The sequence below is a fragment of the Faecalibacterium sp. OF04-11AC genome (genome assembly GCF_003460645.1).
GTDB lineage: Bacteria > Bacillota > Clostridia > Oscillospirales > Ruminococcaceae > Faecalibacterium > Faecalibacterium prausnitzii_I.
On record NZ_QTVP01000017.1, the window covers coordinates 1 to 55000 of the forward strand.

Annotated in this window: 48 protein-coding genes, 1 tRNA gene and 6 pseudogenes; 33 read left to right on the top strand and 22 right to left on the bottom strand. The window is 59.6% G+C overall.

The genetic code is table 11. The features are described from left to right. The first annotated feature begins 171 nt into the window (after positions 1 to 171). Positions 172 to 1506 (top strand): aspartate--tRNA(Asn) ligase, encoded by a 1335-nt coding sequence (aspS, locus tag DXA70_RS09040; RefSeq protein WP_128118268.1) that lies wholly within the window; start codon positions 172 to 174, stop codon positions 1504 to 1506. Positions 1507 to 1602: 96 nt separating this feature from the next. On the opposite strand, the gene DXA70_RS09045 is transcribed toward aspS, so the two are convergent. Continuing rightward, positions 1603 to 2829 (bottom strand): 6-phosphofructokinase, encoded by a 1227-nt coding sequence (locus DXA70_RS09045; protein ID WP_128118269.1) that lies wholly within the window; start codon positions 2827 to 2829, stop codon positions 1603 to 1605. Between the two features lie 120 nt (positions 2830 to 2949). Next, positions 2950 to 4173: a 6-phosphofructokinase gene (locus DXA70_RS09050; protein ID WP_128118270.1), complete on the bottom strand. Its 1224-nt coding sequence runs from the start codon at positions 4171 to 4173 to the stop codon at positions 2950 to 2952. Positions 4174 to 4550: 377 nt separating this feature from the next. Here DXA70_RS09050 and DXA70_RS09055 point away from each other — a divergent pair, with 377 nt between their 5' ends. Beyond that, positions 4551 to 5579, top strand: a complete 1029-nt coding sequence (locus tag DXA70_RS09055) for a GDSL-type esterase/lipase family protein (RefSeq protein WP_128118271.1) — start codon at positions 4551 to 4553, stop codon at positions 5577 to 5579. A gap of 90 nt (positions 5580 to 5669) precedes the next feature. Here DXA70_RS09055 and typA read toward each other — a convergent pair whose 3' ends face one another. Continuing rightward, positions 5670 to 7493, bottom strand: a complete 1824-nt coding sequence (typA, locus tag DXA70_RS09060) for a translational GTPase TypA (protein WP_128118272.1) — start codon at positions 7491 to 7493, stop codon at positions 5670 to 5672. Between the two features lie 211 nt (positions 7494 to 7704). On the opposite strand from typA, the gene DXA70_RS09065 reads away from it, so the two are divergent. Beyond that, positions 7705 to 9312, top strand: a complete 1608-nt coding sequence (locus tag DXA70_RS09065) for an MBL fold metallo-hydrolase (protein ID WP_128118273.1) — start codon at positions 7705 to 7707, stop codon at positions 9310 to 9312. Between the two features lie 82 nt (positions 9313 to 9394). On the opposite strand, the gene DXA70_RS09070 is transcribed toward DXA70_RS09065, so the two are convergent. Further along, positions 9395 to 9469 (bottom strand) — tRNA-Gly (locus DXA70_RS09070). A gap of 341 nt (positions 9470 to 9810) precedes the next feature. Here DXA70_RS09070 and DXA70_RS09075 point away from each other — a divergent pair. The 10 genes and pseudogenes from DXA70_RS09075 to DXA70_RS14490 all read left to right on the top strand — a co-directional run bounded on the left by DXA70_RS09075 (position 9811) and on the right by DXA70_RS14490 (position 21431). Beyond that, complete coding sequence (locus tag DXA70_RS09075; RefSeq protein ID WP_128118274.1) at positions 9811 to 10506, top strand: DNA alkylation repair protein; 696 nt, start codon at positions 9811 to 9813, stop codon at positions 10504 to 10506. Between the two features lie 121 nt (positions 10507 to 10627). Next, on the top strand, positions 10628 to 11338 hold the full coding sequence (pyrH, locus tag DXA70_RS09080) for a UMP kinase (protein WP_022256806.1): 711 nt from the start codon (positions 10628 to 10630) through the stop codon (positions 11336 to 11338). Positions 11339 to 11417: 79 nt separating this feature from the next. After that, entirely contained in the window at positions 11418 to 11972 is a 555-nt protein-coding gene (gene frr / locus DXA70_RS09085) for a ribosome recycling factor (RefSeq protein WP_022256805.1), read from the top strand. 112 nt (positions 11973 to 12084) lie between these two features. Next, entirely contained in the window at positions 12085 to 12798 is a 714-nt protein-coding gene (gene uppS / locus DXA70_RS09090; protein WP_128118275.1) for a polyprenyl diphosphate synthase, read from the top strand. Between the two features lie 44 nt (positions 12799 to 12842). Continuing rightward, positions 12843 to 13703 carry a phosphatidate cytidylyltransferase gene (locus DXA70_RS09095; protein ID WP_128118276.1) on the top strand — a complete coding sequence of 287 codons (861 nt, stop codon included), beginning with the start codon at positions 12843 to 12845 and terminating at the stop codon, positions 13701 to 13703. Positions 13704 to 13722: 19 nt separating this feature from the next. Then, positions 13723 to 14873 (top strand): annotated as a pseudogene (gene dxr / locus DXA70_RS09100) (1-deoxy-D-xylulose-5-phosphate reductoisomerase). A gap of 12 nt (positions 14874 to 14885) precedes the next feature. After that, the gene (locus DXA70_RS09105; RefSeq protein WP_128118277.1) at positions 14886 to 16004 is read left to right on the top strand and encodes a site-2 protease family protein; all 1119 of its coding nucleotides are present in this window, start codon (positions 14886 to 14888) and stop codon (positions 16002 to 16004) included. 16 nt (positions 16005 to 16020) lie between these two features. Beyond that, positions 16021 to 17067: a flavodoxin-dependent (E)-4-hydroxy-3-methylbut-2-enyl-diphosphate synthase gene (ispG, locus tag DXA70_RS09110; protein WP_022256801.1), complete on the top strand. Its 1047-nt coding sequence runs from the start codon at positions 16021 to 16023 to the stop codon at positions 17065 to 17067. Positions 17068 to 17154: 87 nt separating this feature from the next. Next, positions 17155 to 18855, top strand: coding sequence for an exonuclease domain-containing protein (locus DXA70_RS14485; RefSeq protein WP_243001268.1), 1701 nt, complete (start codon positions 17155 to 17157; stop codon positions 18853 to 18855). Continuing rightward, positions 18747 to 21431 (top strand): PolC-type DNA polymerase III, encoded by a 2685-nt coding sequence (locus DXA70_RS14490; RefSeq protein ID WP_243001269.1) that lies wholly within the window; start codon positions 18747 to 18749, stop codon positions 21429 to 21431. The genes DXA70_RS14485 and DXA70_RS14490 overlap by 109 nt, the downstream gene beginning before the upstream one ends. Before the next feature lie 73 nt (positions 21432 to 21504). Here DXA70_RS14490 and DXA70_RS09120 read toward each other — a convergent pair. Further along, positions 21505 to 23197, bottom strand: a pseudogene (locus tag DXA70_RS09120) (DAK2 domain-containing protein). 54 nt (positions 23198 to 23251) lie between these two features. Then, positions 23252 to 23602 (bottom strand): Asp23/Gls24 family envelope stress response protein, encoded by a 351-nt coding sequence (locus tag DXA70_RS09125; protein ID WP_022256798.1) that lies wholly within the window; start codon positions 23600 to 23602, stop codon positions 23252 to 23254. Positions 23603 to 23997: 395 nt separating this feature from the next. Here DXA70_RS09125 and DXA70_RS09130 point away from each other — a divergent pair, with 395 nt between their 5' ends. From DXA70_RS09130 to DXA70_RS09135, 3 genes are all read left to right on the top strand, one after another. After that, positions 23998 to 24468 (top strand): CBS domain-containing protein, encoded by a 471-nt coding sequence (locus DXA70_RS09130; RefSeq protein WP_022256797.1) that lies wholly within the window; start codon positions 23998 to 24000, stop codon positions 24466 to 24468. A gap of 136 nt (positions 24469 to 24604) precedes the next feature. Continuing rightward, positions 24605 to 24736 carry a hypothetical protein gene (locus DXA70_RS15095; RefSeq protein ID WP_022256796.1) on the top strand — a complete coding sequence of 44 codons (132 nt, stop codon included), beginning with the start codon at positions 24605 to 24607 and terminating at the stop codon, positions 24734 to 24736. 272 nt (positions 24737 to 25008) lie between these two features. Then, the gene (locus DXA70_RS09135) at positions 25009 to 26787 is read left to right on the top strand and encodes a Na/Pi cotransporter family protein (RefSeq protein ID WP_128118278.1); all 1779 of its coding nucleotides are present in this window, start codon (positions 25009 to 25011) and stop codon (positions 26785 to 26787) included. Positions 26788 to 26835: 48 nt separating this feature from the next. Here DXA70_RS09135 and DXA70_RS09140 read toward each other — a convergent pair whose 3' ends face one another. After that, positions 26836 to 27210, bottom strand: a complete 375-nt coding sequence (locus tag DXA70_RS09140; protein WP_022256794.1) for a hypothetical protein — start codon at positions 27208 to 27210, stop codon at positions 26836 to 26838. 380 nt (positions 27211 to 27590) lie between these two features. On the opposite strand from DXA70_RS09140, the gene DXA70_RS09145 reads away from it, so the two are divergent. The 13 genes and pseudogenes from DXA70_RS09145 (at position 27591) to DXA70_RS09205 (ending at position 41368) form a co-directional block, all read left to right on the top strand. Continuing rightward, positions 27591 to 30038 carry a transglycosylase domain-containing protein gene (locus DXA70_RS09145; RefSeq protein WP_243001270.1) on the top strand — a complete coding sequence of 816 codons (2448 nt, stop codon included), beginning with the start codon at positions 27591 to 27593 and terminating at the stop codon, positions 30036 to 30038. A 158-nt stretch (positions 30039 to 30196) separates the two neighbouring features. Then, positions 30197 to 30637 (top strand): ACT domain-containing protein, encoded by a 441-nt coding sequence (locus tag DXA70_RS09150; protein ID WP_112114976.1) that lies wholly within the window; start codon positions 30197 to 30199, stop codon positions 30635 to 30637. A gap of 45 nt (positions 30638 to 30682) precedes the next feature. Further along, a complete protein-coding gene (locus DXA70_RS09155; RefSeq protein ID WP_128118280.1) occupies positions 30683 to 31918 on the top strand; it encodes a homoserine dehydrogenase in 1236 nt (411 codons plus the stop codon). A 29-nt stretch (positions 31919 to 31947) separates the two neighbouring features. After that, a complete protein-coding gene (gene thrB, locus DXA70_RS09160; RefSeq protein WP_022256790.1) occupies positions 31948 to 32853 on the top strand; it encodes a homoserine kinase in 906 nt (301 codons plus the stop codon). 21 nt (positions 32854 to 32874) lie between these two features. Beyond that, positions 32875 to 34073, top strand: a pseudogene (locus tag DXA70_RS09165) (aspartate kinase). Between the two features lie 170 nt (positions 34074 to 34243). Beyond that, positions 34244 to 35077, top strand: a complete 834-nt coding sequence (locus DXA70_RS09170; protein WP_128118281.1) for a M15 family metallopeptidase — start codon at positions 34244 to 34246, stop codon at positions 35075 to 35077. 273 nt (positions 35078 to 35350) lie between these two features. Next, positions 35351 to 36397 carry an insulinase family protein gene (locus tag DXA70_RS09175; RefSeq protein ID WP_243001271.1) on the top strand — a complete coding sequence of 349 codons (1047 nt, stop codon included), beginning with the start codon at positions 35351 to 35353 and terminating at the stop codon, positions 36395 to 36397. Beyond that, positions 36390 to 37703, top strand: a complete 1314-nt coding sequence (locus DXA70_RS09180) for a pitrilysin family protein (RefSeq protein WP_128118282.1) — start codon at positions 36390 to 36392, stop codon at positions 37701 to 37703. Before DXA70_RS09175 ends, DXA70_RS09180 begins: the two co-directional genes overlap by 8 nt. After that, the gene (gene lgt, locus DXA70_RS09185) at positions 37700 to 38758 is read left to right on the top strand and encodes a prolipoprotein diacylglyceryl transferase (RefSeq protein ID WP_128118283.1); all 1059 of its coding nucleotides are present in this window, start codon (positions 37700 to 37702) and stop codon (positions 38756 to 38758) included. The genes DXA70_RS09180 and lgt overlap by 4 nt, the downstream gene beginning before the upstream one ends. Before the next feature lie 153 nt (positions 38759 to 38911). Next, positions 38912 to 39223, top strand: coding sequence for a 50S ribosomal protein L21 (gene rplU, locus DXA70_RS09190; protein ID WP_015563947.1), 312 nt, complete (start codon positions 38912 to 38914; stop codon positions 39221 to 39223). 14 nt (positions 39224 to 39237) lie between these two features. Continuing rightward, a complete protein-coding gene (gene rpmA, locus DXA70_RS09195; protein WP_112114710.1) occupies positions 39238 to 39489 on the top strand; it encodes a 50S ribosomal protein L27 in 252 nt (83 codons plus the stop codon). 181 nt (positions 39490 to 39670) lie between these two features. After that, on the top strand, positions 39671 to 40954 hold the full coding sequence (gene obgE, locus DXA70_RS09200) for a GTPase ObgE (protein ID WP_022256462.1): 1284 nt from the start codon (positions 39671 to 39673) through the stop codon (positions 40952 to 40954). Positions 40955 to 40963: 9 nt separating this feature from the next. Next, positions 40964 to 41368: a ribonuclease III domain-containing protein gene (locus DXA70_RS09205; RefSeq protein ID WP_022256463.1), complete on the top strand. Its 405-nt coding sequence runs from the start codon at positions 40964 to 40966 to the stop codon at positions 41366 to 41368. Positions 41369 to 41454: 86 nt separating this feature from the next. Here DXA70_RS09205 and DXA70_RS09210 read toward each other — a convergent pair whose 3' ends face one another. Continuing rightward, positions 41455 to 41658: a hypothetical protein gene (locus tag DXA70_RS09210; RefSeq protein WP_128118284.1), complete on the bottom strand. Its 204-nt coding sequence runs from the start codon at positions 41656 to 41658 to the stop codon at positions 41455 to 41457. Positions 41659 to 41791: 133 nt separating this feature from the next. On the opposite strand from DXA70_RS09210, the gene DXA70_RS15460 reads away from it, so the two are divergent. The 4 genes from DXA70_RS15460 (at position 41792) to DXA70_RS09220 (ending at position 44238) form a co-directional block, all read left to right on the top strand. Next, positions 41792 to 42190, top strand: coding sequence for a hypothetical protein (locus DXA70_RS15460; protein ID WP_347553535.1), 399 nt, complete (start codon positions 41792 to 41794; stop codon positions 42188 to 42190). Then, entirely contained in the window at positions 42099 to 42635 is a 537-nt protein-coding gene (locus DXA70_RS15465; protein ID WP_347553536.1) for an RsmB/NOP family class I SAM-dependent RNA methyltransferase, read from the top strand. The genes DXA70_RS15460 and DXA70_RS15465 overlap by 92 nt, the downstream gene beginning before the upstream one ends. Continuing rightward, complete coding sequence (locus tag DXA70_RS15470) at positions 42572 to 43354, top strand: RsmF rRNA methyltransferase first C-terminal domain-containing protein (protein ID WP_347553537.1); 783 nt, start codon at positions 42572 to 42574, stop codon at positions 43352 to 43354. Before DXA70_RS15465 ends, DXA70_RS15470 begins: the two co-directional genes overlap by 64 nt. Before the next feature lie 146 nt (positions 43355 to 43500). Then, positions 43501 to 44238, top strand: coding sequence for a YebC/PmpR family DNA-binding transcriptional regulator (locus DXA70_RS09220; RefSeq protein WP_128118285.1), 738 nt, complete (start codon positions 43501 to 43503; stop codon positions 44236 to 44238). A gap of 70 nt (positions 44239 to 44308) precedes the next feature. Here DXA70_RS09220 and DXA70_RS09225 read toward each other — a convergent pair whose 3' ends face one another. The 14 genes and pseudogenes from DXA70_RS09225 to DXA70_RS13840 form a co-directional block, all read right to left on the bottom strand. Beyond that, positions 44309 to 44842, bottom strand: a complete 534-nt coding sequence (locus DXA70_RS09225) for a phosphatase PAP2 family protein (protein WP_128118286.1) — start codon at positions 44840 to 44842, stop codon at positions 44309 to 44311. Positions 44843 to 44970: 128 nt separating this feature from the next. After that, complete coding sequence (locus tag DXA70_RS09230) at positions 44971 to 45300, bottom strand: hypothetical protein (RefSeq protein WP_022256468.1); 330 nt, start codon at positions 45298 to 45300, stop codon at positions 44971 to 44973. 40 nt (positions 45301 to 45340) lie between these two features. Then, positions 45341 to 45808, bottom strand: a complete 468-nt coding sequence (locus DXA70_RS09235) for a hypothetical protein (protein WP_128118287.1) — start codon at positions 45806 to 45808, stop codon at positions 45341 to 45343. Between the two features lie 427 nt (positions 45809 to 46235). Further along, on the bottom strand, positions 46236 to 47702 hold the full coding sequence (gene malQ / locus DXA70_RS09240; protein WP_128118288.1) for a 4-alpha-glucanotransferase: 1467 nt from the start codon (positions 47700 to 47702) through the stop codon (positions 46236 to 46238). Positions 47703 to 47729: 27 nt separating this feature from the next. Next, a pseudogene (locus DXA70_RS09245) lies at positions 47730 to 48571 on the bottom strand (carbohydrate ABC transporter permease). Then, positions 48571 to 49422: a sugar ABC transporter permease gene (locus tag DXA70_RS09250; protein ID WP_128118289.1), complete on the bottom strand. Its 852-nt coding sequence runs from the start codon at positions 49420 to 49422 to the stop codon at positions 48571 to 48573. Before DXA70_RS09250 ends, DXA70_RS09245 begins: the two are co-directional and overlap by 1 nt. A gap of 84 nt (positions 49423 to 49506) precedes the next feature. Beyond that, a pseudogene (locus DXA70_RS09255) lies at positions 49507 to 50855 on the bottom strand (ABC transporter substrate-binding protein). A gap of 44 nt (positions 50856 to 50899) precedes the next feature. Beyond that, a complete protein-coding gene (locus DXA70_RS09260) occupies positions 50900 to 51724 on the bottom strand; it encodes a substrate-binding domain-containing protein (RefSeq protein WP_347553538.1) in 825 nt (274 codons plus the stop codon). A 146-nt stretch (positions 51725 to 51870) separates the two neighbouring features. Next, positions 51871 to 51960: pseudogene (locus DXA70_RS14495) on the bottom strand (LacI family DNA-binding transcriptional regulator); the annotation flags it as partial. Between the two features lie 327 nt (positions 51961 to 52287). Then, positions 52288 to 53079: an ATP-dependent DNA helicase gene (locus DXA70_RS14500; protein WP_243001272.1), complete on the bottom strand. Its 792-nt coding sequence runs from the start codon at positions 53077 to 53079 to the stop codon at positions 52288 to 52290. Then, a complete protein-coding gene (locus DXA70_RS14505) occupies positions 53025 to 53213 on the bottom strand; it encodes a hypothetical protein (RefSeq protein WP_243001273.1) in 189 nt (62 codons plus the stop codon). The genes DXA70_RS14500 and DXA70_RS14505 overlap by 55 nt, the downstream gene beginning before the upstream one ends. Positions 53214 to 53287: 74 nt before the next feature. Then, positions 53288 to 53788: a hypothetical protein gene (locus DXA70_RS14510; RefSeq protein ID WP_243001274.1), complete on the bottom strand. Its 501-nt coding sequence runs from the start codon at positions 53786 to 53788 to the stop codon at positions 53288 to 53290. Next, positions 53728 to 54780, bottom strand: a complete 1053-nt coding sequence (locus DXA70_RS14515; protein ID WP_243001275.1) for a PD-(D/E)XK nuclease family protein — start codon at positions 54778 to 54780, stop codon at positions 53728 to 53730. Before DXA70_RS14515 ends, DXA70_RS14510 begins: the two co-directional genes overlap by 61 nt. A 12-nt stretch (positions 54781 to 54792) precedes the next feature. Further along, positions 54793 to 55000 (bottom strand): hypothetical protein (locus tag DXA70_RS13840; RefSeq protein WP_207660163.1); only part of this gene is annotated, 208 nt, incomplete at its 5' end.

Here is a 55000-nt window from a genome sequence, read left to right on the forward strand (position 1 = left end):
CTCTCACCGCTCCATCCCGCTTTTCACCGCTCCATCCCGCTTTGCGCGGGCGTGTCGCGGAGCTCTCCTACTAAGGAGAGCCGGAGATAGGAATGATGAGGTGCTGCTTGATTTATGCCGAAAATGTTATATAATAGGATAGATAACGGAACACCAAAAAGGAGGATTTCCATGAATCGCACCTACATCCAAGAGGTACCCAAGGAAATTGGAAACACGATCAAGGTGCAGGGTTTCATTGAGAACCTGCGCAACAGCAAGGCCATGGCCTTTATCGTGCTCAAAGATATTACCGGCAAGCTCCAGATCACCGTCGAGAAAGCCGACCACCCCGAGCTGGTGGACACCATCGACAAGCTGACCCCGGATTCGGTCATCACCGTCACCGGCAAGGTGGTGGAGAACGATTACGTCAAGATGGGCGGCATCGAGATGATCCCCTCGGAGATCGAGATTGAGAGCATTGCGGATTCACTGCCCATCGTCCGCAAGGAGATCGCGGCCACCAAGAAGAAAAAGGCCGTCGAGCGCTCCAGCATCGACCAGCGCATTGATTATCGCTGGATCGACCTGCGCACCGATGAGAACCAGCTGATGTTCAAGGCACAGAGCTGCTTCGTCAACGCGATGCGCAAGTTCCTGCTGGATCGCAGCTTCATTGAGATCCACACCCCCAAGCTGATCGCCGCGGCCAGCGAGAGTGGCTCTGAGGTATTCAAGGTCGATTACTTTGACCGCAACGCCTATCTGGCACAGAGCCCCCAGTTCTATAAGCAGATGGCCATGGCGGCTGGTTTCGAGCGCATTTTTGAGACGGGCCCTGTCTTCCGCGCCGAGAAGAGCTACACCAACAAACACTCCACTGAGTTCTCCGGCTTTGACCTCGAGTTCAGCTACATCACCTCTTACCGTGATGTCATGAAGATGGAGGAGGAGCTGCTGACGGCCGGCCTGAAAGCCGTCAAGGAGGCCTACGGCGACCAGATCAAGGAGCTGTTCGGCCAGGAAGTCATCGTGCCGGAGACTCCGTTCCCCGTGGTCAAGCTGGCCGACCTGTACAAGGGCCTGGAAGAAGAGTTCGGCTACACCGTCGATGAGTCCGAAAAAGGCGATCTGACCACCGAGGCCGAGCGCCTGAGCTACGAGTGGGTCAAGAAGCACTACAACCACGAGTTCCTCTTCATCACCGATTATTCCGCGGAGAAGCGCGCGTTCTACCACATGCGCGACGAGAACGGCGTGCCCCAGGGTTACGACCTGATCTGGCGCGGCGTGGAGATCACCACCGGTGCCCAGCGTGAGCACCGCTACGAGGTGCTGAAGAAGCAGGCAGAGGAAAAGGGCCTGGCCGAGGACGTCAAGTTCTATCTGGAGTTCTTCCAGTATGGCTGCCCCCCGCACGGCGGCTTTGGCCTGGGCATCGACCGCCTGACCATGCTGCTCTGCGGCTTGTCCATCAAGGATGCGGAGTTCCTGTTCCGCGGCCCCAACCGTCTGACTCCGTGATGCGGCACAGTTCATAGAATAAATAACAAAAGGAGCGCTGTTTCGTTGGAAACAGCGCTCCTTTTTATCTGCGTATCTGAAACGGGAAAGGAGAAATTACTTCTTCATGTAGATGTGGTGGGGCAGGCCTGCGATGTACAGCGGGGTCAGTTCCGCCTGAATGAGCGGACGCGCGTAATCGAGGAAGTCCTCCGTCATCTGGGTATGGTTCTCGTTCATCCAGCTCAGCGGCACTTTCTTCTCCAGGTTTGCCACCTCGCTGATGGGGTGGAGCTCGGTGGCGCACTGGTACGGGCTGTTGGAGATGCGCTTCAGGGCGACCATCTGGCCGGTGACACCCTCAAAAGCGGCCTTGGCGGCAGCACCGCCGACCTGATAAGCCTCGGTGATGTCGGTGCGGCTGGTCAGGTGGCCAGCGCAGCGCTGCAGGGTAGAAAGCTCGATGCAGCGGGTCTTGGTGTCCAGGTTGCGGGCCACGGTGTTGGCCAGGAAGCGGGCGGTACCGGTCAGGGCTTTGTGGCCGAATGCGTCCACCGCGTGCACATCGTCAGCCAGCTCGCAGACATAACGGCCATCCTCCAGCTTGACGCCCTCGGAGACGGCGATCACGATGCTGGGCTTCTTCTCCTGCATGACGCGGACCTTTTCAATAAAGTGCTCCACGTTGAACGGGACCTCGGGCAGGCAGATCATATCCACGCCCTCGCAGTCATCGCCCTTGGCCAGAGCGGCGGCAGCGGTCAGCCAGCCGGCGTTGCGGCCCATGATCTCCACCACGGTGACATACTTGGTGCCGTAAACGGTGGCGTCACGGATGATCTCTTTCATCACCACGCCGATGTACTTGGCAGCAGAGCCGTAGCCGGGGGTGTGGTCAGTGACCATCAGGTCGTTGTCGATGGTCTTGGGCACGCCCATAAAGCGGATGTCGCTCTGGATGCGTGCGCCGTAATCTGCCAGCTTGCCGATGGTGTCCATGGAGTCGTTGCCGCCGATGTAGAAGAAGTAACCGATGTTCAGCTTCTCCAGGATGGCAAACAGCTTCTTGTACACAGCTTCATCGGTGTGCCAGTCCGGCAGTTTGTAGCGGCAGCTGCCCAGAAAGCTGGACGGCGTGCGCTTGAGCAGTTCGATGTCGAGGTCGTCCGTCAGCAGGGTGGACAGATCCACCACGCGCTCCTCCAGCAGGCCTGCAACACCGTTGCACATGCCGTATACGACATCGGCACCGCGGCTCTTGCAGCTCTCGAACACACCGGCCAGACTTGCGTTGATAACGGAAGTAGGACCGCCAGACTGACCAACGATTGCATTTTTACCCATGATGATTTCTCCTTTGTTTTTTTCTGTTTCGGCTTTTATTCTAAAATCGTGCAGGGAGCACGAAAACAGACGCGGAAAAGGGGACAAAGGCTTTGCCCGGCCGCCCGGGCAGAACAAGATTTACAGACGGATGTGGCGCGGAGTACCGTTGACGTAAACGGGGGTCACTTCGTCCAGAATCAGCGGGCGGGCGTACTCCTCAAAGGCCGCCGTCACCTGCATCCCGTCCGGGGTGATCCAGTCCAGGGGCACTTTCTTCTCCAGGTTTGCCACCTGCTGCACATCCACCGACTCGGTGATGCACTGGTAAGGGTAGCTGGAGATCCGCTTGAGGGCGATCATCCGGCCCGTCTCGCCTGCAAAGGCTGCTGCTGCGGCGGCGCCACCCACGGCGTAAGCCTCGTTCACGTCGGTGCGGCTGGCCAGATGGCTGGCGCAGCGCTGCAGGGTCGAGAACTCAATGGCGCGGCTCTTGCAGCCCAGCTTCTCGTGGATGAGCTCGGAGAGGTAGCGGCTGGTGCCGCTCAGGATGGCCTTGTGGCCAAAGGCGTCCAGCTGCCCGGCCCCGGAGACGAGGTCGCACAGGTAGGTGCCGTCAGCCGTCTTGACGCCCTCGCTGGCCGCGATGATGACATTGGGCTTGGTGCGCTGCAGCTCGTCCACCTTAGCCAGGAATTTTTCCGGGTCAAAGGGGACTTCCGGCAGGAGGATGAGGTCCGGGCCGTCACAGTCCTCGCCGCCGGCCAGACAGGCCGCACCGGCCAGCCAGCCCGCGTGGCGGCCCATGATCTCGGCCACCGTCACGCTGCGGATGTTGTAAACAGAGGAATCACGGATGACCTCCTTGAGGATGGTGGCAATGTACTTGGCGGCAGAGCCGTAGCCCGGCGTGTGGTCTGTCAGGCAGAGGTCGTTGTCGATGGTCTTGGGAACCCCGATGAACCGGACGCTGCTGCCCACCTTGGCTCCGTAGCGGGAAAGCTTTGCAATGGTGTCCATGGAGTCGTTGCCGCCAATGTAGAACACCGCGCAGATGTCGTATTTGTCAAACAGGGTAAACAGTTTGACGAACGGGGTGGAATCCACATCCGGGTCCGGCAGCTTATAGCGGCAGCTGCCCAGATAGCTGGAGGGGGTGCGCTTGAGCAGCTCAATGCTCATGCGGTCGTCCAGCAGGATGTTCAGTTCCAGCAGCTCTTCCTTGAGCAATCCCTCAATGCCGTACTTCATACCGTAGACGGTATCCGCGCCCAGGCTGCGGGCCGCCTTGTACACGCCCGCCAGACTGGAATTGATGACGGCCGTGGGGCCGCCGCTCTGGCCGATGATGATGTTCTTGGCCATGAGAACCTCCTTCTTACCAATCCGAAAAAATTTCTACTTCCGCAGCCGCTTTCCGCGCGGCTCCCGCATGGTGTGCGATACGCCCTGCACTGCGTGTCGCGGCGGGAATGGTGAACCGACGGCTGCAAGTAGTACAAAAATGGTGGCAGCATGTGAATGCACTTCAAGAAATAGGCACAAAACTGTCACATTTCTATTGTAACCGTTTTGCCTGTTGTATGCAAGCCCTAATTGGTTGCATGGGCAAAAAAATTATGCTACAATAAAACCCGCACAGTCTGAAAAATGGCTGCGCGGCGGATAACACGCAATTTTCCGGGCAGAATACCCGTATTATAAAGAAAAGAACTGGAAGAAAACGAGGGCGGAAAAAGACGATGGGCATTTCACATGAGTATCATGCTGCCCGCGGCCATGGGCAGCGGGGCGGCGCAGGCGGCAAACTGCGGCTGCTGGGAGTCATTGCGGCCATTTTGATCTTGTCGTTTGCCATTACAGCCATTCTGGAAAATGGCCAGAAGCATGAGGACGAGGCAGAGCAGACGGCCACGGCAGGCACGGCGCAGAACATTCTGGCTCCGCTGCCCATGCAGGGCAGTGTCGGCGCGGACAGCGCCACGGCCAACGGTGACAGCAGTGCCACAGCCAATGCAGGCGGCGGTACGGCGGTGACACTGGAGCAGTTTGGCCCGGCCCGGCAGACGGCAGGGGCATATCACGTCAAAGCCTATGACAGCAGCGTGATCCGTCAGCCCGGCTGCGGACAGGTGGACCTGAGCTACTTCTCGGATGCCGCGTTCCTGGGCGACAGCCTGACGGTCGGCTTTTCGGACTACAGCATCAACCTGGGCGGGGCGCTCATCTGCGGCTACACAGGTGTTGGTCCAGATGCCATCGTCAACCGGAGCGCTGTCAAGAGCAGTGTGCGCGGGCAGGAAGTGGCGCTGGATGTGCTGGCAGCCGCGCGGCCCAAAAAGCTGTATATCCTGCTGGGCACCAACACCCTGACCACGCTGGGGGCGGCAGACCGCTTCCTGGCCTATTACGGCCAGATGCTGGACCTGCTGCGGCAGGCATTGGGGGACGACTGCGTGATCTATGTGCAGTCCATCCCGCCGGTACGGCCGGAAGCCGCGGCCGAAAAGCCGGGCCTCGCCAGTGATGTCCTCCGCTCGGTGAATGAGCAGCTGGCCCAGCTGGCAGCGCAGAAAGGCTGCGTTTATCTGGACCTGTGGGAGGCTATGGCAGACGGTGAGGGCAACCTGAAAGAGGTGCTGGCCGCCCCGGACGGCGTCCACTTCTCGGCGGGCAACGGCTACGGTGCCTGGGTCACCTACCTGCGCAACCATGCAAAGTATGCCTCCACCAATGCCTGGACCTTGGGCAGCGCGTACGCGGTGAACTGAAAATTTGTGATTGGAACAAACAAAAATCCCCGATGCTCTCGGTTGTGAGAACATCGGGGATTTTGTACGTTTTGATTTTAACGCGGCAGCTTACTTCAGCTTGCTCTTGGCTTTCATGCGCTGCTCGTGGTTCAGGATCTGCTTGCGGATGCGCAGGTTCTCCGGGGTGACCTCCAGCAGCTCGTCAGGTGCCAAGAACTCCAGGCAGCCCTCCAGGCTCAGCTTGCTGATGGGGATGAGGCGCAGAGCGTCGTCAGAGCCGGAAGCACGGGTATTGGTCAGGTGCTTGGTCTTGCAGACGTTGACATCCACATCCTCGCCGGAAGCGGTGTAGCCGATGACCATGCCCTCGTAGACCTTTTCGCCAGCGCCCACCAGCAGAGTACCACGCTGCTGTGCGTTGAACAGGCCGTAGGTGACAGCCTCGCCGGTCTCAAAGCTGACCAGAGAACCGGTGGAGCGGTTGGCGATCATGCCAGCCCAGACATCATAACCATCAAAGATCTGGTTGATGACGCCCTCACCGTGGGTGTCGGTCAGGAACTGGTTGCGGTAACCGAACAGGCCGCGGCTGGGCATCCGGAACTCCAGGCGGACACGGTCGGTGCCCAGGGATTCCATCTGCTGCAGGATGGCCTTACGGGTGCCCAGGCCGGTCATGACAGCGCCCTGATACTGGGAAGGGACGTCGATGACAACGTGCTCCATAGGCTCGTAGGTCTTGCCGTCGATGACCTTGGTCAGAACATGCGGGGGAGAGACCTGCAGCTCATAACCCTCACGGCGCATGGTCTCGATGAGGATGGACAGGTGCATCTCGCCACGGCCCATGACACGGAACGAATCGGTGGTGGCAGAGTCTTCCACTTTCAGAGCAACGTCTTTCAGCAGCTCTTTCTGCAGGCGGTCACGGATCTGACGGCTGGTGACGAACTTGCCCTCACGGCCAGCCAGGGGGCTGTCGTTGACAGAAAACGTCATCTCAACGGTCGGGTCGTTGATCTTGACAAAGGGCAGCGGCTCCACCTGGGAGGGGCTGCACAGGGTGTTGCCGATGGTGACATCGGGCAGGCCGGAGAATGCGACGATATCGCCTGCGGTGATGTTGTCGCAGGGCTGACGGCCGTTGGCCTGGAAGTCATACAGCTTGGTCAGGCGGCCACGCATCTTCAGGTCGGGGTTGTGCCAGTCGCAGACGACGACTTCCTCGCCCACCTTGGCCACGCCGTTCTGGATGCGGCCAATGCCAATGCGGCCGACGAACTCGTTGTAGTCCACGGAGGACACCAGCATCTGGAACGGAGCCGCGGGGTCGCCCTCAGGCGGTTTGATGGTGCTCAGCAGGGTATCGAACAGGGGGACCAGATCGGTGCCGGGGACATCCGGATCCAGGCTGGCAGTGCCCTGACGGCCGCAGCAGAACAGCATGGGGCAGTCCAGTTGCTCATCGGTAGCGCCCAGATCCATCAGCAGGTAGAGCACTTCGTCGATGACTTCCTTGATGCGGGCATCAGGACGGTCGATCTTATTGATGGCCACCACCAGGCTCAGGTTCTGCTGCAGGGCTTTCTGCAGCACGAAACGGGTCTGGGGCATGCAGCCCTCAGCAGCGTCCACCAGCAGCAGAACGCCGTTGACCATCTTCAGCACGCGCTCCACCTCGCCGCCAAAGTCGGCGTGGCCCGGGGTATCAACAATGTTGATCTTGACACCCTTGTAGGTGCAGGAGCAGTTCTTGGCCAGAATGGTAATGCCGCGCTCACGCTCGATATCGCCGCTGTCCATGACACGCTCGGCGACGACCTGGTTATCACGGAATGCACCGCTCTGATGCAGCATTGCGTCCACCAGGGTGGTTTTGCCGTGGTCAACGTGAGCGATAATGGCAACGTTGCGCAAATCGTTACGAACCATAAAAACAACCTCTCTATTTTGAATCTTGTGTAGAAGTTACGTCATACATTTTTCAGTTTATCGCAATTCAGGGTGGTTTGTCAAGATTGTCTAAAAAATTTTTCAAGGTTTCGGCGTTTTGCCCGAGAAACACGCTGCGATTTGGGCAGAAGACAACCGACGAATGTGGTATAATTGGGCTGGAATCCAAACCATACCGGGAGGTGTGTTTATGAAACTGACATTTTTGGGTGCGAACCATGAAGTAACAGGCAGCTGTACACTGCTGGAAGCAGCCGGGCAGCGCTACCTGATCGACTGCGGCATGGAACAGGGCAAGGACATCTACGAGAACCAGCCCATCCCGGTGGCCCCAGGTGAGATCGACGGTGTGCTGGCGACGCATGCCCACATCGACCACACCGGCCTGCTGCCATTGCTGGTGCGCAACGGCTTCCGGGGTAAAATTTACGCCACCAAGCCGACCACGGAGCTGTGCGACATTATGCTGCGGGACTCGGCGCACATTCAGGAATTTGAAGCTGAGTGGAAAAACCGCAAGGCAAAGCGTGCCGGTGACGCCCCGGTTGAGCCGATGTACACGGTGCAGGACGCCGAAGCGGCCATGAAGCTGTTCATCGGCGTGGATTATGAGACGAAAGTGGAGCTGGCCCCCGGGCTGGAGATCCGCTTTGTGGACGTGGGCCATTTGCTGGGCTCCTCCAGCATCGAGATCTGGGTCACGGAAAACGGCAGCACCACCAAGCTGGTCTTCTCGGGGGATATCGGCAACACCAACCAGCCCCTCATCAAGGACCCGGCCTACATCACGGACGCCGACTATGTGGTGATGGAATCCACTTACGGCGACCGCCTCCACGGCCCCAAGCCCGATTATGTGGCGGAGCTGAGCAAGATTTTACAGCGGACGTTCGACCGGGGTGGCAATGTGGTCATCCCCAGCTTTGCGGTGGGCCGCACCCAGGAGCTGCTCTACTTCATCCGGGAGATCAAGGAAAAAGGTCTTGTCACCGGCCACGGAAACTTCCCGGTCTACATCGACAGCCCGCTGGCCATTGAGGCCACCCGCATTTTCCAGAACACGGATGAAGAATGCTACGATACCGAGACCCGGGCGTTGCTGGACGCCAACATCAATCCGATCCAGTTCCCGGGGCTGCGGGTCAGCATCACCAGTGACGAATCCCGGATGATCAACGCCGACCCGGTGCCCAAGGTCATCATTTCGGCCAGCGGCATGTGCGAGGCGGGCCGTATCCGCCACCACCTCAAGCATAACCTCTGGCGGCCGGAATGCACCATCCTCTTCGTGGGTTATCAGGCCGTGGGTACTCTGGGCCGCACCTTAATAGATGGGGCAACCACCGTCAAGCTTTTCGGCGAGACCATCGAGGTGCAGGCGGACATCTGCCAGCTGACCGGCCTCTCCGGCCATGCGGACAAGGACGGTCTGCTCCGCTGGGTCAACTCCTTTGAGCCCAAGCCCAAGCGGGTGTTCATCGTCCACGGCAACGACGAGGTGGAGGACATCTTCGCCCAGACCCTGAAAGAACAGGGCTTCACGGCCAGCGCACCCTACAACGGCGAGCAGTGGGGCATCGGGGCCGAGGGCGCTGTCTGCATCAAGGAGGGCAATCGTGTCCACATTGAGCATCGGCTCGGCGAGAGTGCAAGCCGTGCCGCCACCGTCTTCCAGCGGCTGGTCAGCGCCGGTAAGCGGCTACTCCGCGTCATCGAGCACAACGAGGGCGGTGCCAACAAGGACCTGGCCAAGTTTGCCGACCAGATCAACGCCCTGTGCGACAAGTGGGACCGATAACGGCAAGCCAGATCATAATAGGGAAAACAATAAGATAAACCAAAAGCACCGTGGTTCCGAAGAGCCACGGTGCTTTTCTGCATGGAGCGGGCAATGGGAATCGAACCCACCTCCTCAGCTTGGAAGGCTGATATACTAGCCGATGTACGATGCCCGCATTTGCAGGGAATAGTATAGCATGTTCCGGCGCAAATGTCCAGCCCAATTTTTGTGTGTTCATGGAAATCAATTTTGGAAGCTTGATCTGGAGCGAAAGCCTTCACCCCTTGGGGGGAAGGTGGCGCGTAGCGCCGGATGAGGGGTATTTAGGGCAAAATGCCGCTATCCTGCGCCCTCGTCAGTTACCTGCGGTGACAGCTTCCCCCGACCGGGGGAAGCCTTTATTTGGAAAGTTGATTTCAATGTTGTGTGTTCCTTAAAGCACCGGAAAAGAATTCCGGAACGGCCTTGCTTTTCCATACGGCTCTGCTACAATAGAAAAGAACGGAGGTAGAGAGGATGGAGCCGGAAGCAGAGATCATTCGTGCGCAGCTGTTTGCCTTGCAGGATGAAACATACCGCACCTTTCACAGTGCGTTGATGCCCACCGTGCCGCCGGAAACGGTGATTGGCGTGCGCGTTCCGGCTCTGCGCAGGCTGGCAAAACAGCTCGCGGGCACAGCGCAGGCAGAGGTGTTTTTGCAGGCCCTGCCGCATGGATACTACGAAGAGAACAACCTCCACGCGTTCCTGATCGAGCTCATCCGGGACTACGACAGGGCGCTGGCTGAAACGGAAGCGTTCCTGCCCTACATCAACAACTGGGCCACCTGCGACTGCTTCTGCCCCAAAGTGTTTGCGAAGCACAAGAAGGAGCTGCTGGTGCCCATTCGCCGCTGGCTGGATTCGGGTGATGCATACACCGTGCGCTATGGCATGGAGATGCTGATGCGCTATTATCTGGATGATGCATTCCGGCCGGAATATCTGGAATGGGTGGCCGATGTGCGCAGCACGGAATACTATATCAATATGATGCGGGCATGGTATTTTGCCACGGCACTGGCAAAACAGCCGGATGCCGCGCTGCCGTGGCTCACAGAAAAGCGGCTGGATCTGTGGACCCACAACAAAGCCATCCAGAAAGCGGTGGAAAGCCGCCGCATTCCGCCCGGAATGAAGCAGCTGCTGCGCGGTCTGCGCAGCCGTTCATAAAAGCTTCCGGATCTCTGCGCAGATTTCCTGTTTACTTTATGCAGGTTTTATTGTAAAATAAACTATAGTAAAAATGCCGGGGTATGCCCCGACGGAAGATAGAACAGGCGGTGTTTGGATTATGGCATTGAAATATCAGCGTATCCTGCTTAAGATCAGCGGCGAAGCACTGGGCGGCGAAAAAGGCACGGGCTTTGATGAGCCCACCATGGACGCCATCTGCGGCGGCGTGAAGAAAGCCCATGAGCTGGGCGTGCAGATCGGCATTGTGGTTGGCGGCGGCAACTTCTGGCGCGGCCGTTCCAGCGGCAAGATGGAGCGCACTCTGGCCGATAAGATCGGGATGCTGGCAACGGTGATGAACGCGCTGGCCGTCTCCGACAAGCTGGAGCAGCTGGGTGTGCAGACCGAGGTGTTTACCTCCATCACTATGCCGCAGGTGGCTCCGGCTTTTACCCGCAAGGATGCTCTGCGCGCCATGGAGGAGGGCAAGATCGCCATTTTCGGCGGCGGCACGGGCAACCCGTTCTTCTCCACCGATACCACCACGGCTCTGCGTGCCGTTGAGGTCTCGGCGGACATCATGTTCAAGGCCACCATGGTGGATGGCGTCTACGATAAGGATCCCCACAAGTACCCCGACGCCAAGAAGTACGATACCCTGACCTTTACCAAGGTGCTGGAAGACCGGCTGGCCGTTATGGACGGCACGGCTGCCACCCTCTGCCGGGACAACAAGCTCCCCATCCTCGTGTTTGACCTGGCCGACCCGGACAACATTGCCCGCGCCGTGCAGGGCGAGAATGTGGGGACGCTGGTCTACGAGGGCTGAGATAATATCCCGAACGCCATCATAGAATGAACCAGCCGCGCTTTGGCTGGTTAATGATAAGAAACAGGAGACTAGGACAATGAGCAGCAACACCAAGGCATTTGAAGAGAAAATGAAGAGCTCTGTGGAGCATCTGAACCGTGAGCTGGCCGCTGTGCGTGCAGGCCGCGCAAACCCCGCTGTGCTGGATAAGGTCAGCGTGGATTACTATGGTGCGCCCACTCCCATCCAGCAGGTGGCATCCGTGGCCGTCAGCGAGGCCCGCACCCTGACCATTACTCCCTGGGATCGCAGCCTGCTGCGCGCCATCAGCAAGGCCATCATGGCCAGCGATGTGGGCATCACCCCCATTGACGACGGCCAGACCATCCGCCTGAACTTCCCGGCTCCCAACGAGGAGCGCCGCAAGCAGCTGGCTAAGGAAGTCTCCAAGCTGGGCGAGGAGGCCAAGGTGGCTGTCCGCAATGTCCGCCGCGAGGCCATGGACAAGGCCAAGGCGATGAAGAAGACCGGTGAGCTGACCGAGGACACCCAGAAGACGATGGAAGAGGATGTCCAGAAGCTGACGGACAAGTATATCAAGAACATTGACGCCGCTGTTGAAGAAAAGCAGAAAGAGATCATGTCCGTCTGATCGGCCGCGGTAAACGAAAAACAGGAGGTGCCGTGCGCTTGGAACAGGTGCGCGGCACTTTTTCCAGACCCGGGGAGGGGAGACCCTCTCCGCAAACGCAGGAGGATCTTTCATGAACCATCCCAAAGAATTTGCCGAGGGCCTGTCCATCGGCATCATTATGGACGGCAACGGCCGCTGGGCCAAGCAGCGGGGCCTGCCCCGCACGGCCGGGCACAAAAAGGGCGCCGCCGTCTTCCAGGACATCGCCAACTACTGCGAGGAGCTGGGGGTTTCGTCGGTGTATTTCTACGCGTTCTCGACGGAAAACTGGAAGCGCCCGCTGGAAGAAGTCAGCGCCATCATGAAGCTGTTTGGCGAGTACCTGCTCAAGGGCTTCAACTATAAGGACCGCAACATCCGCATCAAGTTCCTGGGCGACCGCACTGCCCTGGACCCCAAGCTCCAGAAGCTGATGAATGAGCTGGAGGAAGACTCCGCTCACAAGACGGGCATGACCCTGAACATTGCCGTCAACTACGGCGGCCGCCCGGAGATCGTGCGGGCGGCCCGGCAGCTGGCCGAGAAAGTCAAGGCCGGAGAACTTCAGCCGGAGGACATCACCGAGGAGATGATGTCGGACGCCATGTACACCACCGGCCAGAAAGACCCGGATTTCATCCTCCGTCCCTCGGGCGAGAAGCGGCTTTCTAATTTCATGCTCTGGCAGGCTGCCTATTCCGAGCTGGTAGAGATGGATGTTCTCTGGCCTGATTTCACCCACGACGACCTGGACGCCGCCATCACGGAATTCAACAAGCGCTCCCGTCGGTTCGGCGGCATCTGAACAAAAGCCGCCCCGGCAGATTTCCAAAGGAGAAACAAAACCCTATGAAAACAAGAATCATCACAGCCGTTGTGGGCATTGTCGTCCTCATTGGTGTTCTGTTCACGTTTGACACCCTGATCTTTAATCTGGTCATCACGGCCATCACCCTCATTGCCCTCCATGAAATTTACGCGGCCCTCGGTTTTGAGAAGCAGGGCTGGCCGCTCTTGGGGGTTCTGGTGCCATACACATTCCTGATCATGCTGTCGAGTTATGAGCTCTTCCGCCGTCTGGTCATGCCCGCCTCGTTCCTGGTGGTGCTGTTCTATGCCATCTATCTGGTGGTGCGCAACGGGACCATCAGCTACCAGAAAGCCAGCGGCCTTGCGATGTTTTCGGGCATTGTGATCTTCTGCTTCTACTCGTTCATCCGGCTCAAGGAGCTGCTGCCCGTGGAGGAGTACGGCTATGACGCCGTCTTCTTCATCCTGCTCATCCTCTGCTTTGCCTGGGGCGGCGATACCTGCGCCTACTTTGCAGGCCGCGCGTTCGGCAAGCACAAGCTCTGCCCGGTGGTCAGCCCTAAAAAGACCGTGGAGGGTGCCATTGGCGGCGTGCTGGGCACGATGGTGTTCGGCGTGGCGGCGACCCTCATTTATTCCATCGCGGCGGACCGGATGGAGGCCTTTACCCGCTCCAACATCGGTGTTTCGATGTACGTTGTCATTGCGCTGCTGGCCTGTGTGGCGGCGGTGCTGGGCATTTATGGCGACCTGTTTGCCAGTGTGGTCAAGCGCCAGTGCGGCATCAAGGATTACGGCACCATTTTCCCGGGCCATGGCGGCATCCTGGACCGCTTTGACAGTGTGATGTTCATTGCACCGTTCGTCACCATGGTGATCACGGCGGTCTTCTATCAGTAACCATAGGAGGAAGCTTTTTATGTCGAAAAAAATTACGCTTCTGGGCTCCACCGGTTCCATCGGCACCCAGAGTCTGGATGTCATCCGTGCACAGGGCTATGAGGTGTTTGGCCTCTCGGCCCACAGCCACGTGGATAAAATTCTCGAACAGGTGGAGGAATTCCACCCAAAGTACGTCTGCATGACCAACCCTGAGGCTGCCGCCAAACTGGACGCGGCCTCTCCGGACGTGCCAACGCGCCCAAGCTGCTGGTGGGCCCCGAGGGCCTGAAAGAGCTGGCCGCCATGGACGGCACCGATGTGGTGCTGAACAGCGTGGTGGGGATCGCGGGTCTGGGTGCCAGCCTGACCGCCATTGAGAGCGGCCACGATCTGGCGCTGGCCAACAAAGAGAGCCTTGTCACGGGCGGCCATCTGGTCACTCAGGCGGTGGCAAAGCACGGCGTCAAGCTGCTGCCCGTGGACAGTGAGCACTCTGCCATCTTTCAGTGCCTGCAGGATAAAGAGAGCGCCAAGAGTCTGACCAAGATTCTGCTCACGGCTTCCGGCGGCCCGTTCTTCGGGATGAAGACCGAGGAACTGCGGGGCAAGACCAAGGCCGATGCCCTCAAGCACCCCAACTGGAACATGGGCGCCAAGATCACCATTGACTCCGCTACCCTGATGAACAAGGGTCTGGAGCTCATCGAGGCCGTCTGGCTGTTCGGTCTGCCCCCGGAAAAAATCCAGATCGTGGTCCAGCGCCAGAGCGTCGTCCACTCGGCCGTGCAGTACAGCGACAACTCCATCATTGCACAGCTGGGCGTGCCCGATATGCGCATTCCCATCCAGTATGCCCTGACCTACCCGGCCCGTGTGCCGGGCGTGGTGCCGGAGCTGGATTTCACCACCCTCAAACTGCTGACCTTTGATGTGGCTGACGAAGAGACGTTCCGCTGCCTGGCGGCCTGCAAGAAAGCCATCAAGAAAGGCGGCCTGGGCCCCTGCGCCGCCAACGGCGCCAACGAGGAGGCCGTCAAGCTCTTCCTCGAGGATAAGATCGGCTTTTTGGATATCGGCCGTCTGGTGGAGGCTGTGGTGGACAGCGACAGCTTTGGCGGCGACTATACCCTCGCTGATGTGTACGAGTGCGACAAGATGGCTCGCGCGTTCGTGCGGGCACATCTGTAAACCGGAGAAGCTATGTCTTTTATTATCACGTTTCTGGCAGCCCTCTTTGTCTTTGGCGCGGTGATCGCCATTCACGAGTTTGGCCACTTTGCGGTGGCAAAGCTCTGCGGCGTGCAGGTCAACGAGTTTTCCATTGGCATGGGCCCGGCGCTGTGGCATAAAATTTACCATGGCACCCAGTACAGCCTGCGGCTGCTCCCGGTGGGCGGCTATGTGGCGCTGGAGGGCGAGGAAAGCCCCGAGAGCCAACAGGCGGAGACCCTCCGCGACACGCCAGAGCCTCCCCTGACAGGGGAGATGGCTGCGCGGCAGCCGGAGAGGTTTGGCAAGCCCCTGAACGAGGCGGCCGTCTGGCAGCGGATGCTGGTGATGGCGGCCGGCGCGTTTATGAACTTTGTGCTGGGCTTTGTGGTGCTGGTGGTGCTCATCTCGGCCCGGAACGAGCCCATCACCAGCCGGGTCATTTATAAAATCAACGAGGGGGCGCTCTGCGGCCAGACAGGTCTGGAAGCAGGGGACAAGGTGCTGGCCGTCAACGGACGGCGGTGCTTTGTGGCTAACGATATGATCTATGAGCTGGTGCGCGCCGAGCAGTACCGGGCAGATTTTACCGTCCTGCGGGATGGCAAGACTGTGGAACTGCCGGATGTCCAGTTTGATACCTGGGTGGATGACTCCGGCGAGACCCACATGAGCCTCGGCTTTACGGTCTACGGCATCCAAAAAACGCCCCTCAATGTCCTGAAAGAGGCGGGCAACAGCGTGCTCTATTACGGGCGGATCATCTACACCTCGCTGGCGGACCTTGTGCGCGGGCGGGAGAGCATCAACGATCTTTCCGGCCCGGTGGGCATCGTAACAGCCATCGGGCAGGCGGCCAGCTATGGCTGGCAGGATCTGCTGGAACTGCTGGTGCTCATTACCATCAACCTGGGCATCTTCAATCTGCTGCCGTTCCCGGCGCTGGATGGCGGCAAGATCGTTTTCCTCCTGATCGAGGGGATCACGGGCTATGCCGTGCCGGAAAAGATCCAGGGCAGCCTGACCGTGGCGGCTTTTGCGCTGTTGTTCGGTCTGATGATTTTTGCAACGTACAACGATATTCTCCGGCTCATCACCGGGGCGATTTGACGAAAGGAAGTAAACCATGCGGCAGCTGAAACGAGAAGTAAAGATCGGCAATGTGACCATCGGCGGCAAGAACCCCATTGCGGTGCAGACCATGCTGAATGTTCCGGTGGAGGATATTGAGGGCAACGTGGCCCAGGCCAAGCGGTGTGAGGCAGCAGGCTGCCAGATCCTGCGGGTGACCTGCCCCAGTGCCGCCGATGCCAAGTGCATCGAGGCTGTCAAAAATGCCGTCAATATCCCCATCGTGGCGGACATCCATTTTGATTACAAGGCCGCGCTGGCCTGTGCAGACGTGGGCGTGGATAAAATTCGCATCAACCCGGGCAACATCGGCGACGATGACCGCGTGAAAGCCGTCGTGCAGGCCTGCCAGCAGAAGAATATCCCCATCCGCATCGGCGTCAACGGTGGCAGCTTGGAAAAGCACATCCTGGCCAAGTACGGCGCTCCCGTGCCGGAGGCCATGGTGGAGAGCGCCCTGTATCACGTCCGTCTACTGGAAAAGTTTGATTTCAACAACATCGTCATCTCCATCAAGAACTCCAACGTGCCCCGCATGATGGAGGCATACCGCCAGCTGAGTGCCGTGACGGACTACCCGCTGCATGTGGGCGTCACCGAGGCTGGCACCTACCAGATGGGCCTGCTCAAGAGCGGCATGGGCATTGGCGGAATGCTGCTGGAGGGCATCGGCGACACCATCCGTGTCTCGCTGGCTGCCGAGCCGGAAAAAGAGGTGGAAGCAGGCTACAACATCCTGCGTGCCGTCGGCTTCCCGGTGGCGGGCCCGGAGGTCATCACCTGCCCCACCTGCGGCCGCACCCAGTACCCCTGCACGGAGATCGCCAATGAGGTGGAAAAGCGCCTGCAGGGCTACAAGAAATCCATTAAGGTCGCCGTCATGGGCTGTGTGGTCAATGGCCCTGGTGAGGCCCGCGAGGCCGACATCGGCATTGCTGGCGGCAAAGGCGAGGCGGTGCTGTTTATCCACGGCCAGCCCATCAAGAAGCTGACGGGTGACAACATCCTCGATCAGTTCATGGATGAGATTTATAAGCTGTAAGGAATCATGATAAAGCAATACTGCCACGCCTGAAAACCGGGCGCGGCAGTTTGTGCTGTTTATTCCCCAACACAAAGGAGTATCACTGTGACACCACTCGTTTCCCAGCTCTGGCCGCAGTTTATGGTAGACCCGGCGTTTGCATCCTGCTTTGGGCAGGTCATTGTGGAGCGCGCCCGGATGCTGCGGCAGGAAAGGCAGGTGATCTTTACCCTGCGCAGCGCCGCCCCGCTGGACAAAGGCCTGTGCGCGCGGCTGCTGGCCTCGCTGCAGCCGGGCTATGAGGGCTTTGAACTGAAAATTGAGAACCTCTTTGGTTACGCTTCCATGGACGAAGCTGCCCTGCGGGAGCTGATGGAGGAGATGAAGCGGGACGGCGTGCCCATCAACGGCTTTCTGGACCGGTGCAAGATCAGCATTACGGGCCAGAATATCCGCATCGGTGTCTGCCACGGCACCAAGTTTTTGCAGGAGATGGGTTTTGAGGACCTGCTGGCCCAGCGGGTAGCCACCCATACGGGGGTCAAGCCCAAAGTGACCCTGCAGAGCGCGGTGGATGAGGCGGAACAGCGCCAGATGGAAGAAAAGCTGGAGCGCAAGATCGCGCCGCCGGTGGTCAAATTTGAGAAGAAGAACACGGCACCCTCCATCAAGGTGGATGGGCTGGACCTGACGGACAAGCCTGTGACCATCTTCCACGGCAAAATGTTCACCCCCAAGAACCTCACACCGCTGAAAGATCTGGGCGGCGAGGGCGGCAAGTGCATGATCTGGGGCGATGTCTTCTTTACCGAGGTCAAGGGCAATTTCCGCAAAATCTACACCGTTTCCATCACGGACTACACGGGCTCCATCAATCTGAAAGTCCGGGCGCAGGAGGGGGAGGACTGCTCCAAATGGGAGAGCATCCCCAAAGGGACGACGGTTATCGTCAAGGGCGACTGCACTTACGACAAATACGAGCACGACTACATCGTGTATCCCTACGATGTGCTGTTTGTGGAGCGGAAAAAGCGAGAGGACACCGCCCCGGTCAAGCGGGTGGAGCTCCACCTGCATACCAAGCTGTCCAGTATGGACGCTTTCTGTGACCCGGGCGGCATCGTCCGGCTGGCTCACCGGATGGGACACCCGGCCATTGCGATTACCGACCACGGTGTCTGTCAGGGCTACCCGGAGGCCATGCTGGCCGCTGATGACATCCACAAGAAAGACCCTGACTTCAAGCTCATCTACGGCTGTGAGGCCTACTTTGTGGACGATATGATCCCCTGCGTCTACGGTGTGAAAGATGAGCCGCTGACCGGGGAGTTCTGCGTCTTTGATACCGAGACGACAGGCCTGGACCCCGGTGTGGAGTACCTGACCGAGATCGGCGGCGTCATCGTCCGGAACGGGGAAGTGGTGGAGGAGTTCGACACCTTTGTCAAGCCCGGCAAGCCCATCACCCCCAAGATCACCGAGCTGACGGGCATCACCAACGAGATGGTGGACAACGCCCCCAGCGAGGCAGAAGCGCTGAAAGCGTTTCTGGAATTTGCAGGCGGGCGGATCCTGGTGGCCCACAATGCCCACTCGTTCGATATCCGCTTTTTGCGGGCAGCGGCCAAGCGGAGCGGCATCGAGTTTGAACCGACCTATATCGACACCTTGACCATGGCACAGGCCATGTACCGGGCTTGCACAACTACAAGCAGGGCACCATCAACAAGCATCTGGAGCTGCCTGCCTACGAGGCGCACCGTGCCTGCGAGGATGCCGGGGCCCTGGGCCGCATCTTCTGCGTGATGCTCAAAGACCTGGAAGAAAAGCAGGTGGCCAAGGCCAGCGAGATCAACACGGGCCTGGGCGGAAACCGTGAGGTGCTGAAGAAAAAATACTACCACCTCATTATTCTGGTGCGCAACCAGATGGGCCTGAAAAATCTGTATAAGATCGTCAGCGAGGCCCACGTCAACTACTTCTTCAAAAAGCCCCGTGTGCCCCGCAGCCTGCTGAACAAGTACCGTGACGGCCTGATTTTGACCTCGGCCTGCGAGGCAGGCGAGCTCTACCGCGCCATTGTGGAAGGCCGCTCCTACGAGGAACTGAAGAAGATCGCGTCCTACTATGACATCCTGGAAGTGCAGCCGCTGGGCAACAATGCCTATATGGTGCGGGATGGCAAGGTGGAGAGCGAGGAAGTCATCAAGGACTTCAACCGCACCGTCATCCAGTTGGGCGAAGACCTCCACAAGCCGGTCATCGCCACGGGTGACGTCCACTTTACCGAGCCGGAGGATGCCATTTACCGCTCGGTGCTGCAGGCGGGCAACGGCTTTAAAGACGCTGACAACCAGCCGCCGCTGTTCTACCGCACCACGGAGGACATGCTCAAGCAGTTCTACTATCTGCCCAAAGAGAAAGCTTACGAGATCGTGGTCACCAACCCCCGCAAGGTGGCGGCCAGCATCGACAATACCGTCCGGGCCATCCCCCGGGGCACCTATCCGCCCAGCATCGAGGGCGCGGAGCAGCAACTGCGCGACGCCACCTGGAAGCGGGCCAAGGAGGATTACGGTGACCCGCTGCCGGAGATCGTGGAAAAGCGGCTCCAAAAGGAGCTGGACTCCATCTGCGGCCACGGCTACGCGGTGCTGTACGTCATCGCGGTCAAGTTGGTGGCCTACTCCAATGCGGGCGGCTATCAGGTGGGCAGCCGTGGTTCCGTCGGCTCCTCGGCTGTGGCCCACTTCTCCGGCATTTCGGAGGTCAACAGCCTTCCGCCCCACTACCGCTGCCCCAAGTGCAAGCACAGTGAGTTCATCACCGACGGCAGCGTGGATGACGGCTTTGACCTGCCGGACAAGAACTGCCCCCACTGCGGTACCCGGATGCTGGTGGACGGCCATGATATCCCCTTTGAGACGTTCCTGGGCTTCTACGGCGACAAAGAGCCGGATATCGACCTGAACTTCTCGGGCGAATACCAGTCCAATGTCCACCGCTACACGGAAGAGCTGTTCGGCAAGGCCAACGTGTTCAAGGCGGGCACCGTTTCCGGTATCCAGGATAAAACCGCTTACGGCTATGTCCGCAAGTATCTGGAAGAGCGGGGAAAGACCGTGAACCACGCCGAGGAAAACCGCCTCACGCTGGGCTGCACGGGCGTCAAGCGCACCACGGGCCAGCACCCCGGCGGCATGGTCGTTGTGCCGGACACCTACGAAATTTACGATTTCTGTCCCATCCAGCACCCGGCAGACGACGTGGCGGGCGGCCTGCTGACCACCCACTTTGAATTCAAGTATCTGCACGACACGCTGCTCAAGCTGGACGAGCTCGGCCACGATATGCCCACGTTCTACAAATATTTTGAGGAATATACGGGCATCCCGGTGGACTCCATCCCCATGAACGACCCCAAAGTCTACAGTCTGCTGACCAGCCCGGAGGCCCTGGGCGTGACGCCGGAGCAGATCGACAGCCAGACGGGCACGTTCGGCATCCCGGAGATGGGCACCAACTTTGTCCGCGGAATGCTGGTGGAGGCCCGGCCCAAGAACTTCTCCGAGCTGATCCAGATTTCAGGCCTGTCCCACGGCACCGACGTCTGGACGGGCAATGCCGATGAGCTGATCCGGAACGGCACCTGCACCATTGCAGAGGTCATCGGCTGCCGTGACAGCATCATGCTCTACCTGCTCCGCAAGGGGCTGGAGCCCAAGATGGCGTTCGACATCATGGAGGCTGTCCGTAAGGGCAAGGTGGCCAAGGGCGGCTTTAAAGATGGCTGGGAAGAAGCCATGCGGGAGCACGATGTGCCGGACTGGTATATTGAGAGCTGCCGGAAGATCAAGTATATGTTCCCCAAAGCCCACGCGGTGGCCTACCTGATGTCGGCCATCCGGCTGATGTGGTTCAAAATCTACCACCCGCAGGCGTTCTATGCGGTCTATTTCACCGTCCGTGGTGATGATATCGACTACGAGGCCGCTGTGGGCGGCGCGGCCGTGGCCCGCGCCCACATGAACGAGGTGAAGCGCCGCCTGAAAGAGGAGAAGAACGCCAAGGACGAAGACGTGCTGGTCAGCCTGCAGCTGGTCAACGAGATGCTGGTGCGCGGCTACGAATTTTTGCCCATTGAGCTGGGCAAGAGCCGGGGCTCCCGCTACATCGTGGAGGACGGCAAGGTCCGTCTGCCGTTCTCGTCGCTGAAAGGCCTGGGCGGCGCGGCAGCCGACGCGCTGGAGCGTTCCACCATCCACGGGGAGGAGTACCTCTCCATAGAAGAGCTGCAGCAGGCTTCCGGTGTGTCCAGTGCCATCCTGGACGCCTGCGCCAGGTGGGCGCTCTGGGTGACCTGCCCGAGAGCAGTCAGGTGAGTTTCTTCTAAATGCAACAAAAATCCCCGGTACAGGAAACTCTGTACCGGGGATTTTGCAATGCAACGGAGGATTACTCCACGCTGATCATATAATAATAGACAGGCTGGCCGCCGCGGATGTGGCTGACTTCCACATGGTTGGGGCACTTGGCCTTGACCAGCTCGGTCACTTTCTCGGCTTCCTCGTCGGAGACGTCGCAGCCGGAGATGATGGTGACGAAGCTGGATCTTTCTTGCACATGCCGCGTGCCAGACGATAGGTGGCCTTGGCGAGGTCGTTGGAAGTGGAGACGATCTTGCCGTTCTCCAGAGCCATGATCTCGCCTTTCTTGATCCGCTTGCCGTCGTACTCGCTGTCGCGGGCGGCGTAGGTGATGAGGCCGGTGGAGACCTTGTCGGCAGCAGCCATCATATTGATGGTGTTGGTCTCGGTGTTGGCAGAGGGGTCAAAGTTGAGCAGAGCGGTGATGCCCATGGCACGGTGCGGGTGGGCAGGACCACGACCTGACGGTCAGCCAGCTTCTGGGCCTGCTCGGCAGCCATAATGATGTTCTTGTTGTTGGGCAGGACGAAAACGGTCTTGGCAGGCACGCTCTGGATGGCAGCCAGGATATCCTCGGTGGCGGGGTTCATGGTCTGGCCGCCGGAAACGACAGCGTCGGCTGCCAGATCCGTGAAGACGGCTTTCAGGCCCTCACCGGCGGCAACGGCCACAAAGCCATAGTCACGGCTGGGATCCACCGCGGCATAGATGAACTGGCTGGTGGGGTCGGACTTCTTCTCGGCAGAGGCCTGCTTTTCCAGGCTCTTGCCCTGGCGCTGACGGGCCAGGAACTGCTCGTGCATGTTCTCGATCTTGAAGTTGGTCAGGTAGCCGTACTTGATGGCCTCGCTCAGGATCTTGCCGGGATCAGCCGTATGAACATGCAGGTTGATGACGTCATCGTCCTCGATGCAGACGACGCTGTCGCCGTTGGACTCGGCAAAGGCGCGCATCTTGGCGGCGCTGACGCCCTCGTTCTTGTTGATGAGGAACTGGGTGCAGTAGCCGTTCTTGATGTCCTCCACTTTCATCAGGTCATCGGTGAAGACGCCCTTGCCGGCGTTCTCGGTAGAGAGCTTGGCCTTGTTGGGAGCGGGCTCGCCGCCCTCAACGATGGCCTCGCCGTGGAAGACCTTGCCCATGCCCTCAAAGATGATCATGATGCCCTGGCCGCCTGCATCCACAACGCCGGCTTTCTTCAGCACGGGCAGCAGGTTGGGGGTGTCCTCCAGCGCTTTCTGGCCGGCGCTCAGTACCACGTCCCACAGGGCGGGGATGTCGGCGGCATCGGAGGCGGCAGCCTCCTCGCTGGCGACGCGGGCCACGGTGAGGATGGTGCCCTCGGTGGGCTTCATGACGGCCTTGTAGGCACCCTCGACGCCCTTTTTCAGGGCGGCGACGATATCGGCCACGTCGGCCTCTTTCTTGCCCTCCAGAGCCTTGGAGAAGCCGCGGAACAGCAGGCTGGTGATCACGCCGGAGTTGCCGCGTGCGCCGCGCAGCATGGCGGAAGCAGCAGTCTTGGAGGCTTCCGCCACGGTGCAGCTGTCGTCCAGAGCCTGCAGCTCACGGACGGAAGCGCCAATGGTCATGCCCATGTTGGTGCCGGTGTCGCCGTCCGGGACAGGGAAGACGTTCAGCTCGTCCACGCGGGAACGCTGATTGTTGATGTTGTTTGCGCCGGAAATAATCGCGTCGCGCAGAATCTTACCAGAAATCATTGTTTTCTACTCCTTATAATCTCCCGGTACCCCCGGGTGGGCTTGGCGTTTGGATCAGGCGATGACGTCATCGACCGAGACGACCACGCGGGCCACTTTGAGGCCGGTAGCCTGCTCTACTTCGTCCTTGACGCGGTGCGAGATGCTCCGCGCGGCAGTCGAGATGTTCAGCCCATAGCTGACGGCAATGTGCAGCTCGATCACGAGACGGCCCTCTTCCTGCGTGACACGGACGCCCTTTTCCGAAAAATCAGCGCCGCGCACCATGCTCTTGACAGTATCGGTCAGGTCACGGGGGGCCATTGCGGCCACACCGTAGCAATGTTTGGTTGCTTCGCCCACCAGCGTAGAGAAGTACTCGGCGGAGAAGCTGACATCTCCCAGCGGGAAACGGGAAGTAATCATAGTCGCTCTGCTCCTTTATTCATTTCAAAATCAGTTCCAAAAGTGTTCTGCCGGCCACGCGATTTCTGTGGTTTCCGACCACCGGTACCGCTATACTGGGACAGTGGACTCCCGTTCCGGGCCGACATCTCTTTTCTAGTATAGCACAAAAGTGGGCGCTGTGCATAGCTTTCCGTGATTTTTTAGTAAAACATTGCAAACCGATTGTGAATAAAATATAAAAACTTGATAGTATGACTTCCTATTCCTATGAAAAAGTGCTAAACTTAAAGTAGGAAAACGCATGGCCGCTGGCTGCATTTGCGGCCGGCGGGGCAGCTGCGCGCAAAAATGGTGTATTAGACAGGAATCAGGCGGCCCAGACGGCAGAAATAACAAAATAGGAGAGTTGTTTGATGAATATTCTGTTTTTCCTTTCCCCCAAGCAGGACCTGATGTACGTTTATGACGATTTCACCCTGCGTCAGACCCTTGAAAAATGGGAGAACAACCGCTATGCTTCCATCCCGGTGCTCAACCGCCGGGGCGAGTATGTGGGCACCCTGACGGAGGGAGACATTCTGTGGGGACTGAAAAAGCTCCACGGGCTGGATCTGGAAGCAGCGGAGGACGTGCCCATCTCGTCGTTCCCCCACAAGCGGGACTACAAGGCCGTGACCGTGACCACCAGCATGGATCAGCTGGTGGAGGCGGCCATGAACCAGAACTTTGTGCCGGTGGTGGATGACCGGGGCATGTTCATTGGCATCGTCCGGCGGCAGGCCATCATTCGTTACTGCTATGATAAGGCCCGCGCTGAACAGCAGCACATGTCAAAGCCGGAGAAAAAGCCGGAACGCAAGCGGGAAGCGGCGGCAGTGCATTAAAATTTTCGTAGGAAAAGGCCCGGAGATGAAAATTTCCGGGCCTTTTTGCGCAAAAATGCTTCAAAATCCAATTTATTGGACTCAAACTATGCGATACTCTCCCTGTCCTAAGAAATACGACAGGAGGGAACACGAGATGAAAGAGTTTGAGATGCGAAATGTTGGCAGTCACATCGAGGTGTATACCGCGGGCGGGGTGTTCCTGTTTTCCGCGGATACGGTGCGGGAAGCTATGGAAGAGCTGGAAGAAGAGGCCCGCGCGGCCTGATGCAGAATTTGTCAGTGCACGGTTTGAAAGGACAAATTGTAAAATGCATGTAAAATAACAGAAAAAGAACCGCAAAGAAACAGCCCGAAACGGCAGAAATGTGTAAAAAATCTATTTTTCTTGTAAAAATCCCCTTGTTGTGTGGGGGAAATCAATGCTATAATAAAAAGGACGGCGTTTGAGCGGGAGGAATACGTCTCGTCTGTTTCAATGCCGTGCGATGCCTTTTTGTCAAAAGAAGATCGAAGATCAATAGTAGGAGCATTGATTCTATGGATATCACACACATCACCTCTCTGCTGGGCGGTATTGCGCTGTTTCTATACGGAATGTCCATCATGGGCGCCGGCCTGGAAAAACTGGCCGGCGGCAAGATGCAGGGCGTGCTGCAGAAGCTGACCTCTTCTACTCTCAAAGCGGTTATTTTCGGCACTTTGATCACGGGCGTGATCCAGTCCTCGGCTGGCACGGTCGTCATCTGTGTCGGCCTTGTCAACTCCGGAATTATGACCCTGACGCAGTCGGTAGGCGTGATCATGGGTGCAAACATTGGTACTACGGTGACCGGCCAGCTTATCCGCATGGCGGATATCTCAGGCGACAGCCTGTGGCTGACCCTCATCCAGCCCAAGACGTTTGCGCCGGTGGTCGCGTTTGTTGGCTGCGTTTTTTATGTGTTTATCCGCAACGCCAAGAAAAAGAACATCGGCCAGATCATGCTGGGCTTCGGCATTCTGTTTACGGGCATGAGCCTGATGGACACCGGCGTGTCCCCCCTGCGGGAGAGCGCCGCGTTCCAGGAGCTGTTCGTCAGCATGACCAACCCCATCCTGGGCGTGCTGGTGGGCGTGGTGGTCACGGTGATCATCCAGTCTTCCTCGGCCTCGGTGGGTATTTTGCAGGCGCTGTCCAGCACCGGTCTTGTCACCTTTGGCTCGGCCATCCCCATCATTCTGGGCGCGCACATTGGTACGGCATTCACCCCGCTGCTCACCATCGGCGGCTCTTCCAAGGATGGCAAGCGCACGGCCCTCATCCATCTTTACTTTAACATCATCGGCAGTGTCATTCTGCTGGCCGCGGTCTATCTGGTGCGGTATACCATTGGCATCCCCATGTGGAGCGACGTAATGAACAAGAGCTCCATTGCAAACATCCACACCCTTTCCAGTGTGGCGGCCATGCTGCTTTTCCTGCCCTGCAGCAGTGTGCTCTCCAAGCTGGCGATGCTCACGGTGCCGGATAACAAAGAAGAGGAGCAGGAGCTCAGTATGCCGGTGCTGGACGAGCGTCTGTTCAAGAGCCCGGCTGTGGCCCTGCAGCAGGCCAAGAACGCGGTGATCAAGATGTCCCGCCGCGCGGCCCGCAATGTGACGCTGGCTACCCCGCTGCTGCTCAAGATGGACGCGGACACGGTCAGCGCCATCAATGTGCGGGAAAACCTCATTGACCGGATGGAGGTGGAAATCTCCAACTACCTCATCAAGATGACCGATCAGGAGCTGAACGACGACGAGAGCCACGAAGTGACCGAGCTGCTGAACTTTGTCACCGAGTACGAGCGCATTGGCGACTATGCTGTCAACATCATGGAAAAAGCTCAGGAGCTGGAAGAAAAAGAGGCTTCGTTCAGTGAAACCGCCAAGAATGAGCTGGGGATCCTGGACGCAGCCCTGGAGCACATCCTGACCCTGACCGTGGATGCCTTTGAAAATGAGGATGTCCGTATGGCCCGCCAGGTAGAGCCGCTGGAGGAGATCATTGACATTCTGGTGGAGCGTCTGCGCGACCAGCACATCAAGCGCCTGAAAGACGGTGCCTGCTCCATTGATACCGGCGTTGTCTTCCTGGATGTGCTGAACAATGCGGAGCGTATCTCCGACCACTGCTCCAATGTGGCGGCCCGTCTGGTGGGCATGGAGGCCGGTGAGGACTACGATTCCCACACCCTCAAAAACATGATGCACCACAACCCCAGCAAGGATTATATGCTCAACTATGAGCAGTGCCGTAAGAACTATCTCGTCCCGCTGGAAGAGATGGAGGCATAATTTTGATCAAGCAGGCAAAAACTCCCCGGCCGGGGAGTTTTGGTGTCTTTACCCGCCCAGATCTTCCAGCAGCTGCCGCAGCTCGGTCTCGCTGGGGAGGCGCAGCCCCTGCTTGACGCGCAGGGCGTCGCCCTCCGGCAGGAGGTTGACATAGATGCCGGTGCGGAGCACCCGCTGGACAGGGGTGCCGTCGGCGTCACACTGCCAGACCACGACCCGCCCGCCCTCGTCGCAGAGGTAGTAGGTGGTGGAGCCGGTTTCCGGCACGGCCTGCACCGAGATGCTGGGCAGGGAGGGGACAGGGGTCTCCTCCGCGGAGTCGGCACGGCCCGGCGGGAGCCGGGGCAGGGCCATCCAGAACAGGCTGAACACGATGGTAAAAACGCATAACGCGTAAAACAGGCAGAGCCAGAGCTTGCGCATGGCAGGACGCTCCTTTCCGGGAAAGAGGATTTCAGCCGATAGTATGTGCAAAAACGGGAATGCTCAGACAGGCGGGGAGAATTTTCACACCCGGATGCTGTACTTTCAGCGCCCAGATGTGCTATACTACGCTTGTGAGAGAAAATCTGGCCCTTGCGTGGAGCAGGCCGGAGGACTATAATCTAATATTATGGCCCGGGGCAGAACGGCCCGGGACGAATGATAGAAGAAAACGGGGGAGCCGAGGCTCCGCCCGTCTGGCGGCGCCGGAACACGAGGCGGCCGCAGGAAGTCAGGAGGCGATCCTTATCTCAAACAATGAAACAAGAAAGATCCGCCGCGGGGACGCCATGCAGGAGCGGCCCAAGGCGGGACGTAAAGTGGACCTGAGCCGCAGCCGTAAGGAGCAGAGAACTCCCCGTGCCCCCAAGGAACCCAGAGAGCCGAAAGAAAAGCGGCGTGTCACGTTCTGGAGCGTGCTGGGACGGCTCATTGCCACGGTGGTCTGCCTGTGCATTATTGGCGGCAGTCTGCTGGCCGTGGGGGCCGTGTACTATGTGGTCAATGCTACAGCCGATGACGGCAATCTGCTGGACCTGGACAACATTGAGCTGAGCCAGTCCAGTGTGGTAATGGCCACCGACCCGGACACCGGTGCTCAGGTGGAATACGCCACCCTGCGCTCCTCCAACAGCCACCGCGTGTGGGCCAACCTGGAGCAGATCCCCAGCTATTTGCAGTATGCGTTCATCTGCACCGAGGACAAAGACTTCTACAATGAGCCGGGCGTCAACTTCAAGCGCACCATCGGCGCGATGATCAACGAGTATATCCTGCCCATCTACAGCTCCAAGCAGGGCGCGTCCACGCTGGAGCAGCAGCTCATCAAGAACCTGACGGACGATGACAGCGCCAGCGGCATAGAGGGTGCACTGCGCAAGCTGCGCGAAATTTACCGCGCCCTCTGCCTGAGCCGCAGCTACTCCAAGGAGACCATCTTGGAAGCTTACCTCAACACCATCAGCTTCACGGGTACCATTCAGGGTGTGCAGACGGCAGCCAACGAGTACTTTAATAAGGATGTCAGCCAGCTCACCCTCTGGGAGTGCGCTTCCATTGCGTCCATTACCAAGAACCCGACCAACTACAACCCCTATACCAACCCTGAAAACCTGATCCATCGCCGGAACTTCCTGCTCTACAACATGTGGCAGCAGGGCGTCATCTCGGAAGAGGATTACCGCAACGCCGCCGCCCAGCCGCTGGTGCTGGCGGAAGAGGACGCAAGCAAGAAGAACGCCTCCACGGCTTCCTCTTACTTCACCGATGCCCTCTTCAATGAGGTGGTGAGCGACATTGCCGCCAAGGAGGGCGTGGACGAGGCCACGGCCCAGAAGATGCTCTACACCGGCGGTTACACCATTGAAGCCACGGTGAACCCCAAGATGCAGACGGCCATGGAAAACCTGATGCTCAACACCGACGACGCGTATTTCCCGGCGGGCTGGCATGAGGAAGAGGTGACCGGCATCTCGGACGACGACGTGCAGGTGTTCAATGCCGACGGAACCCCCAAGACCCGCACGGCCGAGGACGGTACCGTTTACTACTACCGCAATGTCCGCACCCAGGCGGCTATGGTCACGCTGGACTATGATGGCAACGTGCTGGCTATGGTGGGCGGTTTAGGTCAAAAGACCAAGAGCCTCTCCCTGAACCGTGCTTACAGCGTGACCCGGCAGACGGGCTCCACCATCAAACCCATCGGTGCCTATTCTCTGGGCATCGAGTATGGTCTGGTCAACTGGTCCACCATGCTCAACAACTCGCCCCTGTACCAGAAGCAGGACATGATCATCCGGGATGAGGACTACTGCCGCAAGAACGGCCTGATGGGCCTTTCGGACAAGCAGCTGCGCGCTTACCCCAATGCATGGCGCAGCTGGCCCCGCAACTACGGCGGCAACTACGGCGACAACACCGATCTCCCGCTGTGGAACGGTCTGGCCCGCTCCCTGAACACCATCGCCATCCGTGTGGGTGACCTGGTGGGCGCAAGCAATATCTTTAACTTTGTTTACAACACCCTGCAGCTGAACACGCTGGATCCGACCAACGATGTGGGTCTGGCCCAGATGGTCATGGGCAGCCAGACCCATGGCGTGACGCCCATGGCACTGGCAGCCGCGTTCCAGATCTTCTACGATGGCCAGTACACCACCCCGCACCTGTACACCCGTGTGCTGGATCGGGACGGCAATATCTATCTGGAAAACAACGCCACCAGCTATCAGGCCCTGACCCCGCAGACGGCCTATGTGATGAACCGCCTGCTGAAAAACGTGCTCTACTCCAATGTGGGCACGGCCCGCGGCAACTACCCCAACTCCAGCGGCATGGAGTCCTTTGGTAAGACCGGTACCGCCAGCGATGAAAGAGACCTCTGGTTCGTGGGCGGCACGCCGTACTACGTTACCGCGGTGTGGTGGGGCTACGATGCACCCTATGATATGACCAACACCCTGTCCAAGGATCAGGCCAAGACCAAAACCTGCGTCAAGGCGTGGAAAGCCTATATGGAGCAGGTGCAGGCAGACTTGCCCTACAAGGCGTTCCCGACCGCGGACGGCGTTGTGGAGCGTGCTTACTGCACCCAGAGCGGCCTGCTGGCCGGGCCCAACTGCCCCAGCCGCGCGACCGGGTACTACCGTGCGGACGACCTGCCCGGTACCTGCAACTACTCCCACAGCAGCGTTGCGGCGTCCGCGGCCGACACACAGGCGACTCAGATCCCGGACCCCGCCGCAACGGGCGTGGAGACGGATTAAAAATCATACTTTTCCGGGCCGGGCCCTTGTGATTCGGTGCGGGAAAGCGGCGCTTCCGACAGCAAAACTGGATAATCTGACAAAATAGCATCCGACCTCTTGCAATGCGTGGGGCCGGATGCTATTATATTCTCTGCAAGAACACTTGTGTTTGTGAGGTGAACAAGTTGGAACGCCGCTTTTATCTGGTAGACGCACAGGTCCTGCCGGAAGTTTTCCTCAAGGTGGTACGCGCCAAGGAGCTTCTGGCCAGCGGCGAGGCGCGCAGCATCTCGGCTGCGACCCGCAGTGTGGACCTGTCCCGCAGTGCTTTTTATAAATATAAGGATTGCATTTTTGATTCCGAGAATGGCCGGGAGGTCATCACCGTCATGGCGACGCTGCGGGACGAAACGGGCGCTTTGCAGAGCCTGCTGGCCGGCATCAGCGCGGCCGGAGCGAGCATCGTGACCATCAATCAGTCCACGCCGGAAAATGGCGCGGCGCTGGTGGCCGTTACCATCCGGACCGACACCATGCAGATGACCCCCGAGGAGCTGACCGAAAAGCTCAGCCGCCAGCGGATGGTGGTGGGGGTCCACTGCGGATATAATCTGTAAAACCGACTCTGTATTTTTGCAGCAATAGGAAAAGAGGGAAAATACATGGCCAAGATTGCAATTCTAGGGTTTGGCACGGTTGGCAGCGGCGTGTACGAGGTGCTCTGCCGCAATGCAGCTGGTGTCTCCCGCCGGGCAGGCGAGCCTGTGGAGGTCAAGTACATTCTGGACCCCAAGGATTTCTCCAATCATCCGGCTGCCCATCTGTTCATTAAGAACTTTGACACCATCCTGGAAGACCCTGAGATCCGCGTCGTGGTAGAGACCATCGGCGGCACGCGGTTTGCGTACCCCTATGTCAAGGCCTGCCTCGAGAGCGGCCGGAGCGTCTGCACCTCCAACAAGGAGATGGTCGCCACCTACGGTGCCGAGCTGCTGGGCCTGGCCAAGGCTCACAACTGCGCGTTCCTGTTTGAGGCTTCGGTGGGCGGCGGCACGCCGATCATCACCCCGATGCATCAGTGCCTGGCCGCCAATGTCATCACTGAGGTGGAGGGCATCGTGAACGGTACCACCAACTTCATGCTGACCAAGATGGTGCGGGAGAATCTGGGCTTTGACGAGGCTTTGAAGATCGCCCAGGAGCTGGGCTACGCCGAGACCAAGGACCCCGGCGATGACGTGGATGGCCGCGACGCCTGCCGCAAGATCGCCATTCTGTCCTCACTGGTCTGCGGCCATCAGATCTACCCCCAGAACATCCCCACCCGGGGCATCCGGGACATCACGGTGGCCGATGTGGCCGCTGCTGAGAAGCTGGGCTGTGTCATCAAGCTCATTGCATGGATGAAGCGGGGCGAGGACGGCAGCGTGGCCGCGGGCGTGGAGCCCTGCCTCGTGCCCAAAGCCAACCAGCTGGCCGGCGTGGATGATGTGTTCAACGCCGTGCTGGTCAAGGGCGACATGCTGGGCGACGTGGTCTTTTACGGCAAGGGCGCGGGCAAGCTGCCCACCGCCAGCGCCGTGGTGGCCGATGTGGTGGACGCCCTCAAGAACGGCTCCAAGGTCCACGACAGCCTGTTCTGGCAGCCCGCGGAGCCTGTGGATGGGATGCTCACCGACCCGACGCCCACCGCATACTATGTGCGTGTGGCAGGGATTGCTCCGGCGGTGGCGGAAGCCATCTACGGCAAAGGCCGTGTGGTGGATGAGCACTACGAGGGCTGCTCCTACTTTGTGGAACAGGCCGATGAAAAGGCTCTGGCCGAGGCAGCCCGCAAGGTAGAGGCCGTGGGCGGCAGCGTCAAGCTGTGGCTCAAGCGCCTGCCGGATGAAGACTGAGTGTTATAAAACAAAGGAAAGGTGCAGCCATGAAGATCAAGGTTTCGGTCCCGGCCACCAGCGCCAACGTTGGCTCCGGTTTTGACGCGCTGGGCCTGGCAGTGACCCTTTACAATACCGTCACGTTTGAGGAGAGCGACCATCTGGAAATTTCCTCGGCGGACGGCACCCGCATCCCCCGCAACGAGTCCAACCTCGTGTACCGCTCGGCCAAGGGCCTGTTTGATAAGGTGGGCAAGACCATCCCGCCCCTCAAGATCGTGCAGACGAATCCCATCCCCATGGCAAGAGGCCTGGGTTCTTCCTCTGCCTGCATCATTGCGGGTCTGTTGGGAGCCAACCGGATGCTGGGCGATGTGCTCAACACCCAGGAACTGCTGACGCTGGCTACTTCCATTGAGGGCCACCCGGACAACGTGGCACCGGCCCTGCTGGGCGGCCTGACCAGCAGCGTGTATGAAGACGGCGTGGTCTACTCCGTCAAGCGGGATGTGGACCAGACCCTCTGCTTTGCGGCCATTGTGCCGGACTACAAGCTCCTGACCGAGGCGGCCCGTGCGGCCCTGCCCAAGGAGATCGCCCACAAGGACGCGGTGTATAACCTGTCCCGCGCGGCGCTGGTACCGGCGGCATTCTGCGAGGGACGGCATGACCTGCTGGCCATTGCCACCGAGGATAAGCTGCACCAGCCCTACCGGATGCCCCTGATGCCGGGCTCCAAAGAGGTGTTTGAGATGGCCCGCCTGTGCGGTGCCAAGGCCGTGTATGTCTCGGGTGCAGGCAGCACCGTGATGGCCGTGGGCGAAAAAGCCACGGCGGAGAAATTCTATTCCAAGCTGGAAAAGGGGCTGGAGCTCCTGGAGGGCCTGGACGGATGTGAAGCATTTACATTGCTGCGGCTGGATGCCGATAATACCGGCGCGACCGTAGAGTGAATTAAAGGAGAGTGACAAACTATGGCGTTGATCGTACAGAAGTTCGGCGGTTCTTCGGTGAAGGACCGGGACCGTATCTTCAACGTGGCCCGTATCGTGGCCAATACCCACAACGCGGGAAATGACGTGGTGGTCGTGGTGTCTGCCCAGGGCGATACCACCGACGACCTGATCGCGAAAGCGGCTGAGATCAGCCACGACCCTTCTGCCCGTGAGATGGATATGCTGCTGGCAGCTGGTGAGGAGATCAGCATCTCACTGCTGGCCATGGCGCTGAACGAGATCGGCTGCCATGCCACCAGCCTGACGGGCTGGCAGGCTGGTTTCCGCACCGACCGTGCCTACACCAAGGCCCGCATCACCAAGCTGGAGACGGAGCGCATCTCCTCCGAGCTGGAGCGCAACCGCGTGGTGGTCGTGGCAGGCTTCCAGGGCCTGAACAAGCTGGATGATATCACCACCCTGGGCCGCGGCGGCTCGGACACCAGTGCAGTTGCCATTGCGGCTGCCCTGCACGCGGACCGCTGCCAGATCTTTACCGACGTGGAGGGCGTTTACACCGCCGACCCGCGCAAGGTGCGCAACACCCGCAAGCTGAAAGAGATCACCTTTGACGAGATGCTGGAGCTGGCCTCCCTCGGCGCACAGGTGCTCAACAACCGCAGCGTGGAGCTGGCAAAGAAGTATAACGTGGAGCTGGAAGTGCTTTCCAGCCTGAATCCCGTCCCGGGAACCATCGTCAAGGAGGTTGTCAAAGACATGGAAGGTATGCTGATCAAGGGCGTCGCAAAGGATACCGACGTTGCTGTTATTACGATTCTGAACGTTCCCGATGAGCCGGGCACCAGCTTCAAGATCTTTGGCCTGCTGGCCCAGAAGAATGTCAACGTGGACATCATCCTGCAGTCCACCGGCCGCGACGGCAAGAAAGACATCAGCTTTACCTGCTCTGAGGCGATGCCGACATTGCACTGAAAACTCTGCGCGAGGGTGCAAACTTCCAGGATATCACCTGCGACGAGACCTGCGCAAAGGTCTCCATCGTTGGTGCCGGTATGCAGAGCCACAGCGGCGTGGCTTCCAAGATGTTTGAGGCACTGTCCAACAACAACATCAACATCAAGATGATCTCCACCAGCGAGATCAAGATCTCCTGCATCATCGACCGTGCCGACGCCGACAAGGCTGTCAGCGCCATCCACGATATGCTGTTCGACTAAGCAAAAGAGTTCAGCCTCTCTGCCTGTTTTGGGCAGGGAGGCTTTTTGCATTCATAATTCTTTTACAGCGGTTGGCGTTTACAGCTTCTGCAAAGGGGTGTATAATATAAATTGTGTCTGTAAATGCCGCAGACGCAGTTTTGCACTGCTGTGAGAAGGGAACATTCGTTATGGAGCAAAATCAAGCTACCCCCCGCCGTGCTGCCCCGCAGCCGACCCGCCGCCAGCGTCGTATCCGCCGCCGTCTGCGGCTGGTGCGTAACTGGGTGTTTTTTCTGGGTGCCTGTGCCGGAGCCATGGCCCTGATGACCACGGGCATCCTCTGGCTGCTGCCCAAAGCCCACGCCCTCATTGCGGGGCCGGAGGTGTTTGAGGCCCAGCAGTATGACGGCAGTGCCTATACCCTCGACCTTGTGGACGGGCGGCTGGCGCTGGTGAACGCGAACCTCCCCCTGACGGCAGAGCCCACTCCGGAGCTTGCCGTGGCGGACGATGCCACGGGCCAGCAGCTGGAAGCGGAAGCTGCTCAGCAGTACCGCACCATGGCCGAGGCTGCCCGGAACAGCGGCATTGCCCTGACGCTGGAAACCGGCTACCAGGACACGGCTGCCCGGCAGGCTGCCTTTGATGCCGCAAAACAGGCGTACCTGGAAAAAGGCCGCTCGGAAGAGGAAGCCTCTGCCAAAGCGGCGCTGACCGTGCCCATGCCGGAGGCCAGCGAGTACGCCACCGGATACGCGGCGGATATTCTGGCAGCGGACAGCGCAACGAAAGATGAGACGTTTGCCCAGAGCCGGGCCTATGAGTGGCTGACGGCTTATGCTGCCGAATATGGCTTTATCCTCCGCTGCCCGGAGGACCGGCAGGCGGCCACGGGCATGGCCTTTGCTCCCTGGCACTGGCGGTATGTAGGGGTGGAAAACGCCCTTGCCATCCGTGCCAGCGGCCTCTCGCTGGAAGAGTTTCTGGCCCTGGGCCAGCTCAGCGCGGCCAACGAGACCTGAAAAACCAAGCTATTACATCGAATGAGGAATACCAATTGAAACGAATGGAGATCGCGCCCGGGGTACACCTTTCCTGGGACCCGGCGCAAAAATTCAACCGCTGCCGCGTCAGCATCCATTTTGCCCTCCCGGCAAAGCGGGAGACCGCCACGGCTCATGCCCTGCTGCCGCTGGTGATGGAGCGCGGCTATGCCGACTGCCCGGATATGACCCAGCTGACCAAGAAGCTCGGCCCGCCTCGTACGGGGCGACCTGACTGTGGATGCCCGCCCCATGGGCGCCAACCACAACCTCTGTGTCAGCGTGACGGGCATCAAAGACCAGTTTGCGCTGGAGGGGGAGCCCTTGACGCAGGAATACGCAGAGCTGGCCCTGGGGACTGCGTTCCACCCCTATTTTGTGGGGGAGACCTTTGACCCGGAAGCTGTGAATATTGAAAAACAGATGCTCAAAAAGGCGCTGGAAGATGAAGTGAACGAGAAGCGCCTCTACTGCCAGCGGCAGGCCAACCGGGAGTTTTTTGGTGACAGCCCGGCGGGCGTCCGGCAGGAGGGCTATCTGGAAGAGGTGGAGGGCCTGACTGCCCGCCAGCTCACCGATGCTTACTACGAGATGCTGCGCGCGGCCAGCATCGAGCTGATCGTGCTGGGCTGCGGCGAGGCCCAGACCGAGGCGGTGAAAAACGCCCTGCTGGAAGAGCTGTCTCAGGTGGAGCGTGCCCCGGCGGCACTGGCGGAGAACATGGCCATGCCCCGGCGGGAGCCGCTTTACAAAACCGAGACGTTTGACACCACCCAGGCCAAGCTCTGTATGCTGTTCACGCTGGGCCAGCCCATGCAGCCCCGGCAGCTGGCAGCCGTCCGGCTGGCCATGGCCCTCTACGGCGGCAGCGTGACCAGCCGCCTGTTTTTGAATGTCCGGGAGCGGGATCACCTGTGCTATTACTGCTCGTCCTCGTTCCAGAGCTTTACGGGCAGTATGGCCGTGAACAGCGGCGTGGAGCATGCCGACGCGGCCCGGGCCGAGAAAGCTGTTTTGAAAGAGCTGGCCGACCTGTGCGACGGGCCCATTACGGACGAGGAACTGGAGGACTGCCGCCGCTCCCTCCTGAGCGGGATGACCGGGCTGGAAGATACCCTGGGCGGCATTGAGACCTGGTATTACATGGAAGTGCTGCGGGGCGGGCCCATCCAGAGCCCGGACGAAGCACGCGCGGCCCTTTGTGCCGTGACCAAAGAGGATGTCCGGGGCATCCTGCGGGCGCTGACCCTTTCGGTCAGCTACTGCCTGACACGAGAGGAGGGGAGCACCCATGCCTGAAAAACAGAGCGTTCTGGAGCAGACCGCTGCCGACCAGTGGAAAGTGCTGCCCTCGGGCCTGACGGTCATCGTGCGGCCCATGCCGGGCTACTCCGGTACCCATGTCATTTATGCCACCCGCTTTGGCTCCATTGACCGGGACTTCCGGCTGGACGACAAAGAGGTACACCTCCCGGCGGGCGTGGCCCATTTCCTGGAGCACAAGATGTTTGAGGACCAGGACGGGGACGCCTTTGCCAAGTTTGCCAAGACCGGTGCCAACGCCAACGCTTTCACGGCCTTTGACCGCACCTGCTATCTCTTTACGGCGACGGAACAGCTGGACGAGAGCCTGGACGTGCTGCTGGAAATGGTGGGCAAGCCCTACTTCACCCAGCAGACCATTGATAAGGAACAGGGCATCATCGGGCAGGAGATCAAGATGTACGACGACAGCGCGGACTGGCGGCTCATCACCGGCCTGTGCGAGTGCCTGTACCACAGTCACCCCATCCGCAGCGACATTGCGGGTACCTGTGAGAGCATTGCCACCATCACGCCCGAGATGCTGTACGACTGCTGCAAGGCGTTCTACGCCCCCAACAACATGGTGCTGGCGGCAGCCGGAAACACCACCATGGAGCAGATCCTGGCCGCCTGTGAGCGGAACGGCCTGATGGAGCCCCGCCCTGCAGAGCGGGTTCAGCGCCTGTGGCGGGACGAGCCCATGACGCTGGCGGCCAAAGAAAAGACCATCCGGATGCCGGTGGCCAAGCCCTGCTTTGGCCTGGGCTTCAAGGAGGAGCCGCTGCCCTCCGGCGACCTGCGGAGCGAGATGCTGTATGATCTGATCCTCTGCTGCATCTGCGGCGGGATGTCCAAACTCTACCGCCGCCTTTACGACGAGGGGCTGACCAACCCCGGCTTTGGCGGCGAGGTGCTCCGGGTGGATGGCTGCTGCTGCATCCTCTTCACGGGCGAAAGTGACGCGCCGGATACCGTCCGGCAGCTGCTGCTGGACGAGATCGCCCGGGTGCGGGCTGAGGGCGTGGACCGTGAAATTTTCACCCTCTGCAAGAATGAAAAATACGGCCAGCTCATTGAGAATCTGGAAAACGTGGAGGACTCGGCCAGCCAGATGGCGGATTTTGCATTGGCAGGCCAGACCGTGGCCCAGCAGATCACCACGCTGGCGGGCCTGAAGGCGGAAGATGCCGACGCGGCTCTCCAGCAGATCCTCTGCGAAGAGCGGATGGCAACCATGTACATCCAGCCGGACGGCACCGCTGTCCTGCCGGAGGACGATGGGGAGGAGGAAGAAGCATGACAAGTTTAACGAATCTGGTACAATTCCCCGGGCTGGGGCTGGAATTCACGATCAACCGGGTGGCGTTCTCCATCGGAGAAATCCACATTTACTGGTACGGTGTCTGCATCGCGGTGGGCCTGTGTCTGGCGCTGGTGTTTGCGTTCCGGCACTGTCAGGAATTCGGCGTGGACCCGGACGCCATGGTGGATGTGATCCTCATCGGTGTGGTGCTGGGCATTGCCAGCGCCCGGGCTTATTACGTTGCCATGGCTCCCTTTGAGTATGAAAGCATCTGGGAGATGCTTGCCATCCGGGACGGCGGCCTTGCCATCTACGGCGGCATCATCGGCAGCTTTTTGTTCGGCGGACTGGCCTGCAAATGGCGGGGCGTGCCCGTGCTGCCCATGTTTGACCTGACGGCCATGGGCTTCCTCATCGGGCAGGGCTGCGGCCGCTGGGGCAACTTCTTCAATCAGGAGGCTTTTGGCTGCAATACCACCCTGCCCTGGGGCATGTACAGCGAGGCCACCCGCAACTACCTCATGGGCAGCACGGTCACGGCCCAGAAAGGCGTTGTCATTGACCCGAACCTGCCCGTCCACCCCACGTTCCTCTATGAGAGCATCTGGTGCTTTGTGGGCTTTGCGCTGCTGTACTTCTACCTGAAAAAGCGGAAGTTCAACGGTGATATCACCCTGCGGTACCTCATCTGGTACGGTGCGGGCCGTTTCTGGATCGAGGCTCTCCGCACGGACAGCCTGATGCTGGTGCCCTCCATCGGCCTGCGGGTGTCCCAGCTCGTTGCCGGGCTGGCCGTAATCGTTGGTCTCGCACTGGAAATTTACCTGACCCGTAAGGATAAGGACAAACCGCTCATGGTGCCGCTGGCCCTGAACGCGGACAACCGCGCCAAGAAAAAGAAGCTGGACGGGCCGATCGCGTTCTTTGGCCCGGAAAGCAGCCTGCCCGCTTCCGCCTCCCGTGCGGAATTTTTGGAAAAGACCGCCGCGTGGAACAAAGAGGTGGGGGAGATCCTGGACGAGAACCTGGCCCGGCAGCAAAAGAACGGGTAAACAAAAAATATTTGCCCCAAAGCGCAAAAAAGCCCTTGCAATCCCGGCATTTTTTTGCTATACTATTCTAGCCGCTTGGTGTGGGCGCTTCAAATGGCCCCTGTGAGGGCCTGCCTTTACGACCAGCGAGTACAACGAAAAGGAATGAAACAAATGTACGCAATCATTGTTACCGGCGGTAAGCAGTACCGCGTGGAGCAGGGCGACATCGTCTACATTGAAAAGCTGGACGTTGAGGCCGACTCCGAAGTGAAGTTTGATCAGGTTCTCGCTATCGGCGAGGAGGGTTCTGTCAAGGTTGGCGCTCCCGTTGTTGAGGGCGCTTCCGTCTCTGCCAAGGTCATCAAGAATGGCAAGGGCAAGAAGCTGAACATCATCACCTATCGCGCAAAGAAGCACAGTGCTCGCCGCATGGGCCATCGTCAGCCTTTCACCAAGGTTGAGATCACTGCGATCAACGGCTAAGGAGGTAAATTACAATGGCACATAAAAAGGGCGTAGGCAGCACCAAGAACGGCCGCGATTCCGCAGCACAGCGTCTGGGCGCTAAGCGTGCAGATGGTCAGTTCGTTCTGGCCGGCAACATCCTGGTTCGTCAGCGTGGCACCCACATTATGCCGGGTGAGAACGTTGGCAAGGGCAGCGATGATACCCTGTTTGCTCTGGTTGACGGCACCGTCCGTTTCGAGCGCGTGGGCAAGAGCGGCAAGAAGTGCAGCGTGAAGCAGTAACTTCTTTCTAAAATCTGCAACCCATAGAGCGGACCTTTAGGGCCCGGCTCTTTTTGATGAAGACGCCTTTTCTGATTGGAAAATAAAAACCTCTCAGGCCGCGCTCTGGCGCGTCCAGCTCCCCTGATATGGGAGCTAAATCGAGGAGGAAAAGGCCTTTTTTGAGAACAGGAGGGGCTGTATGGCAGCACAAACCAACTTTATCGACATCGCCACCATCTGGCTCCATGCGGGCAAGGGCGGCGACGGCGCGGTCAGCTTCCATCGTGAAAAATTCGTGGCCGCGGGCGGCCCGGACGGCGGCGATGGCGGCCGCGGCGGTGATATCATCTTCGTCGTGGACGACCACCTCACCACCCTGATGGATTTCCGCTACAAGCGCAAATATACCGCCGATGAGGGCGGCAAGGGCGGGGCAAGCCTCTGCCACGGCAAAAATGCCGAGAACCTCATCATCAAGGTGCCTCTGGGCACTGTCATCAAGGACGCGGAGAGCGGCCTTGTGATCGCGGATCTGTCCGACCACACCCCGGTGACCATCGCCAGGGGCGGCCGCGGCGGCTATGGCAACGCGCATTTTGCAACGCCTACCCGCCAGATCCCCAAGTTTGCAAAGCCCGGTATGCCCGGCGAGGACATTCAGGTCACGCTGGAGCTGAAGCTGATCGCGGATGTGGGCCTCATTGGTTTCCCCAACGTGGGCAAATCCACCCTCATCTCCACCATCAGCGCAGCCAAGCCCAAGATCGCGAACTATCACTTCACCACTCTGGTGCCCACGCTGGGCGTCGTCTCGGTGGGGGAGGGAGCCAGCTTTGTCTGCGCCGACATCCCCGGCCTGATCGAGGGTGCCAGTGAGGGCATCGGCCTGGGCCACGATTTCCTCCGCCATGTGGAGCGCTGCCGCCTGCTGCTGCATGTGGTGGATGTCTCCGGCAGCGAGTGCCGTGACCCCATCGAGGACTTTGAGAAGATCAACGAGGAGCTGGCAAAGTTCAGCCCCGCGCTGGCCGAGCGCCCGCAGATCGTGGTGGGCAACAAGTGCGACCTGGCCACCGAGGAGCAGATCGAGGACTTCCGCAAGTATGTGGAGGCCAAGGGCCTGACCTTTGTGCCCATCTCTGCCGCCACCATGCAGGGCGTGCGGGAGCTGCCGGGCCTGGTGTACAACCGCCTGAAAGACATCCCGGCCATCCCTGTCTTTGCGCCCGAGTACAAGAAACCCGAGCCCAAGGCCGGCGGCCGCGAGTTCTCCATCATGCGGATGGAGGCTCATGTGTGGAGCGTCAACGCGCCCTGGCTGGAGTATATCCTGGCCGGCAGCAATGTGGATGACTACGAGAGCCTGCAGTATTTCCAGCGCCAGCTGGACGAGAGCGGCATTCTGGCTGCTCTGGTGGAAAAGGGCGTGCAGGAGAACGACACCATCCTCATCGGCGATTATCAGTTCGATTATATTTTCTAAGAGGTTTTTATGCAGGAACCGGAAAAGATCGACCCCCGCGAGCTCAGCCCGCTGGCACTGGCCTTTGTGGGCGACAGCGTGCTGGAGCTGCTGGTGCGTCAGCGGCTGGTGGAGCACCACCGGCTCTCGGCGGGCAGGCTGAACGCGGAAAAGGTCAAGTATGTCTCGGCCCGGGCGCAGTTCCGGGAGGAGCAGCTGCTGGAACCGCTCTTCACCGAGGACGAGCTGGCGGTCTTCAAGCGGGGCCGCAACGCCAGCAAGGCCAGCGTGGCCAAGCACGCCTCCCCGGAGGAGTACCGTGCTTCCACCGGCTTTGAGTGCTTGCTGGGCTGGCTCTACCTCAACGGCCAGCTGGCCCGGGTGCACGAGCTGTTTGAAACGCTCTGGCAGTCGTTTGACCCCAACGAGAAATAAGAAACGCGAAAGCCCGCTGCTTTCCGCACTGGAAAACAGTGCAGGGGAAAGCAGCGGGCTTTTTGCCGCGGAATGCTCAGGAACGCTTAGCGGCTGTTGCGGGCAGAGCTGCGGGTGCTGTTCTTGGCACCCTCGTCGTCGGCACCCTTGGTGTACTGGTTGGGGTGCTTGTGCTCGTTGGCGGCGCTGTTGGTGGTCCGGTTGGTCGTGCGGTTATTGGCCTGGTCGTTGGTCTGGTTGGTCGATTTGTTCTGGTTCTGATTCTTGCAGTTATTGCTGCGGTTTTCCATGGTTGGTTGCTCCTTTCCGATTCAAAAAAGAGGAAGCGGACTGGCCGCTGGCTCTGCCTCTAGTGTGGCCGGGCGGGGCGGCTTTATGCACCCGGCTTTGAAAAAACAAAAACACCAAAAGGAGGTCTGTGGGATGCCCACCGAATATTTTGAAGCCCGGGAGCGGGCCCTGCTGGGGCAGCGGTATGAGACGCTCTATGCCGCCCCCAGTGACAGCGCGGCCCGGGGTGTGACCGTCTCGGCCCTGCGCACCACGCCGGGGACATTTGCAGCCAAGGCGGACATGGCGCTGGAACCCTCGCCGTTCTGCAAGGCGGCGTTCGTGGTGCGGGAAGAAACATTCAAGCCCGGGCGGCACCCCTACCACCATGCGGGCGTGTTTTACTCGCAGGAGCCCTCGGCGGCGTCGGCGGCCCCGCCTGCTGGGCGTGAAGCCCGGGATGCGGGTGCTGGACCTGTGCGCGGCTCCCGGCGGCAAGAGCAGCCAGCTGGCGGCGGCGCTGCAGGGGCAGGGGCTGCTTGTCAGCAATGAGTATGTGGCTGCCCGGGCCGACATCCTCAAGAGCAATTTGGAGCGGATGGGCGTGCCCAATGCGGTCATCCTGAACGAGGCCCCGGCCCGCATTGCGGAGGCTCTGCCGGAGTTTTTTGACCGGGTGCTGGTGGACGCCCCCTGTTCCGGCGAGGGAATGTTCCGCAAGGAGGCCGTGGCGGTCACCCAGCACAGCGAGGCGCTGGTGAAACAGTGCGCCGAGTTGGGCGCGCAGATTTTGGACTGCGCGGCGGCGGTGCTGGCCCCCGGCGGGCAGCTGGTCTATTCCACCTGTACGTTCGCCCCGGAAGAGGATGAGGGCCAGGTGGCGGCCTTTTTGCAGCGCCACCCGGAATTCACGCTGGCGAACGCCTGGGCAATGTGGACTACACCTTTGGCAGCGAGGGCGAGGCCAACCGCACCGGCGGCCTGCCGCTGGATGTGACCAAAGTGCGCCGTGTCTGGCCCTGCCAGGGCGGTGAGGGGCATTTCATGGCCCGGTTGGTCAAGGAGGGCACGCCCCGCGCTCTGCCGGTTCCCGGCGAGTACAGCCCCGAAGAACAGCTCTGGCTGGAGGCGGCCGCCCAGGCGGGCAAAAAGGTCGGCAAAGGCAAAGGAAAGCCCACAAAGGGTTTTGACAAGGCCGATGCCCGCAGTGCCCGGAGGGAAGCTTCCCGCGGCTGCCACGAGGCCGTGCAGGGCCGGAATACCCGCACTCGGGACGCCGGGGCAGGAGAAGCCACCCCGGCCCAGAGTCTGGCAGCCTGGCAGGAGTTTGCGGCCCGGTACTTCCCGGCGCTGGCCCAGCGCCCGGCGGTGGTGCATGGCGGCGGGGTGCTGCTGCCTGTGCCGTTCCCCCAGACCACGCTCCATGTGCTGCGGGCAGGCGTGTTTGTGGGCAATGTGCAGAAAGGCCGTTTTGTGCCGGAGCACCACCTCTTTACAGCGTTCGGCGCCCAGTGCACCAACCGGGAGGAGCTGACGCTGACCGACCCCCGCACCGTGGAATACCTCTCGGGCCGGGAGATCGAGGCCCGCACCGCCGCCGATGGCTGGTGCTGCGTGACCGTGGATGGCTGGCCCCTGGGCGGCGGCAAAGTGTCCGGCGGGCGGGTGAAAAACCACTACCCCAAGCGCTGCGCCTGTTGTAACGCTCTTTTTTGACAAAAACAGGCCGGATAAGACTTGAACGCGTGCACTGATTGTGATAGAATTAAACAGTTAGATTTTGTGTGCTGCCACATGCGGGCGACCACAGCCCGTCTGCCCGCAGGCGGAGATCACTGAGAATATTTAGGAGGCTCTTTCCCATGTCTGGACATAGCAAATGGAACAATATTAAGCGCAAAAAGGAAAAGACCGACGGCGCAAAAGCGAAAGTCTTTACCAAGATCGGCCGCGAGATCAGCGTGGCTGTCCGTACCGGCGGCCCCAACCCCGCTTCCAACAGCAAGCTGGCTGACCTGATCTCCAAGGCAAAGCGCATGAGCGTGCCCAACGATAACATCCAGCGCATCATCAAGAAAGCCGAGGGCGGCGATAAGACCGAGTACGAGGCAATCACCTACGAGGGTTACGGCCCCGGCGGTGTGGCGGTCATGGTCGAGACCCTGACCGACAACCGCAACCGTACCGCTGCGGACCTGCGCCACTACTTTGATAAGAACGGCGGCAACCTGGGTGCTATGGGCTGCGTGAGCTTCCTGTTCAGCCAGAAAGGCGTCATCGACATCTCCCTCGAGGACAAGGATGCCGACGAGGCCATGATGGATGCTCTGGATGCCGGTGCTGAGGATTTCGATGCAGGCGAAGAGGCCGCAGAGATCACCACTGATCCCGAGAACTACTCCGCTGTCGTCAAGGCAATGGAGGAGAAAGGCTACGAGATCCTGAGCGATGATCTGGCCATGGTCCCCATGACCACCACCCGCCTGACCGACCCCGATCAGCTCAAGCTGATGGGCAAGCTGCTGGACGCCCTCGAGGACAACGACGATGTCCAGAACGTCTGGCACAGCCTGGAGAACGAAGAGGACCTGCCGGAATAAGTGCGGCTTGTTTTCCCCTGAACCAAACAACAAAGCCCTGCGGCTCAACAACCGAGCCGCAGGGCTTTTCTCATGTCAGCGAATCTTGTTTTTGAGCGAAAGATTCCCACAGCCATTTTCCCAGCCAGCCGCAGGCGAGCCCCACCAGCACGCCGCCGAGGATATCGGTGGGGAAGTGGACGCAGAGGTAGAGGCGGGAAAAGGCGATGAAGACGCCCAGCACAAGGGTGGCACCGGCCAGCCGTTTCTTCCCGGCCAGCCAGAGGGCAGCCACGGCGGTAAAGGAGGCCGCCGTGTGCCCGGAGGGGAATGAGTAATCACTGGGGTGGGGGATGAGGAGGACTGCCTCGGGCAACAGGTCACAGGGGCGGACACGGTGCACCAGCGGCTTGAGGATGAAGTTGCAGAGTACAAGGTCGCACACAAGGGCCAGCGCCAGAATGCACCCGGCCCGGCGGGTGCGGCGGAAGAGCAGAAGGATCGCCGCCAGCGCGATCCAGACAAACCCGGCATTGCCCAGCCGGGTAAAGAAGAGCATGACGGCATCCCGGGCAGGAGTGTGCAGGCCTTGCAGGGCAGTGAGAAATTGCAGTTCAGCGTTCATAAAGGCTCCTTCTTCATGAGCTCTCTGTTTCTGGGGTGGACCGTCAGCTCCATCCCCTTTGAGGCATTGACAGAGCGGCAGGCACCCCCACCTTTTGAGAGTGCCTGCCGCTGCTTGTTTTTAAGACTTTAAGCGTTGTTTTTCTGGTGCTTATTGCGCATCTCGTCGGTATACTGCTGGAAAGCCGTCAGAGTCTCGTCCTGATAGCCGTACCGGGCGCTCAGCTTGTTGTAGATCGTTTCCGCGGCCCGGTATCCGGTGCGGATGACGTTGAACAGCAGCATGGGCACAAAGGAGATGGAGAATGTCAGCAATCCGCTGCCCATGGAAAAATCACCAAAGTGGAGGTTGTCGGTAAAGGTGCTCCATGCGCTGCGCAGATCGCCTCCGCCGATGGTCTCGCACTGCTCCTCCTCAGAAAGACGCGCGTACGAAGCGGGAAAACAAAGGTGTTTCATCACAAAGAACTCCTTTCAACTCAAATTACACAGGACACGCTCAGGCCACGGCCAGCGTGTTGTTCGGGATGGCAGCAGCGGCAGCCTCTTTGGCAGCCTTGTCAGCTTTGGTCTGCTCATAGATGGCCTTGATATCCTGATAAATCGCAACGGCCGTGTTGATGATCTGCATGGTCTGTGCATAAACATAGAAAGCGGCAAAACTGCCGACCACAACCGTACCTGCCTTGCCAGCAGGAGTTTGACGGCCCCAGTAATGTTTGACCGAGCCTGTAATGGATAGGCCATCATCATGCATCTCTTTCATACCATTCCAAGCAGCATTAAAGGCACCCTGGCCCAGGGTCTTGATGGTATTCACAGCAAAGTTGATCGCAAAATTCAGCACAGCAACTGTAGCATCACTGGCTGTGATGGCACCGCCCTCAATATAGGTCATTTCCTCTTCGGAGAGAACCGTGTAGGATGCGGGCATCAACATCTGGTTCTGATATGTAAGTTCCATCATGGGAAAACTCCTTTCGCTCGTACGTCCGCACAGGGGCGGAGAATCACTTATCAGGATTATAGCATAACTGCGGAAAAACAACAAGAGAGCGCTGAAAGATAAATTTAGACGAATTTCAAGGACTTTGAACGGAAAAATTGGAAAAAGAAACGAAAAAACGAAAAATAGTGGAAAATGCTCTGCGAGAGGATGGTGAAAAAATGTTGTGTAAAATTTGCGCTGGATGCATTTTATAGCAGTTTGCGCTTTTAACGCACAAGCAACATCCGCAAACTGCATATCGCAAATATGCCGTTTTGATAGGCACTATTTATGAAAAATTGCGATAGAACAGAAAAACCGCCACTCCCGGCTCTGAGAACAGAGCGGGCAACGCGGCGGTTTTATGGGGAGAAAATGAAGAAAATAGCGTTTTGGAAAGTTCCCGTCAGGCGGGAGCACGGTCGTAGAGCCGGGTCAGCTCTGCAATATGGCCGTCCAGGCCGTCAGGGAGAGGCTGGGCCAGCCGCCACTGCCAGTTGGCACCCTGGGTGCTGGGGGTGTTGATGCGGGCCTCCGCGCCCAGATGAAGCCAGTCTGCGAAAGGGATGATTGCCATATCCGAAGCACTGGCGAGGCAGGCGGAGATCATGGCCTCAGTGAGGGTGTCCGGCGTGCAGCGCAGGTAACGGCAGGCGTAGGCCACATCCTCGGGGGCGGCAGTCTGCTGCCAGCCCTCGGTGGTGACGTTATCGTGCGTGCCGGTGTAGACCACGCTGTTGGCAGGGTAGGTGTAGGGCAGGTAGTTGCCCGGCTCCCGGCGGTCAAAGGCAAATTGCATGATCTTCATGCCCGGGTAGCCGCTGGCGGCCAGCATGGCTTTGACCTCCGGGGTCAGGTAGCCCAGGTCCTCGGCAATGATGCCGCCCTCGCCCAGACACTCGTGCATGGCCTGGATGAACGCACGGTCAGGGCCCTTTTCCCAGTGGCCGCCCGCTGCCGTTTTGTTCCCGGCGGGGATGGAGTAGTAGCTCTCAAAGCCGCGGAAGTGGTCGATGCGGACCACGTTGTAAATGGAGGTGGCGTGCTGCATCCGGCGCTTCCACCAGGCAAAGTCCGTGGCCTGATGCCTGGGCCAGTCGTAGAGCGGGTTGCCCCAGAGCTGGCCGTCGGCGGCAAAGGCGTCTGGCGGGCAGCCGGCCACCTGGGTCAGGTGGACCTGCCCATCGGTCTGGAAGAGCTCCGGGTGGGTCCACAGGTCGCTGGAATCCGGGCTGACATAGATGGGAATGTCACCCACCAGCTGCACGCCTTTTGCATTGGCATAGGCCTTGAGGACGTTCCACTGGGTGTAGAAGAAGAACTGCACGGCCTTGTGATAATCCACCTGCTCCGCCAGCCGGGCCCGGGCGGCGGCCAGTGCTTCCGGCTGACGGGTGCGCAGAGCATCCGGCCAGTCGGCGAGGCCTGCCTGATGTTGCTCGGCCTTGATAGCCATGAACAGGGCATAATTCTCCAGCCAGAAGTCCTGCCTGGTGCAGAACGTGTGGTAGGCGTCCGTGGGGGAGGCCAGCAGCCGGTCGGCGGCCTTTTTCAGCACCAGCGGGCGCTCGCGGTAGAGGGCACCATAATCAATGGCACCCACAGGCTGGGGGGCGGGCAGCTCGGCCTGGGTCAGGAGACCCTGCTCGACCAGAAGCCGGTAATCAATGAAATAGGGGTTGCCTGCGAAAGCGGAAAAGCTCTGGTAAGGGCTGTCTCCGTAGCCGGTCGGGCCAATGGGCAGGATCTGCCAATAGGTCTGCTTCGCTCCGGCCAGAAAATCCACAAACGCGAACGCTTCTTTGCCCAGTGTGCCAATGCCAAAGGGGCCTGGCAGGCTGAACACGGGCATCAGGATGCCGCATGCACGCATTTTGGAACCCTCCTTGTCGTGTTGAGATTAACCCTTGACAGCGCCTGCCACGACGCCCTCGATGATGTACTTCTGGCAGGTCATGTACAGGATGATGATGGGGATGATGGCAATGATGATGCAGGCCATCATGGGGGCCAGCTCCACGCGGCCATAACCGCCGCGGAAGTACTGGATGGCCATGGGGATGGTGCGGTATTTCTTGATGTCCAGCACCAGCGTGGGCAGGAGGTAGTCGTTCCAGACCCACATGGTCTCCAGAATGGCGGTGGAGATCATGGTCGGCTTGAGGATGGGGAAGACGATCTTGAAGAAGATCTGGAGGGGGTTACAGCCGTCGATCATGGCGGCCTCCTCGATCTCAATGGGGACGCTCTTCATGAAGCCGGTGAACATGAAGACGGCCAGGCCCGCGCCGAAGCCCAGATAGATGATGCAGATGTTCCACGGGGTGTTCAGCTTGAGGGTGTCCGCCGTTTTGGACAGGGTGAACATGACCATCTGGAATGGCACGACCATGGAGAAGACGATGAGCAGGTTCATGAACTTGCTGAGCTTGTTGTTGACACGGGTGAGGTACCAGCCGTCATGGAGCAGCACAGCAGGATGAGCGCCACGCTGGACACCGTGATGAGCAGGCTGTAGCCCAGGCTGGAGAGGAAGTTCATCTTGAAGACGCCGTAGACGTAGTTGGACAGGCCCGCAAACGTCTCTTTGGTGGGCAGCTGGAAGACGGTGGAGGTGGTGAACGTGCCCTCCACCTTGAGACTGTTAATTAAGATCAGAACGATGGGGTAGACCCAGAGCAGGCAGAGCAGGATCATGACCACTACAAGGACGGTATCCCAGGCTTTACGCTGTTTGGACATTACTGCTGCACCTCCTTAGAGCGGGTGAAATGAAGCTGGACCAGCGAGATGACGATGACGATGAGGAAGAAGACCACGGCCTTTGCCTGGCCGATGCCTTTCCACTGGGCGCCGGAGCGGCCATAGAACGTGTTGTAGATGTTCAGAGCCAGCATCTCGCTCATGTTGGCGGGCTCGCCGCCCGTCAGGGCAACGTTCTGGTCAAACAGCTTGAAGCTGTTGGTCAGGGTGAGGAACGTGCAGATGGTAACGCTGGGCATGACCATGGGGATCTTGATCTTGAACAGGATCTCCCGGTCGTTGGCACCGTCGATCTTGGCGGCTTCGATGAGGTCGCCGGGGACGCTCTGCAGGCCGGCCACATAAATGATCATCATGTAGCCGATCTGCTGCCAGCACATCAGGATGACCAGACCGATGAAGCCGTATCTGGCATCCAGGGCCAGCAGGGGCTTTTGCAGGTTGGCCAGCACGCCGTTGAGCAGGATCTGCCAGATGTAGCCCAGCAGGATGCCGCCGATCAGGTTGGGCATGAAGAAGACGGTGCGGAAGAGGTTGGTGCCCTTGATGCCCCGGGTGAGCACCAGCGCGATGGCAAAGGCGCAGACGTTGATGAGGACGGTGGACACCACGGTGAACGCCGCCGTGAAGCCGAACGCGTGGAGGAACGTGGAATCCTGGAACACGTTGATGTAGTTCTGGATGCCCACGAACGTGGTCTTGCTGACGGTGGTGAACCGCTGGAACGACAGATAAATGCCCCAGATAAAGGGCCAGATAAAGCCGATGATGAACGCGATCAGGGTAGGCAGCACGAACACCGGCCAATATTTGCTGATGGCCTTTTGCATGATATACCTCCAAAAAAGAGGGAGGCGGGCGAACCATTCGCCCGCCTCCCTTTGCAAGTCAGGTGTTAGAAACGATGGGGGAGCTTAGCCGTTGGCCAGCTTATACTCCTTGGCCCAGCCATCCACAAATGCGGTGGTGACATCGTCCCAGCTGCCCGTGCCTGCGGCATAAGCGGTCAGTGCACTGCCCACGCCGTTCTTCCACTCCTCGGAAGGCATGGTGGAGAAGCACCAGTCCACACTGGTCTTGCCAGCGGCCACATAATCGTTTGCAATGGCGATCAGGGGGTTGGTGGAGTCCTTGGCAGCCTTGAACGGGATGACAAAGCCCATATCGTCGGCCATGGAGGAAGTGCCCTTGTCAGAGGTGACACACCAGTACAGGAAGTCCAGAGTAGCCTGGATGTCTTCGTCCGAAGAGGTGTTGTTCACGCACCAGAAGTTCTCGGAACCGGTGCACAGGCCCTGATTCTCTTCGCCGTCCGCACCGATGTAGATAGGCAGCATACCCAGATTGTCGTCGCCAGAGAGGAGATATCGCTGTATGCCCAGGTGCCGTTCTGATAGAAGACAGCTTTCTTGTCCACGAACTCAGCCACGGCGTCGTTGCCAGTCTTGGAGGCCAGCAGCTTGGGGTCACAGGTGGAATCGGTGATGTACAGATCCCAAATCTGCTTGTAGTTGTCCAGATAGGTGCCCTTGATGGCGTCGGTGGAACCAATGCCGTCTGCCTTGTACTCATAGTAGATGGGCAGGTTTGCCAGATGGGTCTTGAAGCGCCAGTCGGAAGAGCTATCCATGCCGGCGGAGGTGAAAGCACCCTCAACGCCCAGCTCGTCCTTGCGGGCCTGGATATCGTCGGCTACTTTCTTCAGGTCATCAAAGCCCTTGATGTCGTCCTGGGTGTAACCGGCGGCGCTCAGCAGCTCTTTGTTGTAGATGATGCCGTAAGTCTCGATGACGTATGCGATACTGGTAACGGCGTCGCCGTCTTTCAGGGCAAAGGAGTCACTGGTCAGCTCGCCGTAGAGTTTGCTGTCGGACAGGTCCAGGCAGTAATCTTTCCAGTTGGCCAGACCCACAGGGCCGTTGACCTGGAACAGGGTGGGAGCTTCGCTCTTCTCCATCTCGCTCATCAGGGTGGTCTCGTACTGGCCGGAAGCGGCGGTCACGACGGTGACAGGCACGCCGGTCTCCTCGGTGTAAGCCTTGGCCAGATCCTGCCAAGCCTGATCCTGCTCGGGCTTGAAGTTCAGGTAGTAGACCTTACCGGAAGCGCCGGAAGCAGCAGCGGTGCTGGAAGCAGCGGTAGAAGTGGCCGTGGAAGCAGCGGTGGAGCTGCTGGAAGAGCCGCCGCAGGCAGCCAGACCCAGAGCAGCAGCGGAAACACCGGCGGCTTTCAGGAAGTTACGACGAGAGATCATCTTTTTCATAATTGTTCTCCTTCTTCATTATTGAAAAATTATGAGGTGCTATTTTACTTGCCGCCCACAGGGAGCGGCAGGAAATCAAAAGAAATATTAGAGCGGGTGGCGGCAGGGGCAGACGCTTTCGCCCTGCTGCAGCTCGGGCTGCAGGGTGATGGTCTGGGCCGGGCCCCGTGCTCGATCTGATTGATCAGAAGCTCGATGCTCTGGAGCGCGATCTGCTCGCTGGGCTGGACAATGGTGGTCATGACCGGGACACAGTAGCGGGACATCGTGATCCCGTCAAAGCCGATGACGGAGACGTCCTGCGGCACCCGGAACCCGGCGCTGACCAGCGCCCGGATGGCACCAAACGCGATGACATCGCTCATGGCAAACAGGGCGGTAAACTCGGCCCGGCGTGCCAGCAGGCTGTTCATGGCGTGGTAGGCGGATTCAAAATCGTAGTTGGAGAGGCCGTAGAGCCGGTCATCAAAGGCGAGGCCCGCCTGCTCCATGGCATCCTGCGCGCCCAGGCGGCGCATCCGGCTGGGAAAACTGGTGGTGGGACCGCCCAACACCGCGATCTTGCTGTGCCCCTGTGCGATGAGGTGAGCCACGGCGGTATGGGCCGCCGCCCGGTCATCCACGCCCACCATGGAAAGGTTGGGGAAGTGGAGCTCGTCCGAGACGAGGGTGGCCAGCACCGAGGGGACAGAAATGTTGGAAAAGCCGTTCTGGAAATTGGCTACGCTGCCACCCAGAAAGATGATGCCCTTGGGCTTGATCTCCCGCAGGATCTTTTCGGCCGCGTCGATCTCGTTGGCGTTTTCGTCGATGTAGGAGATGATGCCGTTGTAGCCGTACAGGGTGGCCGCCCGCTGCAGCTGGACCAGGAAGTCCGAGAAGAAGAGGTTGCGGGTGCCTTGACCACAAAGACCACGCTCCGCGACTGCTGGATCTTGAGCTGGCGGGCGTTGGTATTGGGGACGAACCCGGCTTCCCGCATGACTTTTAAAACGTGCTCCTTGGTCTCGGGCCGCACGTCGGGGCGGTCATTGATGACGCGGGAGATGGTGCTCACCGAGCAGCCGCTGATGCGGGCGATATCTTTGATCGTCAGATTCGGCATGGGGAGAAGCACCTCGTTTTTTGGAAAATCTTCGGGAACGGTGTCGGGAACGTTTCCAGTGGCTATAGTATGGCACAATCCGCACAAAAAATCAATCGGTCGGAATCACTTTTGGCAATTTTGTCTAACAGATCAACCCGTCTTTGTGCAGGTTGATCTGCCGGGAAAGCGAAACTGAAGAATGTTCCCGGTAATTTCCGGGAACCATCAGAAAACCCCGGGAGAACCGTACCATTTTGTTACTTTTCACGGATGAAATTGGAAAAATTAGACAGAAAAAATCCCGACACCGTGACCGATTTCTTGTCGGTACCGATGCCGGGAAAATCAAGGCTGTTTCCAGAAAGCGTCCAATGCTTCCGAGAGGGCCTGAGTGTTTTGCAGATATTGCAGGTGCCCCCAGTGACGGGGGAACAGCCGGGTATACTCGCTGCGGGCAAAGCGGTCATCCAACAAAAGAACCACGCCTTTATCTTCGCTGGTGCGGATGACCCGCCCTGCCGCCTGTAAGACCTTGTTCATGCCCGGGCAGCGGTAGGCGTAGTCAAAGCCGGTGCCGCCGGGGGCCGCGTCGTAATAGCGGCGGAGCATCTCCTGCCGGGGGTTCACCTGGGGCAGGCCCACACCCACGATGGCGCACCCGATGAGGCGGTCCCCCGCTAAATCGACCCCCTCCCCGAAGATGCCGCCCAGCACCCCGAAACCTAGCAGAGTCTTTTCCGGGTGGGGCGCAAACCGGGCCAGAAATGCCGCCCGCCCGGCGTCGTCCAGTCCGCTCTCCTGCGCCAGCGTGGGGATGTCCGGGTAGCGGGCCGTGAAATCCTCGTACACCTGCCGCAGGTAGGCGTAACTGGGGAAAAACGCCAGATAGTTGCCCACTTTGCCTTTTGCCATGGCCGCCAGCGCGTCGGAGAGGGGGCGGATGCTGGCCTCCCGGTCCCGATACCGGGTGGAGATGGAGGGCAGGCAGTAGAGCCCCAGGTGCTGGGGCGGGAACGGGCTTTCCAGCGCCACGGCCCGGGCGTCCGGGCAGCCCAACACATTCCGGTAGTAGCCCGGCGGGGTCAGTGTTGCGCTGAACAGGGCGGCGGCCCGCCCGCCGCTGAGGCTGGCGTCCACAAAGGGGCCGGGTCCAGGCAGAGGATGTGGAGATCCAGCGCGCTGCCATAGGCCGTCAGCTGGGCGGTAAAGTGCTCGTCGTACCGCTCTGCCGCCCGCAGGATGTCCTGTACCTTAAAATAAAGGTCGAGCAAGGTTGTGTGGGCCTCGGCGTCCGGGTGCTGCTCCAGCCAGTCCTGCAGGGGAACTGTCAGGGCCTGCAGGGGCTTTAACAGCCCGGCGGGCAGCTCCCGAAAAAGACCGTGCCGTCCTCCGCAAAAAGCGGCTCCGGCAGCGCGAATGCGGTTTCCGCCTCCGGGGCGTCCAGCAGGCTGGTCTGTTTGGCCTCGGCGGGGGCAGCTTCCGCGGGCAGGGTGCCGTGCCGGGGGGCCAGCTCCGCCACAGCCCGCCGCGCTTCCAGAAAGGCCTTGTCAGCCTTGCGCAGGGCCGTTTTGAGGGCGCTTTTGCCCGGGCCCAGAGAGCGCTTGGCCTCGGTGAGGCTGGCCTTGGAAAAGCTGGCGGAGTACATGGCCCGGGCCCGGTCGGGCAGGTTGTGGGCCTCGTCGATGAGGAAGAGCCAGTCACCGGAGGCATCGAAGAAGCGGCGGAGCCTTACCACCGGGTCAAACAGATAGTTGTAATCCCCGATGACCACATCGCACCACTCGCTCAGGTCCAGCCCCAGCTCAAAAGGGCAGACCGAGAATTTCCGGCCCGTCTCGGCCAGCACGGTCCGGTCAAAACAGCCGCTGCCGCCGTCCAGAAGGCAGAGAGGGCCGTTTTGAGGCGGTCGTAGTAGCCGTTGGCGTAGGGGCAGAGCTCCGGCAGGCAGGCGGGGCGGCCCTCGGCGTCCCTGCACAGACAGGCTTTCTCCTTGGCCGTCAGGGTCACGCTGCGCAGGGCCAGCTCCGGGGCTGAGGCCCGCAGCCGGGCAAGGGCGTCCTCGGCAGCGGCCTGGGTGGTGTTGCGGGCCGTGAGGTAAAAGAGCTTTTCGCCGTGGCCCTCGCCCATGGCTTTCAGGGCCGGGAAGAGGGCGCTCATAGTCTTGCCAATGCCGGTGGGAGCCTGGCAGAAGAGCCGGGCCCCGCCTTTGCCGCCCGCCTTGCAGGCCCGGTAGATTTCCCCAGCAAGAGCCCGCTGCCCGGGCCGGTACGTTTCAAAGGGGAAGCGCAGGGCGTTCAGACTGGCAGCCCGGCGGGTGTCCCAGTCCAGCTGGCGCCGGGCCCAGGGGGCAACCTGCCGCAGCAGACCCTCGAAGAACGCGTCCAGTTCTTCCTGCGTGAAATGTCGGGGAAACCGGACGATCTCGTCGGTGTCGATCTGGTAATAGGTCAGCCGGACATCCAGCCGGGGCAGGCCCTGCTGTTTGGCATAGATGGCCCCGTAGACCATCCCCTGTGCCCAGTGGCAGGGGTTGCCGTCCTCCTGAATTTCGTCCGTGGGGATGGCGGTGGTTTTGATCTCGTCGATGACGGTCACGCCGTCCTCGCTCTGGAAAATGCCGTCGGCCCGGCCCTCGATGGTGAACGGGATGCCGTCCACCTCCCGGGTTTCGGAGAGGAAGACTTCCGCCTGATAGCCCTCCCCGGCGGCCTTTTGAAGCTTGCGGTGGATGCGGGCCCCCTCGTTGGCCCGGTCGAACCCCGCAAAGCGGCTGTCGATGCTGCCCGTCCGTAATAAAAACTCTACCAGCTCCCGCACTGAGAGCTTTACTTCAGCCATCCTGTTTTCCTCTTACAACAACATAACATCTGCTGCAAAGCAGCAAATCAGCGAAGCTGGAAAATTTGGACAGAGATCTTCACGCGAATGCGTGAATCTCCCAAATTTTTCAGTGTAGCAAACATAAATGGGGTTATTAGGGGCGAGCAGCCCCTGATTCGTGCCCCGCGCCTCGAAACTAGCGGCCCTTTTCTGGTTCTCTTTTGGGGACAAAAGAGAA

Excerpts from the sequence above, each read along its gene's own strand:
- thrB (WP_022256790.1), top strand. The coding sequence starts at position 31,948 with ATGAAGATCAAGGTTTCGGTCCCGGCCACCAGCGCCAACGTTGGCTCC.
- obgE (WP_022256462.1), top strand. The coding sequence starts at position 39,671 with ATGGCAGCACAAACCAACTTTATCGACATCGCCACCATCTGGCTCCAT.
- frr (WP_022256805.1), top strand. The coding sequence starts at position 11,418 with ATGAGCAGCAACACCAAGGCATTTGAAGAGAAAATGAAGAGCTCTGTG.
- DXA70_RS09065 (WP_128118273.1), top strand. The coding sequence starts at position 7,705 with ATGAAACTGACATTTTTGGGTGCGAACCATGAAGTAACAGGCAGCTGT.
- lgt (WP_128118283.1), top strand. The coding sequence starts at position 37,700 with ATGACAAGTTTAACGAATCTGGTACAATTCCCCGGGCTGGGGCTGGAA.
- DXA70_RS15465 (WP_347553536.1), top strand. The coding sequence starts at position 42,099 with ATGCGGGTGCTGGACCTGTGCGCGGCTCCCGGCGGCAAGAGCAGCCAG.
- DXA70_RS09170 (WP_128118281.1), top strand. The coding sequence starts at position 34,244 with ATGGAGCAAAATCAAGCTACCCCCCGCCGTGCTGCCCCGCAGCCGACC.
- DXA70_RS09210 (WP_128118284.1), bottom strand. The coding sequence starts at position 41,658 with ATGGAAAACCGCAGCAATAACTGCAAGAATCAGAACCAGAACAAATCG.
- DXA70_RS09130 (WP_022256797.1), top strand. The coding sequence starts at position 23,998 with ATGAATATTCTGTTTTTCCTTTCCCCCAAGCAGGACCTGATGTACGTT.
- DXA70_RS09140 (WP_022256794.1), bottom strand. The coding sequence starts at position 27,210 with ATGCGCAAGCTCTGGCTCTGCCTGTTTTACGCGTTATGCGTTTTTACC.
- DXA70_RS09125 (WP_022256798.1), bottom strand. The coding sequence starts at position 23,602 with ATGATTACTTCCCGTTTCCCGCTGGGAGATGTCAGCTTCTCCGCCGAG.
- DXA70_RS09250 (WP_128118289.1), bottom strand. The coding sequence starts at position 49,422 with ATGCAAAAGGCCATCAGCAAATATTGGCCGGTGTTCGTGCTGCCTACC.
- DXA70_RS09055 (WP_128118271.1), top strand. The coding sequence starts at position 4,551 with ATGGGCATTTCACATGAGTATCATGCTGCCCGCGGCCATGGGCAGCGG.
- rplU (WP_015563947.1), top strand. The coding sequence starts at position 38,912 with ATGTACGCAATCATTGTTACCGGCGGTAAGCAGTACCGCGTGGAGCAG.
- DXA70_RS09230 (WP_022256468.1), bottom strand. The coding sequence starts at position 45,300 with ATGAAACACCTTTGTTTTCCCGCTTCGTACGCGCGTCTTTCTGAGGAG.
- typA (WP_128118272.1), bottom strand. The coding sequence starts at position 7,493 with ATGGTTCGTAACGATTTGCGCAACGTTGCCATTATCGCTCACGTTGAC.
- DXA70_RS09205 (WP_022256463.1), top strand. The coding sequence starts at position 40,964 with ATGCAGGAACCGGAAAAGATCGACCCCCGCGAGCTCAGCCCGCTGGCA.
- ispG (WP_022256801.1), top strand. The coding sequence starts at position 16,021 with ATGCGGCAGCTGAAACGAGAAGTAAAGATCGGCAATGTGACCATCGGC.
- DXA70_RS15095 (WP_022256796.1), top strand. The coding sequence starts at position 24,605 with ATGAAAGAGTTTGAGATGCGAAATGTTGGCAGTCACATCGAGGTGTAT.
- DXA70_RS09225 (WP_128118286.1), bottom strand. The coding sequence starts at position 44,842 with ATGAACGCTGAACTGCAATTTCTCACTGCCCTGCAAGGCCTGCACACT.
- DXA70_RS09095 (WP_128118276.1), top strand. The coding sequence starts at position 12,843 with ATGAAAACAAGAATCATCACAGCCGTTGTGGGCATTGTCGTCCTCATT.
- pyrH (WP_022256806.1), top strand. The coding sequence starts at position 10,628 with ATGGCATTGAAATATCAGCGTATCCTGCTTAAGATCAGCGGCGAAGCA.
- malQ (WP_128118288.1), bottom strand. The coding sequence starts at position 47,702 with ATGCGTGCATGCGGCATCCTGATGCCCGTGTTCAGCCTGCCAGGCCCC.
- DXA70_RS09135 (WP_128118278.1), top strand. The coding sequence starts at position 25,009 with ATGGATATCACACACATCACCTCTCTGCTGGGCGGTATTGCGCTGTTT.
- DXA70_RS09075 (WP_128118274.1), top strand. The coding sequence starts at position 9,811 with ATGGAGCCGGAAGCAGAGATCATTCGTGCGCAGCTGTTTGCCTTGCAG.
- DXA70_RS14515 (WP_243001275.1), bottom strand. The coding sequence starts at position 54,780 with ATGGCTGAAGTAAAGCTCTCAGTGCGGGAGCTGGTAGAGTTTTTATTA.
- DXA70_RS09155 (WP_128118280.1), top strand. The coding sequence starts at position 30,683 with ATGGCCAAGATTGCAATTCTAGGGTTTGGCACGGTTGGCAGCGGCGTG.
- DXA70_RS09235 (WP_128118287.1), bottom strand. The coding sequence starts at position 45,808 with ATGATGGAACTTACATATCAGAACCAGATGTTGATGCCCGCATCCTAC.
- DXA70_RS09180 (WP_128118282.1), top strand. The coding sequence starts at position 36,390 with ATGCCTGAAAAACAGAGCGTTCTGGAGCAGACCGCTGCCGACCAGTGG.
- rpmA (WP_112114710.1), top strand. The coding sequence starts at position 39,238 with ATGGCACATAAAAAGGGCGTAGGCAGCACCAAGAACGGCCGCGATTCC.
- DXA70_RS09220 (WP_128118285.1), top strand. The coding sequence starts at position 43,501 with ATGTCTGGACATAGCAAATGGAACAATATTAAGCGCAAAAAGGAAAAG.
- DXA70_RS15460 (WP_347553535.1), top strand. The coding sequence starts at position 41,792 with ATGCCCACCGAATATTTTGAAGCCCGGGAGCGGGCCCTGCTGGGGCAG.
- DXA70_RS09175 (WP_243001271.1), top strand. The coding sequence starts at position 35,351 with ATGGGCGCCAACCACAACCTCTGTGTCAGCGTGACGGGCATCAAAGAC.
- uppS (WP_128118275.1), top strand. The coding sequence starts at position 12,085 with ATGAACCATCCCAAAGAATTTGCCGAGGGCCTGTCCATCGGCATCATT.
- aspS (WP_128118268.1), top strand. The coding sequence starts at position 172 with ATGAATCGCACCTACATCCAAGAGGTACCCAAGGAAATTGGAAACACG.
- DXA70_RS09105 (WP_128118277.1), top strand. The coding sequence starts at position 14,886 with ATGTCTTTTATTATCACGTTTCTGGCAGCCCTCTTTGTCTTTGGCGCG.
- DXA70_RS09045 (WP_128118269.1), bottom strand. The coding sequence starts at position 2,829 with ATGGGTAAAAATGCAATCGTTGGTCAGTCTGGCGGTCCTACTTCCGTT.
- DXA70_RS09050 (WP_128118270.1), bottom strand. The coding sequence starts at position 4,173 with ATGGCCAAGAACATCATCATCGGCCAGAGCGGCGGCCCCACGGCCGTC.